Origin of the sequence: Castellaniella sp., assembly GCF_034675905.1 — a bacterium.
Classification (GTDB): domain Bacteria; phylum Pseudomonadota; class Gammaproteobacteria; order Burkholderiales; family Burkholderiaceae_B; genus Castellaniella.
Genome location: NZ_JAUCCV010000002.1, coordinates 560,545 through 618,215 on the forward strand (window position 1 = coordinate 560,545; position 57,671 = coordinate 618,215).

General features: G+C 63.3%; 50 protein-coding genes, 1 tRNA gene and 1 pseudogene (2 of these 52 only partly in view). 10 read left to right on the top strand and 42 right to left on the bottom strand.

Going from position 1 to position 57,671, the window contains the following annotated elements; genetic code table 11:
- The 8 genes from VDP79_RS03800 to VDP79_RS03835 all read right to left on the bottom strand — a co-directional run.
- Positions 1 to 85 carry the 5' end (the start) of an S-(hydroxymethyl)glutathione dehydrogenase/class III alcohol dehydrogenase gene (locus tag VDP79_RS03800; protein WP_323016885.1) on the bottom strand. 1,025 nt of this gene lie to the left of the window's left edge, so the window shows 85 of its 1,110 coding nt (coding positions 1-85); the start codon lies at positions 83 to 85; its stop codon lies beyond the left edge, outside the window.
- A gap of 230 nt (positions 86 to 315) precedes the next feature.
- Entirely contained in the window at positions 316 to 1,884 is a 1,569-nt protein-coding gene (locus VDP79_RS03805; protein ID WP_323016886.1) for an aldehyde dehydrogenase (NADP(+)), read from the bottom strand.
- On the bottom strand, positions 1,884 to 2,879 hold the full coding sequence (gene araD1, locus VDP79_RS03810; RefSeq protein ID WP_323017014.1) for an AraD1 family protein: 996 nt from the start codon (positions 2,877 to 2,879) through the stop codon (positions 1,884 to 1,886). The genes VDP79_RS03805 and araD1 overlap by 1 nt, the downstream gene beginning before the upstream one ends.
- Positions 2,880 to 2,905: 26 nt before the next feature.
- The gene (locus tag VDP79_RS03815) at positions 2,906 to 4,078 is read right to left on the bottom strand and encodes an L-rhamnonate dehydratase (RefSeq protein ID WP_323016887.1); all 1,173 of its coding nucleotides are present in this window, start codon (positions 4,076 to 4,078) and stop codon (positions 2,906 to 2,908) included.
- Between the two features lie 44 nt (positions 4,079 to 4,122).
- Positions 4,123 to 5,145 (bottom strand): 4-hydroxythreonine-4-phosphate dehydrogenase PdxA, encoded by a 1,023-nt coding sequence (locus VDP79_RS03820; protein WP_323016888.1) that lies wholly within the window; start codon positions 5,143 to 5,145, stop codon positions 4,123 to 4,125.
- A gap of 44 nt (positions 5,146 to 5,189) precedes the next feature.
- The gene (locus VDP79_RS03825) at positions 5,190 to 6,698 is read right to left on the bottom strand and encodes a tripartite tricarboxylate transporter permease (RefSeq protein ID WP_323016889.1); all 1,509 of its coding nucleotides are present in this window, start codon (positions 6,696 to 6,698) and stop codon (positions 5,190 to 5,192) included.
- Positions 6,699 to 6,708: 10 nt separating this feature from the next.
- The gene (locus VDP79_RS03830) at positions 6,709 to 7,239 is read right to left on the bottom strand and encodes a tripartite tricarboxylate transporter TctB family protein (protein ID WP_323016890.1); all 531 of its coding nucleotides are present in this window, start codon (positions 7,237 to 7,239) and stop codon (positions 6,709 to 6,711) included.
- Between the two features lie 99 nt (positions 7,240 to 7,338).
- Positions 7,339 to 8,352 (bottom strand): Bug family tripartite tricarboxylate transporter substrate binding protein, encoded by a 1,014-nt coding sequence (locus VDP79_RS03835; RefSeq protein WP_323016891.1) that lies wholly within the window; start codon positions 8,350 to 8,352, stop codon positions 7,339 to 7,341.
- Positions 8,353 to 8,445: 93 nt separating this feature from the next.
- Here VDP79_RS03835 and VDP79_RS03840 point away from each other — a divergent pair, with 93 nt between their 5' ends.
- Positions 8,446 to 9,381 (top strand): LysR family transcriptional regulator, encoded by a 936-nt coding sequence (locus VDP79_RS03840; RefSeq protein ID WP_323016892.1) that lies wholly within the window; start codon positions 8,446 to 8,448, stop codon positions 9,379 to 9,381.
- 37 nt (positions 9,382 to 9,418) lie between these two features.
- Here VDP79_RS03840 and VDP79_RS03845 read toward each other — a convergent pair whose 3' ends face one another.
- Both VDP79_RS03845 and VDP79_RS03850 read right to left on the bottom strand, forming a co-directional pair.
- Positions 9,419 to 10,609 carry an acetyl-CoA C-acyltransferase gene (locus VDP79_RS03845; protein ID WP_323016893.1) on the bottom strand — a complete coding sequence of 397 codons (1,191 nt, stop codon included), beginning with the start codon at positions 10,607 to 10,609 and terminating at the stop codon, positions 9,419 to 9,421.
- An 11-nt stretch (positions 10,610 to 10,620) separates the two neighbouring features.
- The gene (locus tag VDP79_RS03850; protein ID WP_323016894.1) at positions 10,621 to 12,759 is read right to left on the bottom strand and encodes a 3-hydroxyacyl-CoA dehydrogenase NAD-binding domain-containing protein; all 2,139 of its coding nucleotides are present in this window, start codon (positions 12,757 to 12,759) and stop codon (positions 10,621 to 10,623) included.
- 127 nt (positions 12,760 to 12,886) lie between these two features.
- Here VDP79_RS03850 and VDP79_RS03855 point away from each other — a divergent pair, with 127 nt between their 5' ends.
- The gene (locus VDP79_RS03855) at positions 12,887 to 13,804 is read left to right on the top strand and encodes a LysR substrate-binding domain-containing protein (protein WP_416233039.1); all 918 of its coding nucleotides are present in this window, start codon (positions 12,887 to 12,889) and stop codon (positions 13,802 to 13,804) included.
- A gap of 287 nt (positions 13,805 to 14,091) precedes the next feature.
- Here VDP79_RS03855 and htpG read toward each other — a convergent pair whose 3' ends face one another.
- Together htpG and VDP79_RS03865 are read right to left on the bottom strand one after the other, a co-directional pair.
- Complete coding sequence (gene htpG, locus VDP79_RS03860) at positions 14,092 to 15,996, bottom strand: molecular chaperone HtpG (RefSeq protein WP_323017016.1); 1,905 nt, start codon at positions 15,994 to 15,996, stop codon at positions 14,092 to 14,094.
- Between the two features lie 110 nt (positions 15,997 to 16,106).
- A complete protein-coding gene (locus VDP79_RS03865; RefSeq protein ID WP_323016895.1) occupies positions 16,107 to 17,300 on the bottom strand; it encodes a mechanosensitive ion channel family protein in 1,194 nt (397 codons plus the stop codon).
- A gap of 211 nt (positions 17,301 to 17,511) precedes the next feature.
- Here VDP79_RS03865 and VDP79_RS03870 point away from each other — a divergent pair, with 211 nt between their 5' ends.
- The 3 genes from VDP79_RS03870 (at position 17,512) to VDP79_RS03880 (ending at position 22,038) form a co-directional block, all read left to right on the top strand.
- Entirely contained in the window at positions 17,512 to 19,503 is a 1,992-nt protein-coding gene (locus tag VDP79_RS03870) for a methyl-accepting chemotaxis protein (protein ID WP_323016896.1), read from the top strand.
- A 195-nt stretch (positions 19,504 to 19,698) separates the two neighbouring features.
- Positions 19,699 to 21,297, top strand: a complete 1,599-nt coding sequence (locus tag VDP79_RS03875) for a methyl-accepting chemotaxis protein (RefSeq protein WP_323016897.1) — start codon at positions 19,699 to 19,701, stop codon at positions 21,295 to 21,297.
- Positions 21,298 to 21,411: 114 nt separating this feature from the next.
- Positions 21,412 to 22,038 carry a trimeric intracellular cation channel family protein gene (locus VDP79_RS03880; RefSeq protein ID WP_416233045.1) on the top strand — a complete coding sequence of 209 codons (627 nt, stop codon included), beginning with the start codon at positions 21,412 to 21,414 and terminating at the stop codon, positions 22,036 to 22,038.
- A 21-nt stretch (positions 22,039 to 22,059) separates the two neighbouring features.
- Here VDP79_RS03880 and VDP79_RS03885 read toward each other — a convergent pair whose 3' ends face one another.
- From VDP79_RS03885 to VDP79_RS03895, 3 genes are all read right to left on the bottom strand, one after another.
- Positions 22,060 to 25,023: a hybrid sensor histidine kinase/response regulator gene (locus VDP79_RS03885; protein WP_323016899.1), complete on the bottom strand. Its 2,964-nt coding sequence runs from the start codon at positions 25,021 to 25,023 to the stop codon at positions 22,060 to 22,062.
- 191 nt (positions 25,024 to 25,214) lie between these two features.
- Positions 25,215 to 26,414: an EAL domain-containing response regulator gene (locus tag VDP79_RS03890; RefSeq protein WP_323016900.1), complete on the bottom strand. Its 1,200-nt coding sequence runs from the start codon at positions 26,412 to 26,414 to the stop codon at positions 25,215 to 25,217.
- Positions 26,380 to 26,616, bottom strand: coding sequence for a hypothetical protein (locus tag VDP79_RS03895; RefSeq protein ID WP_323016901.1), 237 nt, complete (start codon positions 26,614 to 26,616; stop codon positions 26,380 to 26,382). The genes VDP79_RS03890 and VDP79_RS03895 overlap by 35 nt, the downstream gene beginning before the upstream one ends.
- 31 nt (positions 26,617 to 26,647) lie before the next feature.
- Here VDP79_RS03895 and VDP79_RS03900 point away from each other — a divergent pair, with 31 nt between their 5' ends.
- Positions 26,648 to 27,259, top strand: coding sequence for a LysE family translocator (locus VDP79_RS03900; RefSeq protein ID WP_323016902.1), 612 nt, complete (start codon positions 26,648 to 26,650; stop codon positions 27,257 to 27,259).
- Between the two features lie 40 nt (positions 27,260 to 27,299).
- Here the strand turns inward: VDP79_RS03900 and VDP79_RS03905 are convergent, their stop codons facing one another.
- The 10 genes from VDP79_RS03905 to VDP79_RS03950 all read right to left on the bottom strand — a co-directional run bounded on the left by VDP79_RS03905 (position 27,300) and on the right by VDP79_RS03950 (position 35,820).
- Entirely contained in the window at positions 27,300 to 27,920 is a 621-nt protein-coding gene (locus tag VDP79_RS03905) for a tRNA-(ms[2]io[6]A)-hydroxylase (RefSeq protein ID WP_323016903.1), read from the bottom strand.
- 52 nt (positions 27,921 to 27,972) lie between these two features.
- A complete protein-coding gene (ychF, locus tag VDP79_RS03910; RefSeq protein WP_323016904.1) occupies positions 27,973 to 29,064 on the bottom strand; it encodes a redox-regulated ATPase YchF in 1,092 nt (363 codons plus the stop codon).
- Positions 29,065 to 29,124: 60 nt separating this feature from the next.
- Entirely contained in the window at positions 29,125 to 29,919 is a 795-nt protein-coding gene (locus VDP79_RS03915; protein ID WP_323016905.1) for a type II CAAX prenyl endopeptidase Rce1 family protein, read from the bottom strand.
- A 49-nt stretch (positions 29,920 to 29,968) separates the two neighbouring features.
- The gene (gene pth / locus VDP79_RS03920) at positions 29,969 to 30,565 is read right to left on the bottom strand and encodes an aminoacyl-tRNA hydrolase (protein WP_323016906.1); all 597 of its coding nucleotides are present in this window, start codon (positions 30,563 to 30,565) and stop codon (positions 29,969 to 29,971) included.
- A 109-nt stretch (positions 30,566 to 30,674) separates the two neighbouring features.
- On the bottom strand, positions 30,675 to 31,292 hold the full coding sequence (locus tag VDP79_RS03925) for a 50S ribosomal protein L25/general stress protein Ctc (RefSeq protein WP_323016907.1): 618 nt from the start codon (positions 31,290 to 31,292) through the stop codon (positions 30,675 to 30,677).
- A gap of 94 nt (positions 31,293 to 31,386) precedes the next feature.
- Positions 31,387 to 32,337: a ribose-phosphate pyrophosphokinase gene (locus VDP79_RS03930; RefSeq protein ID WP_323016908.1), complete on the bottom strand. Its 951-nt coding sequence runs from the start codon at positions 32,335 to 32,337 to the stop codon at positions 31,387 to 31,389.
- Between the two features lie 95 nt (positions 32,338 to 32,432).
- A tRNA-Gln gene (locus VDP79_RS03935) sits at positions 32,433 to 32,509 on the bottom strand.
- 4 nt (positions 32,510 to 32,513) lie between these two features.
- Positions 32,514 to 33,410, bottom strand: a complete 897-nt coding sequence (gene ispE, locus VDP79_RS03940) for a 4-(cytidine 5'-diphospho)-2-C-methyl-D-erythritol kinase (protein ID WP_323017017.1) — start codon at positions 33,408 to 33,410, stop codon at positions 32,514 to 32,516.
- A gap of 59 nt (positions 33,411 to 33,469) precedes the next feature.
- Positions 33,470 to 34,048 carry a lipoprotein insertase outer membrane protein LolB gene (lolB, locus tag VDP79_RS03945; protein ID WP_323016909.1) on the bottom strand — a complete coding sequence of 193 codons (579 nt, stop codon included), beginning with the start codon at positions 34,046 to 34,048 and terminating at the stop codon, positions 33,470 to 33,472.
- Complete coding sequence (locus VDP79_RS03950; protein WP_323016910.1) at positions 34,045 to 35,820, bottom strand: tetratricopeptide repeat protein; 1,776 nt, start codon at positions 35,818 to 35,820, stop codon at positions 34,045 to 34,047. Before VDP79_RS03950 ends, lolB begins: the two co-directional genes overlap by 4 nt.
- 85 nt (positions 35,821 to 35,905) lie before the next feature.
- Here VDP79_RS03950 and mutM point away from each other — a divergent pair, with 85 nt between their 5' ends.
- On the top strand, positions 35,906 to 36,733 hold the full coding sequence (gene mutM, locus VDP79_RS03955) for a bifunctional DNA-formamidopyrimidine glycosylase/DNA-(apurinic or apyrimidinic site) lyase (protein WP_323016911.1): 828 nt from the start codon (positions 35,906 to 35,908) through the stop codon (positions 36,731 to 36,733).
- A gap of 28 nt (positions 36,734 to 36,761) precedes the next feature.
- Here the strand turns inward: mutM and VDP79_RS03960 are convergent, their stop codons facing one another.
- Together VDP79_RS03960 and VDP79_RS03965 are read right to left on the bottom strand one after the other, a co-directional pair.
- Complete coding sequence (locus VDP79_RS03960) at positions 36,762 to 37,106, bottom strand: RidA family protein (RefSeq protein ID WP_323016912.1); 345 nt, start codon at positions 37,104 to 37,106, stop codon at positions 36,762 to 36,764.
- Between the two features lie 105 nt (positions 37,107 to 37,211).
- Positions 37,212 to 38,624, bottom strand: a complete 1,413-nt coding sequence (locus VDP79_RS03965; RefSeq protein ID WP_323016913.1) for an FAD-binding oxidoreductase — start codon at positions 38,622 to 38,624, stop codon at positions 37,212 to 37,214.
- A 141-nt stretch (positions 38,625 to 38,765) separates the two neighbouring features.
- Between VDP79_RS03965 and VDP79_RS03970 the strand changes: the two genes are divergently transcribed.
- Positions 38,766 to 40,151 (top strand): phosphomannomutase/phosphoglucomutase, encoded by a 1,386-nt coding sequence (locus VDP79_RS03970; protein WP_323016914.1) that lies wholly within the window; start codon positions 38,766 to 38,768, stop codon positions 40,149 to 40,151.
- A 19-nt stretch (positions 40,152 to 40,170) separates the two neighbouring features.
- Here VDP79_RS03970 and VDP79_RS03975 read toward each other — a convergent pair whose 3' ends face one another.
- From VDP79_RS03975 to gabD, 9 genes and pseudogenes are all read right to left on the bottom strand, one after another.
- The gene (locus VDP79_RS03975; RefSeq protein WP_323017018.1) at positions 40,171 to 41,358 is read right to left on the bottom strand and encodes a glycosyltransferase family 4 protein; all 1,188 of its coding nucleotides are present in this window, start codon (positions 41,356 to 41,358) and stop codon (positions 40,171 to 40,173) included.
- 195 nt (positions 41,359 to 41,553) lie between these two features.
- Positions 41,554 to 42,621, bottom strand: a pseudogene (locus tag VDP79_RS03980) (glycosyltransferase); the annotation flags it as partial.
- A complete protein-coding gene (locus VDP79_RS03985) occupies positions 42,569 to 43,693 on the bottom strand; it encodes a glycosyltransferase family 4 protein (RefSeq protein ID WP_323016915.1) in 1,125 nt (374 codons plus the stop codon). The gene VDP79_RS03985 and the pseudogene VDP79_RS03980, both read right to left, overlap by 53 nt.
- Entirely contained in the window at positions 43,694 to 44,821 is a 1,128-nt protein-coding gene (locus VDP79_RS03990) for a glycosyltransferase family 4 protein (protein ID WP_323016916.1), read from the bottom strand. It lies immediately after the preceding gene.
- Positions 44,818 to 46,179: a murein biosynthesis integral membrane protein MurJ gene (gene murJ, locus VDP79_RS03995; protein WP_323017019.1), complete on the bottom strand. Its 1,362-nt coding sequence runs from the start codon at positions 46,177 to 46,179 to the stop codon at positions 44,818 to 44,820. Before murJ ends, VDP79_RS03990 begins: the two co-directional genes overlap by 4 nt.
- Positions 46,179 to 47,204, bottom strand: a complete 1,026-nt coding sequence (locus VDP79_RS04000; RefSeq protein ID WP_323016917.1) for an NAD-dependent epimerase/dehydratase family protein — start codon at positions 47,202 to 47,204, stop codon at positions 46,179 to 46,181. Before VDP79_RS04000 ends, murJ begins: the two co-directional genes overlap by 1 nt.
- Before the next feature lie 11 nt (positions 47,205 to 47,215).
- Positions 47,216 to 48,490: a Vi polysaccharide biosynthesis UDP-N-acetylglucosamine C-6 dehydrogenase TviB gene (gene tviB / locus VDP79_RS04005; RefSeq protein ID WP_323016918.1), complete on the bottom strand. Its 1,275-nt coding sequence runs from the start codon at positions 48,488 to 48,490 to the stop codon at positions 47,216 to 47,218.
- A gap of 55 nt (positions 48,491 to 48,545) precedes the next feature.
- Positions 48,546 to 49,628: a glycosyltransferase gene (locus tag VDP79_RS04010; protein WP_323017020.1), complete on the bottom strand. Its 1,083-nt coding sequence runs from the start codon at positions 49,626 to 49,628 to the stop codon at positions 48,546 to 48,548.
- 201 nt (positions 49,629 to 49,829) lie between these two features.
- Positions 49,830 to 51,284 carry an NADP-dependent succinate-semialdehyde dehydrogenase gene (gene gabD, locus VDP79_RS04015; protein ID WP_323016919.1) on the bottom strand — a complete coding sequence of 485 codons (1,455 nt, stop codon included), beginning with the start codon at positions 51,282 to 51,284 and terminating at the stop codon, positions 49,830 to 49,832.
- A 175-nt stretch (positions 51,285 to 51,459) separates the two neighbouring features.
- On the opposite strand from gabD, the gene VDP79_RS04020 reads away from it, so the two are divergent.
- Positions 51,460 to 52,245 (top strand): IclR family transcriptional regulator, encoded by a 786-nt coding sequence (locus tag VDP79_RS04020; protein ID WP_323016920.1) that lies wholly within the window; start codon positions 51,460 to 51,462, stop codon positions 52,243 to 52,245.
- Positions 52,246 to 52,340: 95 nt separating this feature from the next.
- Positions 52,341 to 53,609: a sodium/glutamate symporter gene (gene gltS, locus VDP79_RS04025; protein WP_323016921.1), complete on the top strand. Its 1,269-nt coding sequence runs from the start codon at positions 52,341 to 52,343 to the stop codon at positions 53,607 to 53,609.
- Positions 53,610 to 54,117: 508 nt separating this feature from the next.
- On the opposite strand, the gene coq7 is transcribed toward gltS, so the two are convergent.
- The 6 genes in view from coq7 to VDP79_RS04055 are tightly spaced (at most 15 nt apart) and all read right to left on the bottom strand, a layout consistent with a single transcriptional unit that may run on beyond the window.
- The gene (coq7, locus tag VDP79_RS04030; protein WP_323016922.1) at positions 54,118 to 54,795 is read right to left on the bottom strand and encodes a 2-polyprenyl-3-methyl-6-methoxy-1,4-benzoquinone monooxygenase; all 678 of its coding nucleotides are present in this window, start codon (positions 54,793 to 54,795) and stop codon (positions 54,118 to 54,120) included.
- Positions 54,796 to 54,804: 9 nt separating this feature from the next.
- Positions 54,805 to 55,464 carry a hypothetical protein gene (locus tag VDP79_RS04035; RefSeq protein WP_323016923.1) on the bottom strand — a complete coding sequence of 220 codons (660 nt, stop codon included), beginning with the start codon at positions 55,462 to 55,464 and terminating at the stop codon, positions 54,805 to 54,807.
- The gene (locus VDP79_RS04040) at positions 55,461 to 56,090 is read right to left on the bottom strand and encodes an SCO family protein (RefSeq protein WP_323016924.1); all 630 of its coding nucleotides are present in this window, start codon (positions 56,088 to 56,090) and stop codon (positions 55,461 to 55,463) included. The genes VDP79_RS04035 and VDP79_RS04040 overlap by 4 nt, the downstream gene beginning before the upstream one ends.
- Before the next feature lie 15 nt (positions 56,091 to 56,105).
- Positions 56,106 to 56,690, bottom strand: coding sequence for a cytochrome c (locus tag VDP79_RS04045; protein WP_323016925.1), 585 nt, complete (start codon positions 56,688 to 56,690; stop codon positions 56,106 to 56,108).
- Complete coding sequence (locus VDP79_RS04050; protein ID WP_323016926.1) at positions 56,687 to 57,316, bottom strand: cbb3-type cytochrome c oxidase subunit II; 630 nt, start codon at positions 57,314 to 57,316, stop codon at positions 56,687 to 56,689. Before VDP79_RS04050 ends, VDP79_RS04045 begins: the two co-directional genes overlap by 4 nt.
- A 2-nt stretch (positions 57,317 to 57,318) precedes the next feature.
- Positions 57,319 to 57,671: the 3' end of a cbb3-type cytochrome c oxidase subunit I gene (locus VDP79_RS04055; RefSeq protein ID WP_323016927.1), read on the bottom strand. It continues 1,321 nt past the right edge of the window; the window shows 353 of its 1,674 coding nt (coding positions 1,322-1,674); its start codon lies off the right edge, out of view — the gene reads right to left on this strand; the stop codon is at positions 57,319 to 57,321.

Genomic DNA, 57,671 nt, shown 5'->3' on the forward strand with positions numbered 1-57,671 from the left:
CGCCCTTGCGGGGCGGTTCGACGTCGATTTCAACGATCTGCAGGGGTTGACCGGCCTCGAAGGCAACGGCGGCGCGAGATTTCATCAGCAAGACTCCGATTCAGACAGCTCAGGCAGAGGACCAGGACAGGAACGCCGCCATCGGCAAGGCGGCCTGTCCAACGGGCCTGGGCAGGAAGTGATGGGCCGATTATGGACAGAAGCCGGCCATAAGACAAACCGGCCAGCGGCTGGGGGCAAAATCCCAGGCGCTGGCCGATACACGCAATCAGGCGAAAACAGCCAGCACCGGGCGGTTGTCCGGTGCTGGGCTGATCAGAATTCCCGCTGCGCCACCCCCCACGGATTGGCGTCCTGCAAGGACTGGGGCAACATCTCCTGGGGCACGTCCTGATAGCAGACGGGCCGCAGGAAACGATCGATGGCCATCGTGCCGACCGACGTGGTGCGCGCATCGGATGTCGCCGGGAAGGGTCCGCCGTGCACCATGCCATGGCAGACCTCGACGCCGGTCGGAAAGCCATTGACCAGAATCCGGCCGGCCTTCAGTTCCAGATCCGGCAGCAGCGCCTGCATCCAGGCGCCGTCGTCGGGCATCTGCGCCTGCAGCGTGGCCGTCAGTTGGCCTTCCAGGGCGCGGGCGATGGCGACCATGTCGTCCAGGCCTTCGCATTCGATCAGCACGGTGCTGGCGCCGAAGACTTCCGCTCCCAGCCCTTCCGGATCGGCCAGGAATGCGGCGGCGGATGTCAGAGCGACCGAGGTCTGGCACTGATTCGGCCCCTGGGCTTCCTGGCCTTGGGCCACGATGCGCACCTGCGCATGATTGCGCAGCGTCTGGACGCCGGACTCATAGGCGCGGTGAATGCCTGCCGTCAGCATGGTGGTCGCCGACGCGGCGGACGCCTGAGCGACGACTTCACGGGTGAAGCGCTCGAAATCCGGCCCCTTGACCCCCAGGACCAAGCCCGGATTGGTGCACAACTGGCCGGCGCTGCCGGTCAGCGAGGTGACGAAGCCCTGCGCGATCTGCTCGGCGCGGGCCTGCAAGGCGCCCGGCAAGAGGAACACCGGGTTCACGCTGCTCATTTCGGCAAACACGGGGATGGGTTCGGGCCGCGCGGCAGCCGTCTGCATCAGCGCCAAGCCGCCCTGGCGGGAGCCGGTGAAGGCCACCGCCTTGATCAAGGGATGGCTGGCCAGCTGCACGCCGATCTGGTTGCCTGGTCCGGTCAGCAGGGCAAACACGCCCGGCGGCAAGCCGCATTCCTGCGCAGCGGCGACCAGGGCGCGTCCGACCAATTCGGACGTTCCCAGATGGGCGGAATGGGCCTTGACCACAACCGGGCAGCCCGAGGCCAGCGCAGCGGCGGTATCGCCGCCCGCCACGGAAAAGGCCAAGGGGAAATTGCTAGCGCCAAACACCGTCACGGGGCCGATGGGAATGCGGCGCAGCCGGATGTCGCTGCGCGGCATGGGTTTGCGGTCGGGCTGCGCGCGTTCGATGCGCACACCCAGCCAGTCGCCGCGCCGCACCACGTCGGCAAACAAGCGCAGCTGGTTGACGGTACGGCCCAGCTCGCCGCGCAGGCGCGCCTGCGGCAGACCGGTTTCCTGCATGGCGCGATCGATCAGCGTATCGCCCAGGCCTTCGACCTTGGCCGCCGCGGTTTCCAGGAACGTGGCGCGCGCCGTCAGGGGCAGATCGCGGTAGACCAGAAAGGCTTCCTGGGCCAGGCGCACGGCTTGGTCCACCTGGGCCGCATCGGCGCCCCGCCATTCGGGGGACAAGGCCTGGCCAGTCGCCGGGTTGACGGAATGCGCCGCTACCCCGGCGCCCTGCACCGCTTGTCCGCCAATCAAAAGATGACCCGTCACCTGCATCAGTGAATCTCCTTAATCGTAATCAGCGCATCCGCCGGCTGCTGGCCGATGGGATTGCGCAAGGCGCGGCCAAAGCCGCCCAGGGAAATCTCGAAACGATCCCCCGTCTGGGTGCGGATGCCATCCGCAAAGCTGAGCGTCGAGGTGCCGAAGAAATGCACGTGCACGTCGCCCGGGCGGCGAAAGCCCTCATATTTGAAGTGGTGGTGTTCCAGATTGGCCAGGGTGTGGGCCATATTGGCTTCGCCCGTGACAAAAGGCTTGGACCACAGCACCTGCCCGTCGCGCATGATGCGTGACTCGCCGCGCAGATCCGATGGCAGGTCGCCGATCAGGATTTCCGGGCCGAAGCTGCAGGCCCGCAGCTTGGAATGCGCCAGCCACAGATAGTTGTGGCGTTCCGTGACGTGGTCGGAAAATTCGTTGCCCACGGCAAAACCCAGACGCACCGGCGTGCCGTCGGGCGCGATCACATACAGGCCCACCAGTTCGGGTTCTTCACCCGCATCCTGGGCGCAGCCGGGCACCGGCAGCGGGCTTTCCGGCGCGACGACGCAATCGCCGTCGCCCTTGTAGAACCATTCCGGCTGCACGCCGACCTGGCCTGCTGCGGGATGCCCGCCTTCTAAACCCATCTTGAACATGCGCATGGAATCGCTGAGGCTGGCCTCGTCCGTATTCAGCTTGGCATGCATGGCATCGCGCGTGTCGGCGCTGCCCAGATGGGTCAAGCCCGTGCCGGTCACCAGGCAGTGCGCCGCATCGGGATGGGTCAACGGCGGCAGCAGCCGCTGCGAGTCGATCAATTCCTGATAGGACAGCACCTGGTTGCCCAGGTGTTGCTGGATCAGGTTCTTCAGCGGCACCTTGTGCTGCAGCGCCATCATGGCCAGCGCATAGACGCCGCCGACCAGCTCGATCACGCTGACCTGATCGGACTCGTCGACCAGCGCGGCCTTGACCCCCTGGGGGTCCTTGAATTGAATCAATCGCATCATGACTCCTTGTGTTGCGGTCCGGCTTATTCGATGACGTTGAACTGATCCAGATAGCGGTCCGACAGCGTCAGACCCAGGCCAGGCGTCGTTTCATCCAGATCGATGAAGCCGTTCACCGGAGCCGGATCGCCCTCGAAGATGTAATAGAACAGCTCGTTGCCGACCTCGACGTCATGCACGGGGAAGTATTCCGACATGGGCGACGCCAGGGTGGACATGGTCAGGTGATAGTTGTGCATCTGGCCTGCGTGCGGGATGACCGGCACGCTGTAGGCTTCGGCCAGGGCGTTGATCTTGTGCGCCGCCGTGATGCCGCCTACGCGGTTCGTGTCGTATTGGATGACCGACACGGCGCGCTTGTCCAGCAGCTGGCGAAAGCCGTAGGTGGTGAATTCGTGCTCGCCGCCGGAAATCGGAATCGGCCCGTACTGGTTCAATTCCGCATAGCCGTCGATATCGTCGGCGATCACGGGCTCTTCCAGCCAGCGCGGTTCGAAGATTTCCAGCTTGGGCAGGATGCGCTTGGTGTATTCCAGGTTCCAGCCCATATAGCATTCCAGCATCAGGTCGGTGTCGTAGCCGATGACGTCGCGCACGGCCTGAACGCTGTCCAGGTTCTTGCGCACGCCGGCGGGACCGTCTTTCGGACCATAGCCAAAGCGCATCTTGAACGCGGTGAAGCCCTGGTCCACATAGGATTGGGCCTCGGCCTGCATGGCGTCCAGATCGGTGCGATACAGCTTGGACGCATAGCAGGGGATTTTTTCCTTGGTGCGCCCGCCCAGCAGCTTGAACACCGGGCGGCCGACGGCCTTGCCCATGATGTCCCACAAGGCGATGTCGATCGCGGAAATCGCCGCCATGGCCACGCCCTTGCGGCCCCAGGCCAGTGTGGAACGATACATGCGCTGCCACAGGTATTCGTAGTCGAAAGGATCGTGGCCGATCACCAGCGGCGCCAGATACTGGTCGATGATCTGTTTGGCGATGCGCGGGGCCAGGGCGACATTGCCCAGGCCGACGATACCGTCATCGGTTTCGACTTCGACGACCGTCCAGCCGTGAAAGCGGAACGTGCCCATGGAATCGCCCCGATCCCACAGGGCATCCATGGCGTTGGTGCAAAAATTCGCCTGCGGCGGCACAGTCTTGCCCTGCCATTCGAAAACGCGGGCGCGGATATTTTTGATCTTCAATTCAAGCTCCGTCTGGAAAATGCGGATAAGTTGTCAGGCGGGGCTCAGGCGTCGGCCTGTGCCCGGTAAGCGGCGCCCATGCGGCTGGCGATCAGAAAGGCATTGCGCATGGCTTGCACATTGGCGCGGTTCTTGCCCGCGATGTCATAGGCGGTGCCGTGCGCCGGAGTGGTGATCGGCACCGGCAGGCCGCCTTGCACGGTGACGCCCTTTTCAAAGCCCATCAGCTTGATGGCGATCTGGCCCTGGTCGTGATACATGGTGACGATGGCGTCCAGTTGACCGTCGCGGGCCTTCAGGAAAATCGTGTCGGCGGGATACGGGCCCTGCACGGGAATGCCTTCCGCGTTCAGTTCCGCCACTGCCGGGGCGATGATCTCGACTTCTTCACGACCGCAGGTGCCGCCATCCCCGCCATGCGGATTGACCGCCGCCACGGCGACCCGAGGCTGCGGATTGCCGGCTGCCTGCAGGGACCGATAGATCAGGCGGCTGGCGTCCAGCACACGATCACGGGTGATGTACTGCGTGGCGTCCTTCAGCGGGATGTGCGAGGACACCCGTGCCGTCCACAAGCCGTCCAGGGTATTGAATTCGCAGAAATAGCCGTTGACCTTCAGGTATTCGGCGAAATGGTGCAATTCGTCTTCGTGGCGCAGCCCGCCCATCTTCATGGCGTGCTTGTTCAGCGGCGCAAAGCAGATGGCATCGATCTGGCGCGCCTGGGCTGCGTCCATGCAAAGGTTCAGCACCTGCAGCACGGATGCGCCGCCGGCGCGATCCACCTGCCCCATCACGACCTGATCGGCCCGGACCGTCTCCACGGCCACGAACAGGGGCAGGTCCGATGGCGCCTGGCGCGCCTGGGCCAGCGAGGCCAGCGGACGGGTCGGCACCTGCACGCCGGCGATGGTCTGCCCGTGTTCCCACAACCAGGGGTCGCCCACCAGCACGATCTTGGCATCACCCAGTTCCGCCGGCTGGGACAGCAGCTTGGCGATCAGTTCAGCGCCGATACCGGCCGGGTCGCCCAGCGTCAGGGCCACAATGGTTTGTTCTTGCTTCATGATCTCATCATCCGAAAAAACGATTCATCAATTCAAAGGGCGGATTACGCAGCCGCCTTCCAGCGGCCTATCCCGGCCCTCACACCCTTGGAAATCAGGGGCAGGCATGCCATCACGATGCCCGCCGTCGTCATGGTCCCGACCAGGCCGTTGGACCAGAAAATATCCAGACTGCCGTTGGAGAACAGCATGGACTGGCGGAAGGCGTCTTCCGCCTTGTCGCCCAGCACAGCGGCCAGCACCAAGGGCGCAATCGGGTACGACAATTTCTTGAACAGGTAGCCAAAGACCCCGAAGACCAGCATCAGGCCGACATCGAACAGCGACTGGTTCACCGCATAGGCGCCGATGGCGCAGATGATGACGATGATGGGCGCAATGATGGAAAACGGAATGCGCAGGATGGCGGTGAACAGCGGAATGGTGGACAGCACCACAATCAGACCGACGACGTTGCCCAGATACATGCTGGCGATCAGGCCCCAGACGAAATCCTTTTGCTCAACGAACAGGGTCGGACCAGGCTGCAGGCCCCAGACCATCAGCCCGCCCAGCATCACGGCAGCCGTGGCCGAGCCCGGAATCCCCAGCGTCAGCATGGGCAGCAGGGCGCTGGTTCCCGCCGAGTGGTCCGCCGTCTCCGGCGCAATCACGCCTTCCAGCGCGCCCTTGCCGAATTGCTCGGGGTGCTTGGACATGCTCTTTGCCACGCTGTAGGACAGGAAGGACGCTGCCGTCGGCCCGCCCGGCGTGATCCCCATCCAGCAGCCGATCACGCAGCTGCGCACCCAGGTGGCCCAATAACGCGGCATCTTCTTGCAGGTATTCCAGACCACGCGCAGCGTGATCTTGGCGTTCTCGCCCCGGAACACCAGGCCTTCTTCGACGGTGCACAGGATCTCGCCGATCCCGAACAAGCCGATCACGGCGACCTCGAAGCTGATGCCACGCAACAGATCCGTCACACCGAACGTCAGGCGCAGATTGCCGGAGACCGTATCCATGCCGACGCTGGCCAGGATGAAACCCAGCATCATGGCGGCAATGGTCTTCAGGGCGGGCGTCTTGCCCAGACCGATGAAGCTGCCGAAGGCCAGCACGTACACGGCGAAGAATTCAGGCGAACTGAATTCCATCGCAAAGCGCGCAATGTACGTCGACAGGAAGGTCAGCAGCACCACGCCGACCAAGGCCCCGAACAGGGCCGAGATATAGGCGGCGGTCAGGGCTTCGCCGGCGCGCCCCTGCTTGGCCAGCGGGTGGCCATCGAAGGTCGTCGCAATCGAAGACGGTTCCCCGGGGATATTGAAAATGACCGATGTGACCGAGCCGCCGAACAGGGCGCCCCAGTACATGCAGGACAGCAGGATGATGGCCGAGACGGGCTCCATGCTGAACGTCAGCGGCAGTAGCAGCGTCACGCCATTGGGGGCGCCCAAGCCGGGCAACACACCGACCAGGATACCCAGCAGGACGCCGGCCACCATCAGCATCAGGTGTTGCCAGGTCAGCACCACTCCCATGCCGTGCATGAGCAGATCAAACTGTTCCATGACAACTCACTCAAAAATCGGCAAAGGGGCCGGCATACAGGGCTACTTCAAACCACACGGTAAAGATGAAGTAGGTCGCCAGCGGGACACAGACGGAGATCAGCAGGATCTTCCAGCGCGGATGCGGCTTGCCGGGCTCCGCCAGACGCCACATGAACCAGGCCAGGAACAGCGCCGCCGATAGGTACATGCCAATGAAAAACATCAGCACGACATAGGCCACGATGGGCAGAAACACATTTCTGACCCGCTGCAATTCAGACTTGGTCGTCAAGCGGCCCCGCCCTTGCGGCCAGTGGCGGATCGTCCGCACGGCCGTTCCCAGACAGGCCAGAAACATCAGCAGTCCGATATAAAACGGGAAATAGCCGGCCTGCGGGCCTGCGACATCCCAGCCGATGCCTTGTTCCACACTATCGAACATCACCACGGCTGCAATCAGCATCAAGACACCGGAGGTAAAAAGCCCCCCGCCGCGCAGGCTGATGCCGCCCCGCTCTTCGGCGTCATCCGCCGGGCGTTGCGTTGTTTCCTGATTCATAGAATTTTTCCCTGACGGGCGCCCCGCCCAGGCGGGCGGGGTATTGATTTACAAGCAGGACGGGACGGCGTCATGCGCACCCCGTTATCTGCGATTACATCACCACTTGGCCGAGCGGAAGATGTCCCGTGCACGGGCGCTGTCTTCTTCGATCAGCTTCTTGAAGTCGTCCCCTGCCACAAAGGAAGGCACGAGCGCGCCGCGCTGCAGATAGTCCTTGAATTCCTGGGTCTGGGTGACCTTGCGCAGCAGTTCCACGTAGAACGCTTGCTGAGCTGCGGTCACGCCGCCCGGCATGAAGACGGTGCGCGGGAAACGGTATTCCTCGATATTCAGGCCTTCGGACGCGCAGGTGGGGATGTCCGACCACGCTTGGGTATCCGTCACTTTTTCGGTGTAGACCATGCGTTCCTTACTGAACACGCACAGGGGCCGCACCTGGCCGGCCTTCCACTGGGACAGGCTTTCGGACGGGTTGTTGGTGTTGGACCCGATATGGCCGCCCGCCAGTTGCGTCACGGCTTCGCCGCCGCTCTTGAACGGAATGTAGGTGAAGTTCGTGCCTTCGACCTTGTTCAGCAGCATGGTCAGGGTCTGATCCACGTCCTTGGACTGGCTGCCGCCCATGGGGTATTTGGCCGGATCGGCCTTGACGGCTTCGATATAGTCCTTGGCGTTCGTAAAGGGCAGCTTGGTCGAGGTCCAGAGGATGAAGTCATCCTGGGCGACCGTGGCGACCGGCGTCAGGTCCGTCCACTGGTAGCCCAGTTTGGCGACCATGGGCAGCAGGTAGGCGTTGTTGGTGCCGACGATGATCTTATTGGCGTTCCCTTTGGACAATTTCAGGTCCAGGAAGCCTTCGCCGCCGTTGCCGCCGCCCTTGTTCTGCACGACGGTGGAGACCTTCATCAAATCATGCTTGGTGATGATGGACTGGATCAAGCGGGCCAGCTGGTCAGTGCCGCCACCGGGGCCTGCCGCCACAATGATTTCGACGTTCTTGGTCGGCTGCCAGGCATCGGCGGCCATGGCCGAGCCGGATGCGCCGAACGCCACGGCGACGCTGGCGGCAACCAGCGCCTTGCTCAGGTACTTGGAAGAGGGGCTTACCATCGGATGTCTCCTGTGATTGGTGTTTGATGTGCTAGGCAGCTTAGCAGAATAGTGATAACTTAATAGTGAAATTATCTGATCATTGCATAACCTATGCTTATACCTAACCAGACTGTCCTGTTCAATCGAATCCGCACCCGGCAGCTGATGCTGCTGCTGGCCGTCCAGGAACATCATTCCCTGCGCAAGGCTGCCGAACACCTGGGCATGAGCCAGCCGGCCGCCACCAAAATGCTGCAGGACATGGAAGACCTGATCGGCCTGAAGCTCTTCGAGCGCGGGCGGCGCGGCCTGCAGGCGACCGCTTATGGCGATGCCATGACCCGCTATGCCCAGGGCGTCTCCGCCGATCTGGCCGGCGTGCGCGAAGAACTGCTGGCGATTCATTCGGGCAATATCGGCAAGATCCGCGTCGGCGCCATCATGGCCCCGGTGCCGCAGCTGCTGACCAACACCTTGCTGGGCGTCAAGCAACAGCACCCGCGGCTGGCGATCAGCATCCAGGTCGATACCAGCGATGTGCTGATCACCGCTCTGAAAGAAGAACGGCTGGACGTCGTCATCGGCCGCATCCCGGACGCCTGGGATGGTACCAGCCTGGTCTTCGAGCCGATCCAGGAAGAAGCCCTGTCGATCGTCTGCAGTCCGCAGAATCAGGCCGCCCGCAAATACCACATCACCCTGCGGGATTTGGTCGATTTTCCGTGGGTTCTGCAGGCGCACCCCAGCCCGATGCGCAAAGTCATCGAACTATCCTTTGTCGAGGCCCGCCTGGCGCTGCCGCTGAACATCATGGAAACGGCATCCATGCTGCTGACGTCGTCCCTGGTGCGCCATTCGGACATGCTGGCGGTCATGCCCACCCTGGTGGCCGAGCACTATGTCGAACGCGGCACCTTGGCCATCGTGCCGCTGCCCATCCGCAAGCACCTGCCGCCCTTCGGCATCCTGATGCGCAAGACCCGCTCGCCCAGTCCGGCCGTACAGATCTTCATCGAGGAGGTGAAACTCAGGGCGCATGCCTTGTAACGCGCACCGCCCCTCACAACCGCCGCTGCGCCGTCGATCAATAGATCTCGAACAAACCTGCCGCGCCCATGCCGCCGCCGATACACATGGTGGTCACTGCGTATTTCACGCCGCGACGCCGGCCTTCCAGCAAGATGTGGCCCGCCAGCCGGGCGCCGGTCATACCAAAGGGATGGCCGATGGAAATCGCGCCGCCATTGACGTTCAGCAGTTCCTGCGGGATGCCCAGCGACCGCTGGCAATACAGGGCCTGCGAGGCAAAGGCCTCGTTCAGTTCCCACAGGCCGATATCGTCCATCGTCAGGCCGTAGCGCTGCAGCAGACGCGGCACGGCGAACACCGGGCCGATGCCCATTTCATCGGGTTCGCAGCCAGCGATGGCCAGCCCCCTGAAAGCGCCCAGAGGTTCCAGGCCCAGGCGCTCGGCCTGGCGGGCCTCGACCACCACGCAGGCCGACGCCCCATCGGACAGCTGGGAGGCATTGCCCGCCGTGATGAACTGATCCGGCCCCATGACAGGCGCCAATTTTGCCAGACTGGCATCCGTCGTACCCGGACGATTGCAGGTGTCATGATCGACCGTGACGTCGACCTGCGACACGGCGCCGGTCTCCTTGTCCTTGACCGCCATGGTGGTGGCGCAAGCAATGATTTCATCCTTGAACACGCCGGCCTGCTGGGCCTGCGCGGTGCGCCGTTGGCTCTCGGCGGCGAACCGGTCCTGGTCCTCGCGCGAGATGCCGTAGCGGCGGGCGACGATATCGGCTGTCTGGATCATGGACAGGTACAGTTCAGGCTTGTGCTCGGCGATCCAGGGATCGATGCCGGTCGAGCCCGCATCCGTGGCGCTGCGCCCCTGAATCTGCGAACAGCTTTCCACACCGCCCGCAATCATGGCGGGCACGCCTTCCAGCACGATACGCCCCGCCGCCATGGCGATAGCCTGCAGGCCGGACGCGCAAAAACGGTTGACGGTGACGCCAGCCAGCGTCACAGGCAAACCGGCGCGGATCACGGTCTGGCGGGCAATATTGCGCCCCGTCGTACCTTCCGGATAACCGCAGCCCAATATCATGTCCTCGATCAGCGCCGGATCGACGCCCGACCGCTCGACGGCGGCCCGTACGGCAAACGCCGCCAGAGCCGGCCCCGGCGTGATATTGAATTCGCCCCGATGCGCCTTGGTCAACGGCGTCCGGGCCGTGGAAACAATGACGGCTTCTCGCATGATCGGTCTCCTCAACCCTGTCCGGGCCGGTTCAAGTCGTTAAAAGATCCGCCCCGCTCAACCTGTTCGACAAGCAGCGGCGAGGGTTGCCAGAAATGGGGGTCCTGGGCGGCAAATGCATGGATGTCCGCCAGAATGACGTCCAACCCCACCTGGTCGGCGTAATGCATCGGCCCGCCGCGATAGCGGGGAAAGCCATAGCCATACAGCATGGTCACATCCACATCCAAAGGCCGCAGGGCGATGCCCTGCCGCACGACGTTGGCGCCTTCATTGATCATGGCAGCCAGATAACGGCGCAGGATGTCTTCCTCGGTGAACAGGCGCGGGGTGAGACCCAGCTTGCGCCGTTCCTGGTCCACGATGGCCAATACTTCCGGATCCTCCTGGCCGCTGCGGCTGCCATCCGGATACAGATACCAGCCCCGGCCCGTCTTCTGGCCGAACCAGCCGCGTTCGCACAGGCGGTCGGCGATCGGCACATAGCGCAGATTCGGATCACGGGTGGCTGCCCGGCGCTTGCGCGTGGCCCAGCCGATGTCGCCACCAGCCAGATCCATGATCTGATAAGGCCCCATGGGAAAACCGAAATGGCGCACGGCCTGATCGATCTGGTAGGGCGATGCCCCATCGGCCAGCAGATAGTCGGCTGCCTGACGATAGACGGCCATCATCCGATTACCGATAAAGCCGTCACAGACACCTGCCCGCACGGCGATTTTCTTCAGCCGCCGCGCCAGCGCGAAACCGGTGGATACGACCTCGTCGGCCACCTGATCCGGCACGACGATTTCCAGCAGCTTCATGACATTGGCAGGGGAAAAGAAATGCAGGCCGATCACATCCTGCGGCCTGGATACCTGCGCCGCCAGGCGGTCGATATCCAGATAAGAGGTGTTGCTGGCCAGCACGGCGCCGGGCTTGCAGACTCGGTCCAATTCGGCAAAGACAGCGGCTTTCACTGCCATGTCTTCGAACACGGCCTCGACCACCAGATCCGCATCGGCCAAGGCCTGGTAGTCGGTCGCGCCGGACCACAAGCTCAGCCGGCGATCACGCTCAGCGGCATCCAGGCGGCCGCGCTTGACCTGGCTGTCATAGACCTTGGCCACATTGGCCTGACCGCGCGCCAAACTGGGCGCATCGCGCTCGACCATCATCACCGGCAATCCGGCATCCAGCATGGCCACGGCGATCCCGGCCCCCATGGTGCCTCCGCCCACGATACCGGCGTGATTCACTGTGCGGGGCTGAGCGCGGCCCGCCTCAGGGACCTTGGCAGCTTCGCGTTCAGCAAAAAAGGCATGGATCAAGGCCTGGCGCTGCGGGGTATCCAGGCATTGCAGAAAAGCGTCTCGTTCCAGCCGCAACCCGTCATCAAAAGGCAGATCCAGCACCGCCTGAACGGCGTCGATGATGCGCGCCGGCGAAAACAGCCCGCGGTATTGCCTGCCCAATGCCGCCCTCGCGGCATCCAACGCCTGCCTGGCGGCTGGCACGTCCGTAGCCGCGATCTGCCGGTCGCGCGTCGGGCGGACCGGCGCCCGGGAGACAATCAGTTCCCGGGCATAGGCCAACCCTGCCGCCACAGGATCCACCCCGGAATCCAGCCGGTCCGCCAGTTGCAGCGCCAGCGCCTTCGTGGCGCCGATAGGTTTGCCATCGAGCATCAGATTCAGGGCGGCCTCGACCCCCGTCAAGCGCGGGGCGCGCTGCGTGCCGCCGGCGCCCGGCAGCAAGCCCAACGTGACTTCCGGCAAAGCGAACTGCGCACCCGGCAGCGCCAAGCGATAGTGGGCAGCCAGCGCTACTTCCAGGCCGCCCCCCAAGGCAGATCCGTGGATGACGGCGACCACAGGTTTGGTGCAAGCCTCGATGCGATTGCAGACATCCGCCAGCAAAGGCGCCTGAGGCGGCTGGCCAAATTCGCGAATATCGGCGCCCGCAATGAAATGACGGCCAGCACCCAGCAGCAATACCGCCTGGATGCCGGCATCATGGTCGGCGGCTTCGATGGCGGCCAACAGCCCTCGGCGCACATCGACGCCCAGCGCATTGACGGGCGGATAGTGGATCGTCACCACCCATACCGGGCCTTCTCGCCGGGAAGTGACGACATCCGATGTCGGGCGCTGCGGGGACGTGGTCATGAGGCTCTCCGTACAGGGTTCGCACGCACCAGGGCGCGCGATTCAGAAAGCCATTTTTTCACCGATCAACTTGCTTTACAATGACATTGTCGATTGACATACCGTCAAGATATATTTGACACCCATCATGAACCACACGTCACTGAACGCTGAAGCCCTGGTATTTCTGGCCGACATCCTGGACGCCGGCAACCTCAGCGCCGCCGCCCGGCGGCTGAAAATGACCCGGGCCAACGTCAGCTACCACCTGAATCGCATGGAGCAATCGCTGGGGCAGCAGCTGGTGCGCCGCACCACCCGGCGCACCGAAGCGACGGAAGTCGGTCTGCGGCTGTATGAACATGGCTGCAAAATCCGCACCGAACTGGCGATCGCCCAGGATTCCGTACGCGAACTGGGCCAGCAGCTGCGCGGGCGGCTACGCCTGAGCATTCCCAGCGGCTTCGGCCAAACCGTGATGGGGCCCTGGCTGCTGGACTTCAAACGCCAGTACCCCGGCATCGTGCTGGACGTCACGTTTGAAAACCACCTGCCGGACATGCTGCGCGACGAAACGGATATCTCCGTGCGGGTCATGTCCAATCCCCCGCAGAACCTGGTAGCCCGATCCCTGGGACCGGTACGCCACGTGGCCTGCGCCGCGCAAAGCTATATCGCGCAGCACGGCCTGCCTGGCTCGCTGGAAGACCTGCCCCACACCCCCGTCATCACGTCGGGCGTCGCGGACCGCCAGCTGCGTTTATCGGCCTACCGCGATCAACGGCGCCAGGAAGTGCTGCTGGAACCCACCCTGATGTCGGAAAATTTCCAGTTTCTGCGCCAGGCCATCCTGGCCGGATTGGGGGTCGGCATCGTCCCCGACTACCTGGTCCAGGACGAGATCGCAAGCGGGGCCGTCCGGGCCGCCTTGAACGAATGGCAGCTGAGCATCTTCGGCACGGAAATGTTCATGCTCTATATGCCTAACCGCTATCACACGCGGGCGACATCGGTATTTATCGAGACCATCCTCGCCCAGGCGCAGGCCAGGTTGTCACAAGCATGAAAAATGGCCCCCACGCTGCGCCTGCGGCTTGCTGCCCCCCAAGGGGGCGCTTTTCATCTTGGGGCGGCCCGGCGATGAAAAATGGCCCCCACGCTGCGCCTGCGGCTTGCTGCCCCCCAAGGGGCGCTTTTCATCTTGGGGCGGCCCGGCGATGAAAAATGGCCCCCACGCTGCGCCTGCGGCTTGCTGCCCCCCAAGGGGGCGCTTTTCATCTTGGGGCGGCCCGGCGATGAAAAAGGCCGCGCCGACCCAGCAGATCGACGCGGCCTTTCAAGCGTCTGGGGAGATCACGCCCCCAGCAGCAGCGCATTCATGCGTTTGACGAAGGACGCCGGGTCCTTCAGCGCCGCGCCCTCGGCCAGCATGGCCTGATCCAGCAGCAGTTCCGCCCAATCGCCGAACGCATCGTCGGCCTGCGCTTCCAGGCGCTTGACCAGGGCATGCTGCGGATTGACTTCCAGGATGGGTTTGACGTCCGGCGCTTCCTGGCCTGCAGCCTTCAGCATGCGCAGCAAATGCGGGCTGAGTTCGTTTTCATCGACCACCACGCAAGCCGGCGAATCGACCAGACGGGCGGTGGCGCGGACTTCCTTGACCCGATCCCCCAGCGCCGCCTTCAGGCGCTCGATGGTCGGCTTGAAGGCTTCAGCCGCCTCGGCCTGCTGTTTCTTTTCTTCCTCGTCAGCCAGCGCATCCAGATCCAGGCCGCCCTTGGCGACGGACGCCAGGGACTTGCCCTCGAACTCACGCAGATAGGACAGCATCCATTCATCCACCCGATCGGACAGCAGCAGCACTTCCAAGCCCTTGCGGCGGAAGACTTCCAGATGCGGGCTATGGGCGGCGGCCGCGTAGGAATCGGCGCTGAGATAGTAGATCTTGTCCTGACCGTCCTTCATGCGGGCGATGTAGTCGGCCAGAGACACGGTCTGCGCCGGGCTGTCGGACTGGGTGGAGGCAAAGCGCAGCAGGCCGGCGATGCGATCCTTGTTGGCGGGGTCTTCGCCGACGCCTTCTTTCAGCACCTGGCCGAACTGCGACCAGAATTCCGCATATTCCTCGGGCTTGTCCTTGACCAGATCGTCCAGCAAGCCCAGGATGCGCTTGGCGCAGCCTTCGCGGATCGATCGCACATCGCGGCTTTCCTGCAGGATCTCACGCGAGACGTTCAGCGGCAGGTCGGCTGAATCCACCACCCCGCGCACGAAACGCAGATAGGCGGGCAGCAGCTGTTCGGCATCGTCCATGATGAAGACACGCTTCACGTAGAGCTTCACACCCCGACGGGCATCGCGGTCATACAGATCGAACGGGGCGCGCTTGGGCACATACAGCAGCTGGGTGTATTCGCTGCGGCCTTCGACGCGGTTGTGCGCCCAGACCAGCGGGTCTTCGTAGTCGTGGGCGACGTGCTTGTAGAATTCCTGGTACTGCTCGTCGGTGATCTCGGACTTGGACCGGGTCCACAAGGCATTGGCCTGGTTGACGGTTTCCCATTCGTCCTTGGTCACCTGTTCCGATTTTTCCGCATCCCATTCTTCCTTCAGCATCTGGATGGGCAGGGAAATATGGTCGGAATAGCGGCGCAGGACTTCGCGCAGTTTCCAGCCGGACAGGAATTCGTCCTCGTCGGCGCGCAAGGTCAGCACGACGGACGTGCCGCGTGCTTCCCGGTCGATGGCGGAGACGGAAAATTCGCCCTGGCCATCGGATTCCCACAACACGCCTTCGGCGGCCGGCAAACCGGCGCGGCGGCTGCTGACCGATACTTTTTCCGCCACGATAAAGGACGAATAAAAGCCGACGCCGAACTGGCCGATCAGCTGAGCGTCTTTCTGCTTGTCGCCTGTCAGCTGCGAAAAGAATTCCCGCGTCCCTGACCGGGCAATGGTGCCCAGGTTGGCGACGGCTTCGTCGCGCGACAGACCGATGCCGTTGTCCGTGATGGTGATGGTACGGGCGTCCTTGTCGAATTCGACACGAATGCGCAGTTCGCTGTCACCTTCAAACAGGTCCGGATGATCGATGGCCTCGAAGCGCAGCTTGTCACAGGCGTCCGACGCATTGGACACGAGTTCGCGCAGGAAGATTTCCTTGTTGCTGTACAAGGAATGGATCATCAGATGCAGCAGCTGTTTGACTTCGGCCTGGAACCCCAGGGTTTCAGCCGTTTGAGTATCGGATTGGCTCATGGTGCGAAAGATGGAATAGTGGTTGGGGATCGCCGCACGCCCCGACCGGATGACGGCCCGGCGCGCAGCAGGATGCATGATGATTCAGATGGGGGCGGCCCGCTGCGCTTTCAAGTCCTGGGGACGGACGGCAGACTGGGGGGCAGCGGCGGCAGCGCCGCCTGATCAAAGCCCGCAACAGGGCCACACGGCACGGGCGGCTGTCCCTGTAGTTGCGGCATATCCACGGTAGACACCGGCCCGGTCATGCGGGCGCCATGCTGGCGGACGATGTCGGCGATCTTCAGCAGCACGTCCTCCTGGACGTTCATGTAGTCGTTGTAGTCGGTGCTGACCGTAAAAGCGTACAAGGACAGCTTCAGCGAATACATGCCGCAGCTGCTGAAATTGAAGGCGAAGAAATCATGTTTGATGCCGGGATGTCCGCGCAACAAGGCCTGGCCATCAGCCACGATACCAGGGACGGCATCAATGTCCGTATAACGAATGTGGATGTCTTCCATGATGCGCCGGTTGGTCATGCGCGTGTGATTGATCACCGGCTGGGTATTGAACATGGCATTGGGCACATAGAAAGGCTTGCGATCAAAGCCGATCAGCCGGGTGGCGCGCCAGCCGATGTGCTCGACCCCGCCCATCAGGTCCGTGCCGGGGATGATGATGTATTCGCCGACCTTGAAGGGCCGGCTGGCAAAAATGGTCAGCCCGCCCAGCAGATTGGCGACCAGGCTTTGGGCCGCAAAACCCACGGCAATGCCGCCCATGCCGCCAAAGGCCAGCAGGCCGGCGATGGAAAACCCCAGCGCCTGCATCATCATCAGGATCGCGGTGATGACGATGGACGCCTTGGTCAGCTTGCCGATGGCATCTGCGGCGGTGGGGTCGAGTTCGCGCGCGCGATCCTGCGCACGCGCCAGCAGATTGGATTGAATCTGATTGACCGCACGCAGCAGAAACCACATCACCACCGTGATGACCAGCACATCGCGCACCGGCCCCAGCCCATGCGCCAGCAAGGAGTCCTGCTGCAGGGCTTCGCCATGCTGCACCAGCATCTGCCCGGCCAAGGCAATCCCCAGCACCCAGACCAGCATCTGCAGCGGCAGCGACGCACCGGACAATAAACCATGCGTCCAGACATGGCGCACCGGGTGCAGACGCCCCGCCAAGCGGGCTAATACCACGCGCAACACGGCGCCGGTCGCCAAAGAGCCCAGCACGGCAGCGAACACCAGAATGGTCGTCTGCCATTCCTGATAAATCGCTGCGGCCTGTTGAAATAGTGTCTGGCTGTCCAAACTCATCCGCCTTGCATCTGGTTCACGGGACCTTCCAGTGTAAGGGGCCTGTTCCGCTTCTTTCAAACCCCCCCTACTATTTTCCAGCCTAAATAAGCTGTATTTCGTGCCGGTCATTCCCCAATCACGCATAAGCACGTACCGTTACGCTACTAACACAGGCCCGTCCCGGCATCACTGCCCGCGCCTGAAAAATATTGCCGTCTGGAGACACCCCATGTTCAAGCGACGCAGCGGCGCCAGCCGTATGTCTCATGCCACCCTGGGCACTCAACTGTTCGCAGCCGCCACCCTGATGACCGTCCTGGTCATGGCGATCCTGGCGTCCATCGTCACCTGGCAAAGCCGCCAGACGGCCATCGACAACGTCAGCGCGGCCAACCGGATGGGTCTGCAGGATTACGACCGCATGCTGCAACTGATCTTCGATATCGGGCGCAACCGCAGCCAGTCCCTGTACCCGGTCCTGATCCGCTACCTGGGCGGCACCCCCGAACCCACCGGCCAGACCGACAAAGGCCTGCCCGTTCTGGCCGCTGGCGGCAAGCCTCTGAACGGCGACCAGGCCCTGATGCGCAGCGTCACCGGCATGACAGCCGAAATCTACGCCCGCACGGACAAGGGCTGGGCGCGCATCGCCAGCGCCTACCAGGATAATCCAGACCATGCGCTGGGTCAGACGCTGGACCCCGCCGACCCCATCGCCCTGGCCTTGGATCGCGGCCAGGTCATCGACGTCCCGGAACTGGTCGATCAGAAATGGCACCTGGTCACCACCAATCCCCTGAAAGGCAAGGACGGCAAGGTCTATGGCGGCATCGTTGATCGCCTGGATATCAGCGCCCAGATCGATCCGGTACTGAAAGACCTGACTTCCACCAAGCTGGCCGATCATGGCCAGCTGTTCGTCATCCGCCCGACACTGGATCACAAAGACTGGCTCCGGGTCGCCGGCCTGTTCGGCAAACCGGGCGACCGGCTCAGCGCAGGCAATCCTCCCGACGACTTTGCGACGATGAACCAGGCCTTCAACAGCGCGCCCCTGGGGGCCCAGGAAGTCTTCGTCATGCAACAATCCATCTTTCTGTCGTGGAAAGCCATCCCCAACTGGAACTGGGTGATCTACGGCTTCGGGCCGGTCGATGAATATCTGGCCGACAGCAATCGGCAGATGTGGATCCAGTTGGCCCTGATGCTGGCGGGCACGCTGCTGATTGCGCTGGCCATCTTCGCGCTGGCGCGGCGCACCCTGGCACCGGTGCACGGCATCGTCACCGGCATGCAAAGACTGGGGGCGGGCGATCTCAGCCAGGATATCGCCGACAGCCCGGCCAACAGCCGCAACGAAGTCCATCAACTGCAGAACAGCTTGCGCAACACCCAGGACGCCTTGCGCCGCATGATCCAGCAAGTGCGCCACAGCGTGGGCGAAATCCACACCGGCGCGCGTGAAATCGCTGTCGGCAATACGGACCTGTCCAGCCGCACCGAAGAACAGGCGGCATCCCTGCAGGAAACCGCCGCCAGCATGGAAGAACTGGCCTCGACCGTGCGCCAGAACGCCGACAACGCCCGCCAGGCCAACGAACTGGCCGCAGGCGCATCGAACACCGCCCACCAGGGAGAACAGTCAGTGGAAGCCATGGTCGCCACCATGCAGCGCATCGCCGACAGCTCGGCCCGCATCACCGACATCATCGGCGTCATCGACAGCATCGCCTTCCAGACCAATATCCTGGCGCTGAACGCCGCCGTCGAGGCCGCCCGCGCCGGCGAACAGGGCAAAGGCTTTGCGGTGGTCGCCAGCGAGGTTCGCGCCCTGGCGCAGCGGTCCGCCGACGCGGCTCGGGAAATCAAGCAGTTGATCGACACCGCATCCCAGGAAGTGCAATCCGGCTCTCAACAAGCCGGGCAGGCGGGCGCCATCATGCAGGATGTGATGACATCAGTGGACCGCGTCACGCGCATCATGGGGGAAATCGCCTCGGCCTCCAACGAACAATCCACCGGCATCGATCAGGTGAATCTGGCCGTCACACAGATGGATCAGGTCACGCAGCAAAACGCAGCGCTGGTGGAACAGGCTGCTGCAGCGGCCGATTCGCTCAGCGAGCAGGCCGACCACCTGGCTAATAGCGTAGCGGTCTTCCGGACAGGCGCGGATACCACTGCCCCAGCCCCCATGCTGCCGCCCCCAACCCCGGAATAACTTGCTTATCCATATTGGCAACATGGTCAATACGGAAGCATTACTACGCACTTTCCATAATAAACAAAACGCGGTTGCCAGCAATACACTGTTTCAAGAGGCCCATTCCAGGCCTCTTGAAACACAGGGCTCGCCGCATATGAATCACTGAAAATCCTTTCAGTCCCCTACGGCGCCCTTCTGCAGGACGACATCATGGCGCGCGATCACATTGCCTGGACCCGAACCACTTCATTCAAGTTCACGCTATTTACCTTGCTGGCCATTGTCGGCATCGCCATCCTGACCAGCGCCCTGCTGTGGATGGAACGCAGCGCCCTGCTGCATGAACGCGAGGTCGGCGCCCGTCAGGCCGTGGAGTCCGCCTATGGCGTGATCACCTATTTTCACGATCAGGCGCAAAAGGGCCAGATATCCGAAGACCAGGCCAAACAGCAAGCGATGGACACCATCCGCGGCATGCGCTACAGCGGCCAGGAATATTTCTGGATCAACGACATGCAGCCGCGCATGCTGATGCACCCGTTCGTGCCCAAACTGGTTGGCCAGGACCTTTCCGACATGAAAGACCCGAACGGCCTGCGGCTGTTCGTGGCCTTCGTCGATACCGTCAAGGCCAGCCCCACCCACGACGGCTTCGTGTTCTACCTGTGGCCCAAACAAGGCGCCGCCCAACCCGTGGAAAAAGTGTCCTACGTCAAGGGCTTCGAACCCTGGGGCTGGATCCTGGGCTCGGGTGTCTATCTGGATACGGTGAACGCCGTCGTCTGGCGTCAGGCGGGTCAATTTTCCCTGGCAGCAGGCGGCCTGGCCTTGATCCTGCTGGCTGTCGGGGTGCTGCTGTCGCGCCGGCTGGTGCGCCAGCTGGGCGGCGAACCAGATACCGTCATCGCCATCGCCCATCAAATGTCCCAAGGCGACCTGCGCGTGGAAATCCCCGTGCGCGAGGGCGACACCCACAGCCTGTTGCACGCCATGCTGGTGATGCGCGACGGCATCGCCCAGGCGGTCGCCCAAGTGCGCCAGGGGACCGAATGGATCGCCCAGTCGGTCGACCAGATCGTCACCGGCAACCTGGATCTGTCCGCCCGCACCGAACAGCAGGCGGCATCCCTGCAGGAAACCGCCGCCAGCATGGAAGAAATCACCAGCACGGTCGGCCATAACGCCAGTAACGCCCAGCAGGCCAATACCCTGGCGGCCACCGCATCAGGCGTCGCGGCGCAGGGTGGCAAAACCGTCTCCCAGGTCGTAGACACGATGGACGACATCAACGCCTCGACCCAGAAAATGTCCGACATCATCGGCGTCATCGACTCGATCGCCTTCCAGACCAATATCCTGGCGCTGAATGCCGCCGTCGAGGCCGCCCGCGCCGGCGAACAGGGCAAAGGCTTTGCAGTGGTCGCCAGCGAAGTCCGCGCACTGGCGCAGCGATCCGCAAATGCAGCCCACGAAATCCGGGGGCTGATCGACGATACGGTGCAAAAAATCCGGGCCGGCGCGACGCTGGCCGATGGCGCCGGCCAGACCATGTCCGACATCGTCAGCAGCGTCAAACGCGTCGCCGACATCATGGGGGAAATCACCCTGGCCAGCCGCGAACAGGCATCCGGCATCGAACAGATCAACCAGGCAATTTCCCAGATGGACCAGGTCACGCAGCAAAACGCCGGGCTGGTGGTCCAGGCCGGCGAATCCGCCCAAGCCCTGAATGACCAGATGAACGGCCTGAACCGGGCGGTGGGGGTGTTCCAGTTGCAGCACCAGGCCCCGGCCCTGACGCAGGAATAGGGCGCTACACCACCAGTTCCGAAGCGTTTACTATAGAAAAGTCCAGACGATCATGCATCGCCTGGACTTTTTCCTTGTCTCTTTCCCAAAGGCCGCCGCTTGCCCGCTCCCGATCTGACCAGCGATTTCCTGCACGTCCTGTTTCTCGTCGCCATCGCCGCCGAAGCCATGACGGCAGCCCTGGCGGCCGGCCGGCGTGAAATGGACTGGCTGGGCGTCTGCATGCTGGGCTGCATCACCGCGCTGGGCGGCGGGTCCGTGCGCGACGTGCTGCTGAACCACCACCCGCTGTCCTGGATCGCCCATCCCTACTATCTGCTGATCACCGGCGGCGGCGCACTGATCACCATCGCCATCGCCCGATTCGCGCATTCCCTGCGCCATCTTTTTCTGTTCCTGGATGCCGTCGGGCTGGTGGTCTTCACGATCATCGGCGTGGACGTCGCCCTGGGCCTGAGCCTGCCCTGGGGTGTCGCCATCGTCTCGGGCATGATCACCGGCTGCGTGGGCGGGGTGCTGCGCGATGTGCTGTGCAATGAAATCCCGCTGCTGTTTCGCGCCGAACTGTACGCCACGGTATCCATCGTCAGCGGCGCCCTGTACCTGGCCGGGCTGGCGATGGCGCTGAATCACAATCTGGTGGTGGGCGGATCGCTGCTCATCGGCCTGGGCCTGCGGCTGCTGGCCCTGCGCTTTGGCTGGAGCATGCCAAAATTTGTATACACGCGCGACCTGCACTAAGCCCCCTGCCCGAGACGACTGCTACACGCATTCCAACATCGCCTGCAGACGGTCGCTGATAGCGGTCAAACGGGCCTGCAGCGCCTCATTCCAGCCTTCCCGCTGCACGGCCTCTTCCAATACCGCCAAGTGTGCCGCCATCTCCGCCAGGCCCACAACCTTCAGGCCGCCGCGCATGCGATGCAGCCGCTGCTGGACCGTCCTGCCGTCTTTCTGCCCGATCGCCCGGCTCAGGGCTGCGAGATCCCTTGCCATCGTGCTGCGAAACACATCCCGATACCGGGCGGGAACGGCCCAGCGCTCGTCAGCCGGCGCCCCACCGGCGCCTTCCAGCGTCTCTGCCGATTCAGGAACGCCATCCGCGCCACGGTTCTTTGCGCCCCACTGGCGCAACAATCGGCCCAGAGACACCAGATCGATCGGTTTGACCAGCCAGGCGTCCATACCGCTTTCCGTACACCGCTGACCTTCCTCGCGCAGGGCATTGGCGGTAATGCCGATGATGGGGCACGCAGCCCCCTGCGCCCGCAAGCGCCGGGTCAGCTCATAGCCGTCCATCCTGGGCATATTGACGTCGGTCAGCACCACATCATGAGGCTGGATGCGCCACTGCACCAAGGCTTCTTCACCATCGCCAGCCAGACTGACCTGACAGCCCAGCTGTTCCAGCTGGGCTGTCAACGTGGCCTGATTGATGGGATTGTCCTCTGCCACCAGCACGCGCAAGGACAGCTTGGGGATCACCGCGGGCTGGGCCGCAGCAGTGCGCTGATGCACCAATGCATCCAGACCCCATGCAATGCTGTCCACACTGCCGCCATCGATTTCAGGATGCGTGGACGGCGGCTGAGCAGGAGACAGGCAGAGGTAGCGCCCATCCCAGCCGGCGGGCTGTGCCCGAGCAGGCATCATGACGTCCACCAGCCAGCGCCCACCCGAGGCGGATGACAAGGGCACAGGGGCCGCCTGGGCATCCGCACCCCAATGACATAGCCAGCGGCACACATGCGCGGACAACTCACCATGGGGCGCACGGACCCATAACGCCAAACCCTGCAGAGCTGGCGACGGTTCATCCCCCTGTTGCTCTGCCGCAGCGGCAGGCAGCAAGAACACATCGAGAGAAAAGCTGCTGCCCAGGCCCGGCGCGCTGCTGACCTTGATCTCGCTGCCCAGCATCTGCGCCAGACTGCTGCAGATCGACAGCCCCAGCCCGGTGCCACGCACCGCTCCTAAAACAGAAGCCTGACCGAGATGGCTGCGGTAAAACGGCGTGAACAAGCCCGCTTGATGTTCCTCGGCGATACCGGCGCCGGTATCCGCCACCTGCAGGCGCATCTCCCAGGGCTTGCTGTCATTTGCCTCGCGAAGGACCGCCAGGCGGACGATGATATGCCCCGTCGCGGTGAATTTGATGGCATTGCTGATCAGGTTGGCGACAATCTGACGCAGGTGCGCAACATCTCCCTGGCACCACTCAGGCGTTCGGATATCAATACTGCAAAACAGCAGCAAGTCCTTCTGCTGCGCCAAGGCGGCATAGGCGGCCACGCAGCGCTGCACCAGGTCACGAGGGTTAAAGAGCACCGTTGCCAGAGGCATCTGGCCCGCTTCGATCTTGCTGACGTCCAGCACATCGCTGATCTGCTGCAACAGCAGCTCAGCAGCGCTCTGAAGACGCACCAGGTACTGCTGCTGAGTGTCGTCCAGACGGGTCAGCGCCAACAGTTCCAGCGTTCCCAGCACGCCATACAAGGGTGTGCGGATTTCATGGCTCATCGTTGCCAGAAAGCTTGTCTTGGCCTGATTGGCCTGCTCCGCAGCGGATCGTGCTTGTGCCAAAGCCCGTTGTGCTTCGGCCTGGACGGTCACGTCGGTCACCGCGCACAGCACCACATCCTGCTGCCGATAGCGGGTGGGCGTAAAAGCGACATGAAGGCTGTGGCCGTTACTCAGATCCAGCTGCTCCAGAATGCCAGGCGCCTGGGCATCCAGCACTCGCCGCAGCATCACTTCCTGCCCCGGCAGATGTGGCGCCACCACCTTGCCCGGCTCCAGATTCAGCCACGAGCGCGCCTGAGCAGACGCAAACACCACCTTGCCCTCCCCTCGCGTCAGCAAGCATAGTGCGATCGGTGCAGTGTCCAGCAGGGTGCGGTTGAAAGCCTCGCTTTCCAATAAGGCGATCTGATCCTTGCGAGCAGGCTCGACGACATGACGCCGGTGCCAGCCCACATAAGCCAGACCGGCCAGCAAACCCAGAACGGTCAAGATCAGGCTGATCAGGGGAAGCCAGAAATTGGCTTTGAAAAAACTGCCGTAAGGAATCAGATAATAGGCAATCCAGCCATCCGTCGGGCTCTGCAAACGTAAGACCAGCCCATCGGGCATCAGGGAAAAACCGTCTGCGCTCACTGAAGGGACAGCCCCCGACCCCAGCAACACCCCCTGTCGTTCACGCATCAACCAGAAGCGATGCGCCAGCATGGAGGAGGCCGTGCCGGCGGCATGAAAACGTTGCGTATCCAGCAGCGTAGTCAGATACGTCTGGCGGGCTTTATCCGAGGCAACCGGCCAAGGGTCTACAGACAGATCGGCAGGCGCCAGGGCCAGCATACGATCCGCCTGCCCCGGGAGCGCCAGCCAGCGAACCTCGGTATCGGATGCATGCCCCACGCCCTTGATCCGCATCGGCGCATCGGCAGGCTCGTGCACGGCTCGAGGTATGCTGATATGCACCCGGCCTTCCGCATCGATCAGCGCCAACCGAGGCGATGGGAAGGGAGAAAAGGCCCAGAACGCAGCATAATCTTCAGCCAGATAGCGGCCCAAGGCATCAGCGGCCTGCCGCTGCGCTACGTCCAGGCCCCGGGCGCTCTTTCCCAGGGAAAAGTCTTCGCTATGTCTCTCCGGCACGGTAGTGAATCGCTGGCTTCGTACCTGCAGTTGCAACAGAAACTGCTCTTGTTCCTGAACATAGCCCATGAGGCTGGAAAAATCCGCCGCCAGCCGCCCCCCGAGTCCGTTCGATCGAGCTATACGCCCCCATCAGCAGCAAGCCCGCCAGAAAGAATATCAAGGCCATACCAGCCAAAATAGCCAGATTCTGGCGATGCACATGCCGCGTCACCGTATCAAAAGGCTTATCAGGCATCCGGTGGTGTCCGGAAAAAAACTTAAGAGACATCTCGAGTCAATTGTCTGGCAAAGCGGGCGGCATCCACTGCAGCCGATATCAGGAATCCTTGGGCATAATCACAGCCAATCCGTCTCAGAAACACCTTGTCTTCCTCGGTCTCCACCCCTTCCGCCGTCACCGTCAGTCCCAACTCCTTGCCCAGCGCCACCGTCGACGACAGCGCGGCAGCGCGCGTGGCATCCTGCCACGCGCCGCTGACCAAGGCCCGATCGACCTTCAGCTCGGTAAACGGCGTGGAAATCAGATTGTAGAGGGAGCTGTAACCACGCCCGAAATCATCCTGAGCCAGCCCGAACCCCTTAAGCCGCAGACGACTGACCCCCATCTGGTAGGCGCCGGGAACATCGATCGTTTCATCTTCCAAAAGCTCAAAACTGACTGCGCTCGGGGGAACACCGGCGGCCACCACCCGATCCAACAGGAGATCGGGCAAACCGGGTTCAGCCAGCAGTGGCACCGGCAGATTCACGGCAATCGGCACGATATAGCCAAACCGGGCCCAGGCGTCATAGGCGCACAAGCCATCATCCAGCATACGCAGCAATAGCGTCTGCTCCAAGCCGTATTTTCGGACTGCCGACAGAAACGTGCCAGGGGAAATTTCCCGGCGATTCGCCTGCGGCCAGCGCGCCAGCACCTCCGCAGCGGCAATGCGGCCTGTTTCCAAGGACAGTTTGGGCTGAAACCAGCCCTGAATAGCGCCCGAGCACAAGGCCTCGTGCAAGGCCCCGGCATCCGGCACCAGATGCGGCGCGACGGGTAGCGCCTGAGGGGACGCCGCTTGAGCGCCGTTCAAGGACAGGCAGTAACGGCGCAAATGACTGGCCTGCTCCGGCGAAAAGGGTTTAGAGAAATGACCGATCACGGCAAATCCGCGCTCTCTGGCCATTCGGTCGACGCTCTGGAGAATAGGACGGGAATGAGAGCTGGCAATCGCCAGCACGGGATTCAGGCCGCTGCCAGAGAGCTGATCGATGAACTGGACGCCATCTGTATCAGGCATATCCAGATCCAGGATCACGATCTGATGCGGCTGCCCCCGCAAAGCGCGGAACGCCGCCGGCACCGCGTAGGCGGAAGTGATCTGGTGAAACCCCGCGTCATTGAGCAGCGATTCCATGTGAACGCAATCCACCGGATTGTCATCCAGAATCAGAACGCGGCAGTCGTCGGGCATGCTTCCGTACCGCCAGCAGCGAGCAGCTGATCAGCGCAATAACGAAAAGCTGCAGCAGACGATGGGAAATCTGCGGTGGATGTTGAATCTCCCGGAGCAGGGCGGCAGGATCTTTCGGCATCGTCACATCATAGAGATCCCACTGCCCGCCATGGATAAGACTATTCTGAATAGCTGCGGCCCAGGCAATTTTGCGCGACAATCATCTCCCGCCCTCGACGCGATCAATCCCCATGTTCCTGCACACCCTGCTGCTCGTGATGACGATCCACGCCGTCGCCCTGATCTCACCAGGTCCGGATTTCGCCATCGTCACCCGCCTGTCCATCGTCTCAAGCCGGCGCGCGGGTCTATGGGCGGCAGCGGGTGTCGCCAGCGCCATCGGCGTCTATACCCTGATCAGCCTGCTGGGCCTGTCCCTGGTGTTGGCCACGTTGCCGGGCCTGTCGCGCATCCTGTCCATCGCCGGCGCGCTGTACCTGATGTGGTTGGGCATCCAATGCCTGCGATCCAAGGGCGTCATGCCCGAGGCCGGCGCATCCGCCCTGAGCGGGCGACGCGCCTACGTGACGGGATTTTTCACCAATCTGCTCAATCCCAAGGCCATGCTGTATTTCGGCTCGATCCTGTCCCAGGCGGTCACGCCGGACCTGGGCAGCGCACATCTGGTCATCGTCTGGACCGTGCTGGTGGCCGAATCCCTGCTGTGGTTCGGCCTGGTCGCTACGCTGTTTTCAGCCCCGCGCATGCTGCAATGGCTGCGCACCCGCCTGCGCTGGTTCGACCGCGCCATCGGCGTGGTGTTGCTGGGCCTGGCGGCCAAGGTCGGCAGCTCGGGCATGTAGTCGCCCAGGCGGGCGGCGGCCTGCCGCCGATCAAAAGCGATCAGGCCTGCGGCGCGTCTGCCGGGCAGCCGCTATGGAATCGGAATTCCGCATCTGGCGATTCGATCAGGCCCTGTTCGATCAGACGGATGCGGGCAATGGCGCGATCCACGTCACGGATTTCGCCAAAGCGCTGTGCAAAGCGCAGATAGTGTTGATAATGGCGGCTTTCTGACTGCAGCAGCCCGGCATAGAACGTCGCCAGCTCCTCGTCCAGGTGCGGCGCCAGCGCGGCAAAGCGCTCACAGGAACGCGCTTCGATAAACGCCCCGACAATCAGCGTATCGACCAGTTTCGCCGGTTCATGCGTGCGCACTGCCGCCCGTAGTCCGGAGGCATAGCGGCTGGCGGTCAAAGGCCTTAAGGCAATGCCGCGCCGCTTCAGGATGCGCAGCACCTGCTCGTGGTGCACCAGCTCTTCCCGCGCCAATTTGGACAAGGCCATCGACAACTCGATATCCTGCCCATAGCGCGCAATCAGACTCATGGCCGTGGCGGCTGCTTTCAGTTCGCAATTGCGATGATCCAGCAGCAGGATGTCCTGCTGCGCCAACGCGGCCCGCACCCAGGCGTCTGGCGTTGGACAAGGCAGGAAGTCGATCAGCTCAGCGGGAAGACTCATGCCGCGCTGACCGCCAACCGGAAGACTGAGCGCCGGTGCATGTTTCCCAAGGTCAGACGTTGAACAGGAAATTCAACACATCCCCGTCCTTGACCACGTATTCCTTGCCTTCGGCCCGCATCTTGCCGGCTTCCTTGGCGCCCTGTTCGCCCTTGCAGGCGATGAAATCGTCGAAACCGATGGTCTGGGCGCGGATGAAGCCGCGTTCAAAGTCGGTGTGGATGACGCCGGCGGCCTGCGGGGCGGTGGCGCCCACCGGCACGGTCCAGGCGCGGACTTCTTTCACGCCGGCGGTGAAGTAGGTCTGCAGGCCCAGCAGCTGGTAGCTGGCGCGGATGACGCGATCCAGACCCGGTTCGCTCATGCCCATGTCTTCCAGGAAGACCGTCTTGTCGGCATCGTCCAGATCGGCGATTTCGGCCTCGATGGCAGCACACACGGCGACCACCGGGGCATGTTCCGCTGCCGCGTAGTCCTGCACCGCCTTCAGGTGGGGATTATCCTGAAAGCCGTCGTCCTTGACGTTCGCAACGTACATGGCGCGCTTGGCGGTGATGAAGCAATAGCTCTTGATCAAGGCTTGTTCGTCTTCGTCCAGGCCCAGACCGCGTACGGACTTGCCCTGGTCCAGGGTCGCGACGATACGTTCCAGCAGAGCGACCAGGCGGATGGCATCCTTGTCGCCGGAATTGGCCAGCTTGCGGTTTTTCTGCAGCGCCTTGTCGGCGGCAGCCAGGTCGGCCAAGGCCAGTTCAGTATTGATGACCTCGATATCGGACACCGGGTTGATGCGGCCTGCGACGTGAATGACGTTGTCGTCCTCGAAGCAGCGCACCACATGCACGATGGCATCCGTTTCGCGGATATTGGCCAGAAACTGATTGCCCAGGCCCTCGCCCTTGGAGGCGCCCGCCACCAGGCCGGCGATATCGACGAATTCCACCACAGCGGGCACGACGCGCTCGGGCTTCACGATAAGGGACAGCTGCGCCAGACGGGGGTCCGGGACCTCGACCACGCCGACGTTGGGTTCGATGGTGCAGAAGGGATAGTTTTCTGCGGCGATACCGGCCTTGGTCAGGGCGTTGAACAGAGTGGATTTACCGACGTTGGGCAGGCCAACGATGCCGCATTGCAGTGCCATGGGGATCCTGAGAAAAAAGAAGGATGGAAATCAAGGCGCTATTGTACCCGCAGGGCCTGATCAGCTCGCCGCCAGCTGCGGCGCAAAAGTCAGGATCAAGCCGATCAGCAGCAGCGGCCCGCCATTGAAAATGGCATGCAGGGCCATGGATGCGCCGATCCCGCGTTTGACCCGCATCCAACCCAACACCAGACCGGTCACCCACTGCGGCAGCACCAGCAGCGGCAGCAGCACCAGGTTCATGGAGGTCATGCGAAAGTTATACAGATGCACGGCGGCAAACGCCAGCGCAGCCGCATGAAACAACAAGGGATAGGCCCAGCGCATCCGGCGGCGCCAGCGCCAGGATGCCGCCCATCCGGCACGCCAGCGATGGGTGGCGGGATACCACAGCGGCGCCAAGACCAGCAGCAGGGCCACCGCCGCCATCAGGATGGAGGTGGCGCCCGCCCCCTGCACCAGAATCGCGACCATCAAAGGCACGAACCACCACAACATGGCGGGCCGGCGCAGGGCATAGCGAAAGGTCAATTCCTCGACGATGGGCGCCCAGATCAGCGCGGTCAGCCAGGGGAGATTATGGATGTCCAGGCGGTGCTGGGCGCCACTGGCGTCCGCCGCCGACAAGGCCAGAGGGGCGAAGACAAAGATATTCACCGTCCACAGCAGCACGGCCCAATGCAGCAAGCGCCACCAGGGCGCATGCAGGGAAAAATCCACCCACACCCCCCGGCCAGGACCATGAGGACGCAAACGCGGCCCAGGTCGGGGCCGCACGATGAATTTCAGGAAATCGACGATTTCCTCGCCCATGGTGGGCAGGCCGGACGGACGGGAAAAACCTGGCAGACTCATGCGCTCACCCCCTTATGCACAATGGGCATCCGGTCGGCATGCCGGCCTGTCAATCGTGGTTCCCCTGATGCAGGCGTTCCGTCACCCGATCAAACGCCCCATCCAGCAAGGCCGGCAGTTCGACCCGGCAACGGCGGATGACTTCGTCGATCCCCGGCATATCATCCTGGCGCGGCGGATGCAGTACAAAATTGACCACCGACTGCGCCAGCCCCAGGCTGCGCGGATGGCCGATCCCGATGCGCAGACGCCAGAAGTTCTGGGTGCCCAGCGCCGCCTGGATATCCCGCAGGCCATTGTGTCCCGCATGACCGCCGCCGAACTTCAATTTGACAGCGCCCGGCAACAGATCCAGTTCGTCGTGCAGCACCAGGATTTCCTCTGGCTGCAGCTTGTAGAAACGCGCCAGGGCGCCGACGGCCTGTCCGGACTTGTTCATGAAGGTGATGGGTTTGGCCAGCACCACCGGCTGTCCGGCATGGCGGGCACGGGCGACCCAGGCAAAAAAAGATTTTTCCAGCGTAAAACCTGCGTGCAGATCATCCGCAAAATGATCAGCCAGCCAAAACCCCGCATTGTGACGGGTGGCTTCGTATTCGGGGCCAGGATTTCCCAGGCCCACAATGAGGCGGATGGGCGCGGTCATCGTGATGATTCAACACAGCAAGACATGAAAAGGCCCTCATGATACGTCAAAACCCCCGCCCATCTGACGAAGGGCGGGGGTTTTGAGAGCCTATTGCGGCGTTGCCGGATTATTCGGCGGCAGGCGCTTCAGCAGCAGGCGCGGCGTCGTCATCGGCAGCCGAACCCTTAGGCGCAGCAGCCTGAGCCAGCAGCGGGTTGGTGTCTTCGCCGTGGGGCACGTATTTCACGCCGATCGGCAGCGTGATGTCGGCCAGGTGCAGACGGGAACCGCCGATCATGTTGCTCAGATCGACTTCGATGAACTGCGGCAAGTTGGCCGGCAGGCAGGTGATGTCCAGTTCCGCCGGGCCGTGCGTGACAACCTGACCCGCCAGCTTGACGGCCGGGCTTTGGTCGGCATTCAGATAGTGCACCGGAATCTTGGTGTTCACAGCTTGGGACGCGTCCACGCGCTGGAAGTCCACGTGCAGCACCAGAGGCCGGTAAGAGTGCCATTGCACGGCACGCACCAGCACGGGTTCGATCTTGCCGTCCAGCTCCATATCCAGGATGGAAGCGTGGAACTCTTCTTTGTTCAGTGCGTGATAGATCTCGTTGTGGTCGAGTTCGATATTGGCCGGGTTGGACTTGCCACCGTAAACGATGGCGGGCACCCGACCGGCGCGGCGCAGGCGGCGGCTCGCACTCGAACCCTGGACGCTACGCGAAGTGGCGGTAAATTTCATGGAAAACTCCAAAATACGAGGCCCTGAAGGCCCCAGTCAGTAGCAGCCTGAGCTGCAGATCACCCCCCGCCGCGACCAGCGGGGGATCAAAAAATCAATCGGCGAACAAGGAACTGACCGATTCAGCCGTCGCGATGCGCAAGATGGTTTCACCCAACAGCGATGCGCAGGACAGCTGGCGGATCTTGCCGCACTGGCGTGCCTGTTCGGACAGCGGAATGGTGTCGGTGACGATGACCTCGTCCAGCGCCGATTCCTGGATGCGCTTGACGGCTTCGCCGGACAACACCGGGTGCGTGCAATAAGCGTATACCAGTCCGGCGCCACGGTCTTTCAGGGCCTGCGCGGCCTTGCACAGCGTGCCGGCGGTATCGACCATGTCATCCATGATCAGGCAGGTGCGCCCGTTGACGTCACCGATGATGTTCATGACTTCGGACACATTGGCGCGCGGACGGCGCTTGTCGATGATGGCCAGGTCGGATTCCAGCTGTTTGGCCAGGGCGCGCGCGCGCACCACGCCACCGATGTCGGGCGATACCACCACCAGGTTCTGGAAGTTGCGGCTCCAGATGTCACCCAGCAGGATCGGCCCGGCGTAGATGTTATCCACCGGGATATCGAAAAACCCCTGAATCTGATCGGCATGCAGATCCATCATCATGACGCGATCGACACCGACGGACTGCAGCATGTTGGCGACGACCTTGGCCGAGATCGATACCCGCGCCGAACGCGGCCGGCGGTCCTGGCGGGCATAGCCGAAATACGGGATGGCGGCAGTAATGTTGCGAGCCGAGGCGCGGCGCAGGGCATCGACCATCACCATGATTTCCATGAGATTGTCGTTGGTGGGCGCACAGGTGGGCTGCAGCACGAAAACGTCTTTGCCGCGAACGTTTTCATTGATTTCGACCATGACTTCGCCATCGGAAAACCGGCCGACGGTCATTTTCCCCAGCGACATGTCCAGATGATTCACCACATCGACCGCCAAGCGAGGATTGGCCGTGCCGGTAAAAATCATGAATCTGTCTTGTGCCATGGTAGCGAACCAATGATGTCAAATGACAAGGCTGTTGACCAGTGCCCCGGTGGGACCGACTCAACAGCCTGATATGTCTATCCGCAATGGAAGTGTGGCTGGGGAAGAAGGATTCGAACCTTCGCATGCCGGAATCAAAATCCGGTGCCTTAACCAGCTTGGCGATTCCCCAACGATCAATCCATTACCCAGTCCCGCAGCGGATGTTCACCCAGTCCCTGGCAAACCCAGGAATCCTCGATGACCGCATTAGGCAGGTCATGTATTTTACTGATTATCCGGTCCTGCTGCACCCGAGCCAGTCGCGCATCAGCAAAACCCGCAAACAGACACGAACCCGATCCCGTCATGCGTGCATCCAGCCCCGCCCTGCGCATCGCCCCCAGTATCTGAGCGATCATCGGATGGTGTCGACACACGACTGATTCCAGATCGTTGCGGCCAAAGAGGCTGCTGTGTTCTGATTGCCAATCAGCAAAGACCGAGATTTTTACCGATTCCGAATCTCTTGTCAAATCAGCATCCTGAAATACCGTCGCTGTCTGGACATGAACCGCAGGCCGCAGCACCCAGTAAGCCTGGGACGGCAAGGTCACCGCCGTCAGGTCTTCTCCTACTCCTTGGGCAAAGGCTGATTGCCCAAAGATGAAGACCGGCACATCCGCCCCCAACGGCAAAGCCAGGCGCAGCAGCTGCGATCGCGTCAGGCCGGTTCCCCACAAACGGTTGAGTGCGATCAGGGTCGTTGCTGCATCGCTGGACCCCCCGCCCAGGCCGCCGCCCGCCGGGATGCGTTTACGGTAGCGGATGCGCGCGCCCTGGCGGACGCCCGTGGCCTGCTGCAGCAGACGGGCCGCCCGCAGGACCAGATCCTGATCCGCCGGCAAACCCGGCAAGCTCTCGCCATCGCGGGCGATCAGGCCATCGGCGGTGCGCTCAAAATCCAGGTGATCACACAGATCGATGAAGCGGAACACCGTCTGCAACTGGTGATAGCCGTCCGGCCGCCGCCCCACGACATGCAGAAACAGATTCAGCTTGGCTGGCGCGGGGACGTCGTACAGAGCGGCCATGGGCAAACGCCCCGGACCACGTTCGCCGGACGCTGCCGTCCATGCGCGATCCGGCGGCGTCACGGACGATCCATGACCAGCTGCAGCCGCCACTGACCCTGATCGTCCTGACGAGACAGGCGCACGCGCAACGGCCCCTGATCGTCGTCATACGCCGACAGGCGGACGTCCCAGCCGTGCTGCTGCAGGGCGGTCAAGCGGCCCTGCTCGTCGTGCTGGACGCCGCTGGCGGCCTGACCGGGTTCGAGCTGCCCCCGGACCCAGTACCGCAAACCGGCCACCGGCATGGGGTGTCCCCACACCTGGGCCAGCAAGGCATCGGGCGACGGCGCGGATTCCCGGCTGCCATCGGCGCGTTCCAGCACAGAGACGCCGGCATCCACCCGGATTCGCGCCAAGACGCTGCCCAAAGGATTGCTGAGATCCAGTTGCAAGGTGCGCCCATCATCGCGCCAGGAAAACCCGCCCTGCGCCGCGTACGGCGGCTGGGCCACCGGCTGCAGGTTCACGGCAAAGCGGCCGACGCGTTCAAAAGCCGGACCCTGCCCGCCAATACGGGCGGGCGCTGCGCAGGCCGCCAGCAGGACGGCCAGCCCCAGCATGGTCAACAGACGCCCCACGACGCGCACCCTGGTCACGGCAACTGAACCCCCAGACGCTGCAAGGTAGCCTTCAGCGCGTCGTTATCAGGGTCGGCCTTGCGGCCTTCCGTCCAGATGCGCCTGGCTTCGTCGCGGCGTTTGAGCATCCATAAGGTTTCGCCCAGATGCGCGGCGACATCGGCAGCCTGCAATTGGTCGTAGGACCGCCGCAGATATTCCAGCGCGCCCTGATAATCCCGGGTGCGGAACAGATACCAGCCCACGCTGTCCAGGATATAGGCATTGTCGGGGTCCAGTTCCAGCGCCCGTTCCAGCAGGTCACGCGCCTCGGGCAGGCGGCGGTTTTCCTCGACGTAGGTGTAGCCCAGGGAATTGTAGGCATTGGCATTATCGGGATCCAGCACGATGACCTGACGCATCAGGGATTCGAAGTCGGCGGTTTTCCCCTGCTGGTGCAACAACATGCCCAGCTCGTATTTGACTTCCGGCGTGTCCGGCATCTCCAGATCGGCCGCCTTCAGCGCCTCGACGGCCTGATCCGTGCGGCCCGCGTCCCGATAGATGGTCGCCAGCGTCAGGCGCACGACAGTGCGCTCACGACGGTCGGCAGGCTTGATGGCATCCAGCGTGGCGCGCGCCTTGGCCAGATCGCCTTGGCGGCCATACAGGACGGCTTCATGGGTTCGCGCCTGAAACTGCAGATTGGGTTCATCGATGCTGCGCAATTGCCGGATGGCTTCTTTCAGATCGCCTTGGCGTTCAGCAATCTGCACCAGCAACAGACGGGCGTCGGACACATCAGCCTGGGCGCTGGTGGCGCCATCGGCCGTTGCCCTGCGCCGCTGCTGCTGGATCGTGATGTACTCGCCCAAGAGCGCCTTGGCGGCGTCGTAGCGGCCCGCCCGCGCATTGACCTCGGATTCCGTATACAACAGATCGAAGTCTTCAGGCGTCTGCTTGCGCATCGAATCCAGTAATTTCAGGGCCTCGTCGAACTGCCCCTGCCCTGTCAGCCGGCTGACCAGCAGCAACTGCAGGGCTCGTTGATCCGGGTGCTTGGCCAGATAGGCATAGGTATCCCCGATCGCTTGGCGAGGTTCGACCCGCAGGCCATATTCCAGCACCCGCTGGGCGGCATCCGAAGAATCCGGGTCCAGCGCCTGCGCCTGATAGGCCTCATCCACGGCCCGCCGGGGTTCGCCGGCCGACCATGCCGTATCCGCCAAAGCCAGATGGGCCAGCGACGAAGTCTTGACGACCCCCGTCAACGCCTTGTCCAGCACATCCAGCGCCAGACGCTTGTCGGTCATCTTGGAGACGATGCCCACCGCCTGGACAATGGCCTGATCCTTGTCATCGGCAGCGTCGATCCGGCGGGCCAGCGTGCGGGCCAGGCCATCGGTCTGGCCGCTGGACGCCGACAGCGCCAGCGAAGCGGCGACGGCTTCCGGATTGTCCGGGTCAAGTTGGGCCCATTCACGGGCGGACTGCAGCGCCAAAGTCAGGTTGCGCCCTGTCATGGCCATCTGAAAGGCCCGCTGCCCCAATCTGGGATCCAGGGTATCACGCGCCAGGCCGAGCAGTTCCTGGGCGGCATCTTCGTATTGCCCGCGCTGGGCGGCCAGTTCAGCCACCAGAATGCGATACAGTAGTTCAGGCGTCAGGCTGACAGCTGGCGGCTCACCGGGGCGCAAACGGATGGTTTCGACCGAATCCGCCGGCGCAGGAACCGGCGGTGCAGCCCAGGCAGTCTCGTGCGCGGCGACCAGCACCAGCACCACGGGCAATACAAAGGCGGAAATTCTCATCGGCGGTAACCAGGGCCGCAACGCGAGAAACGCCCGCGTCTGGTGGCAAAATTGCTTCATCGAAAGAGGATGTTATCACCCTGCCATGCCTGAACTGCCAGAAGTCGAAACAACGCGTCGTGGAATTGCCACGATCATGCCCGGACGCATCCTGCGGCAACTCATCGTGCACGAATCCCGGCTGCGCTGGCCGGTGCCCCCGGACCTGCCCGCGCTGCTGCGGGATGCACCGGTACTGGCCTGCGAACGGCGGGGAAAATATCTGCTGATCCGGTTTGCGCACGGTGTCCAGATCGTGCATCTGGGCATGTCCGGGTCCCTGCGACGGGTGGCGATGGACGAACCTTTGCGCAAACACGATCACGTGGAATGGGTGTTCGACGACGCCCGCTTCCTGCTGCACGATCCGCGCCGCTTCGGCGCCGTGCTGTGGCACCCACTGATTGCCGGCCCGCTGGAAGCGCATCCTCTGCTGGCCAGTCTGGGCTGCGAGCCCTTTGGCCCTGACTTCACCCCCGACAGCCTGCATGCGGGCGTCCACGGGCGCCGCCAGTCCATCAAGCAATTGCTGCTGGGTGGACGCATCGTGGTGGGCGTCGGCAATATCTATGCCTCGGAATCGCTGTACCTGGCAGGCATCGACCCGCGCACACCGGGCAGCCGTGTGTCGCGGCCACGCTGCGCCCGGCTGCACGAGGCCATCCTGCAGACGCTGAGCCAAGCACTGGAGTCAGGCGGCAGCACCCTGCGCGACTACGTCAACGCGCAAGGCACGCCGGGCGCCTATTTCACACTGCACGCCGCCGTCTATGACCGCGACGGCCTGCCCTGCCCGCGCTGCGCCGGTCCTATCCGCCGCATCGTGCAAGGGCAGCGGGCGACGTATTTCTGCCCGCACTGCCAGACCCGCTGAGACAGGCAGCCGGCCAGCCGAAGACGCGTCAGTCCAGCGCAGCGACGATGATGACCTCAAACTTCAGGTCGGACGCCGCCAGGCGCGCTTCGCCCGTCGCACGGGCCGGGGGGTTGGCCGGATCGATCCAGGCTTCCCAGACCGGGTTCATGGCGGCGAAATCCGCCATGTCACGCAGCCAGATCGTCGCTTGCAGAATCTTGGACTTATGGCTGCCGGCCTTGGCCAGCAGCTCGTCGACCTTGGCCAGGGCCGAGCGCGCCTGAGCCTGGACGTCGCTACCCGTCCCGGTCTGCCCGGACAGGTACACGGTATTGCCATGGACGACGGCGCCGCTCATGCGGACGCCGGGTTCGATGCGTTGGATCGTCATGTAAAGAACTCCGAGAAGGTGGAAAACGGCGCCATGATACCCGAGCCCGGCGCAGCAGGCGGGCACAGGCCCAGAGAGCGGAATTGCCCCGGTATCAGACTGTGTTCAGGCCAGGACTTTGCCGGGATTCATGATGCCCAGCGGGTCCAGCGCGGATTTGACGCGATGCATCAGCGCCATCTCGATCGGGTCCTTGAACTGCGGCAGCGCATCGCGTTTCAGCTGCCCCACCCCATGTTCCGCACTGATGGACCCGCCCACGGCATGCACCCGCTGGTGCACCAAGGCATATACGTCATCCTGGTGCGCCAGCAACTGGCCTTCGGCCCAGTCGGCGCCGCGCGCCACGTTGTAGTGCAGATTACCGTCGCCCAGATGGCCGAAGATCACGTTCCGGATACCAGGGAAAGCCGCCTGCAAGGCGGCATTGGCGCCCAGCACGAATTCCGCCATGCGCGACACCGGAATCGAGACGTCATGCTTGATGCTTTTGCCGGATTCCTTTTCGGCCAAGGGGATGCTTTCCCGCAGATGCCACAGGGCATGGCTTTGCGCCATGGATTCTGCAATCACCGCATCCAGCACGCAGCCGGCCTCTATGGCGTCGCCGATCACGACCTCGAAACGTTCGCGGGCATGCAATTCGGACTCGCTGTCGGATAATTCCAGCAGGGCATACCAGGGCAATGTCGCCGAGACCCCTTCGAAGGGCAAGCGCTGTTGCGGGAAACAGCGCACCACGTCCTGCAGACAATCGCCCGCCATCAGTTCGAAGCCGGTCAGCGACGCCCCCAGGCCCGCCCGCGCCCGCCCCAGCATGACAATGGCGGATTCGATGGAATCCAGCGCCAGCAAGGCCGTACAGCGCGCGACCGGCAAGGGATGCAGTTTCAGCGTGGCGGCGGTGATCACCCCCAGCGTCCCCTCGCTGCCGATATACAGGTCGCGCAGGTTGTAGCCGGTATTGTCCTTGCGCAAGCCGCGCAGGCCATGCCAGATGTCGCCCTGGGCTGTCACGACTTCCAGCCCCAGGGTCAGTTCACGCATGTTGCCGTAGCGCAGCACCTGCGTGCCCCCGGCATTGGTCGCCAGATTGCCGCCGATGGTGCAACTGCCTTCCGCCGCCAGGCTAAGCGGAAACAAGCGCCCGGCATCGAAGGCCGCCTGCTGCACGGCCTGCAGGATGCAGCCGGCTTCAACATCCATCGTGTCATTGTCCGTATCGATGCCGCGCACCCGATTCAGCCGCTGCAGGGACAGGATCACGGCGCTGCCTGCATCGTCGGGGGTGGCGCCGCCGCACAAGCCGGTATTGCCGCCCTGGGGAATGACCGGGATCCGGGCCTGTGCGCAATACCGCACGACGGCGGCGACTTCGTCCGTGCTGCCTGGCCGCACCACGGCCAGGGCCCGCCCGTGGTAGCGTTCGCGCCAATCGACCTCGTAGGACAGGGCATCCGCCCCGGTCAAGACATGCGGCGCGCCCACCGTCGCCCGCAAAGCATCCAGATGATCCATGAACTGAAAATCCCGTAAGCTGCGCCAAGAGGCATTCATTGTAATCGGCGATAATGGACGATGCTGGCAGCCGGACATGCCCGGCCTGGTCCTTCCGCACGCTGACTGCCGCTCATCCCTCATTCTTATTCGAGATCCGCCGTGTCAGATTCCCTGCCCGCATCCGTTTTCAAGGCCTATGACATCCGGGGGACGGTCCCCGACCAGTTGAACGATGGTTTCGCCTACGCCCTGGGCCTGGCGTTGGCCGCGCAGGCCCGCCTGGAAAACGTGCGCAGCCTGGTGGTCGGCCACGATGGCCGGATCAGCAGCCCCGGCTTGTCAGCGGCCCTGCAGGCCGGCTTGCACGCGGGCGGCATCGACACCGTGGACCTGGGCCTGGTGCATACGCCGCTGGTGTACTTTGCCGCCCACCTGACCGGCTGCGGTTCGGGTGTGGCCATCACGGGCAGTCACAATCCACCCGACTACAACGGCTTCAAGATGATGATGGGAGGGCGCACCCTGCACGGCGAAGACATCCAGGCCCTGCATGCCTGCATGCGCGATATTCAGCCGTCGCAAGACACGACGCCGGGGCGGTCCGAATCACAGAACCTGATCGACACCTACATCCGGCGCATCACCGATCATGTCCAGTTGGCGCGGCCTTTGCACATCGCAATCGACTGCGGCAACGGCGTCGGCGCCGTGGCGGCCGGGCGCCTGTTCCGCGCCCTGGGATGCACGGTGGACGAACTCTTCTGCACGGTGGATGGCCATTTCCCCAACCATCACCCGGACCCCGCCGAACCCAAGAATCTGCAGGACCTGATCGACCACCTGAAACGCACCGACTGCGACATCGGACTGGCCTTTGACGGCGATGCCGACCGCCTGGGCGTCGTCACCCGATCCGGCCAGATCATCTGGCCCGACCGCCAGCTGATCCTGTTCGCCCGCGACATCCTGCAGCGCGAACCCGGGTCCGCCATCATTTTCGACGTGAAATGCAGCCGCCACCTGGGGCAGGCCATCCGCGACGCCGGCGGCGTCCCGCTGATGTCCCAGACCGGCCATTCCCTGATCAAGGCCCGCCTGGCGGAAACCGGTGCGCCCCTGGCCGGCGAAATGAGCGGTCACCTGTTCTTCAAGGAACGCTGGTACGGTTTCGACGATGGGCTCTACGCCGGCGCGCGCTTGCTGGAAATCCTGGCGCGCAGCGCCGATCCCGGCCAGTTGCTGGAATCCCTGCCGCAAGGCCTGTCCACCCCCGAACTGAAGCTGCCCATGGCCGAAGGCGAACCGCATGCCTTTGTGCAACGCCTGCAAACCGAAGGCCATTTTCCGACGGCCCGGGACCGCATCACCATCGATGGCATCCGCGCCGAATACGCGGATGGCTTTGGCCTGGCCCGCGCGTCCAACACCACGCCGGTCGTCGTGCTGCGCTTCGAGGGCGATACCCCCGAAGCCCTGGCGCGGATCCAGGCGGAATTCCGCCACGCGATCCATACACTGCTGCCGGGGCGGGAATTGCCGTTCTAAGCCAGCACCAGGCGTCCCGCTACGAACCGCTGGCGCCGGACGGCAGCAAATCGGCGTAAACCGCCAGATGCGCCTGCACGATGCCTGCCAGGCCGAAATCGCGTTCGGCCAGGGCGCGGCCTGCTGCGCCCATGCGATCCCGCAAACCGGCATCCGCCGCCAAGCGGCTGACGGCATCGGCCAAAGCCCGCGCATCCCGAGCCGGGACCAGCAGGCCGCTGACATCCGGTTCGATGACATCCCGGCACCCCGGGACATCCGTGGTGATGACCGGGCGACCGCAGGCCGCTGCTTCGATCAAGGATTTGGGCAAGCCTTCGCGGTACGAAGGCAAGGCCACCAGATGCGCCTGCGCATAGAAACCCGCTACGTCGGCGCATTCCCCCACATAATCGATCACACCTTCGGCCTGCCACGCCTGCAGCTCATCGGCTCGGATCGACGCCGGATTTTCCGGATCCAGGCTGCCGGCCAGCCGCCAACATACGGATTCGCCGCGAGCAGCCGACAGACGCGCAGCCTCGACAAATTCACGCACGCCTTTGTCCTGCAGCAAACGGCTGGCCATGGCGACCGTCACCGGGCCATCGGGCCAGGGGGCCGGCATGAAACGATCCAGATCCACCCCCGACCCTCGCAGCAGCAGCACCTGCGCCGGCCGCACAGCGCCCGCCTGCACCAGCACGTCACGATCAGAGGGATTCTGGAAAATCACCCGGCTGTTGGCATGACCCAGCGCCAAGCGGTACAGGATCAGCGCGAGGCGTTTCAACATGCCCCGAGCCCCTGCTCCCTGGATGAAGACATAGCCCAAGCCCGAAATCGCGGCCACATACGCAGGCACGCCTGACAGGCGGCTGGCGATGCCGCCGTACAGCACGGACTTCAAGGTCACGGCATGCACCAGATCAGGCCGCACCTGGCGAAACAAGCGCCAGATGGCCCAGAGACTGCGGGCCTCGGTCCAAGGCCGCATACTGGTGCGTGACAAGGGCAGGCGATGATGGATGAATCCGGCAGCCTCCAGTTCGGCGACCGCCGGCCCGCCCATAGACGCCACGTGCACCTCGTAGCCGGCGTCCCGCGCCGCGATCGCCACCGGCAGCCGGTGGGAGACCAGAAAGGCTGGATTGGTGATGAAGAACAGCAGCCGGGGACGAGCGGTCGACGGACGATCTGCGGCCGCGGCATCCTCCGTAGCGCGCAAGACCGAGGCGGATGCCGCAGACACCTTGCCCGCATGGCGTCCAGCTGGAGTCGGGAAGTCGGCTGCCAGGCGGCGCCAGACGGTCTCGTAGCGATCCACCATCGTCTGCAGACTGTAGCGGCGGGCCACGGAATCCCGCGCCTGATCGCGGCGCTGAGACCAGGCGGGACTGCCGACAGCAGCGATGGCCTGATCGATAGCCCGCGCCAAGGCAACGGCATCCTGGGGCGGAGCCACCCAGCCGTATTCCCCCACGATCTCGGCGGCATCCCCCACATCCGTCACAGCGCAGGCAACCCCTGCCGCCATGGCTTCGGACACCACATTGGGAAAGCCTTCGGCCTTGCTGGACAGGACATGGACGTCCAGCGCCGGCATCAGAGCGGGCACGTCATCGCGCCGCCCCAGAAAAATCAGATGATCCAGCAGCCCGTAATGGCGCGCCTGGTCGATCAATTCTGCGTTGTCCCGCGACATGCCCAGGCCGATCAAGACACAGCGCAACTCTGGCTGCTCCCGCACGCACAAAGCCAGGGCGGCCAGCAGATTGCCATGATCCTTCAGCGGATTCCAGCGGGCGACACAACCCAACAGGACGGCATCTTCCGGCACTTGCCACTGCGCGCGCCATGCCTGCCGCGCCGCCGCATCCGGATGCCAGACGGACAGATCATAACCATTGGGGATCACCAAGACGCGATCCGACTGATAGCCCCAGCCGCGATGCACCTGGGCAGCGCGATGCGCGCACGCCACGATGACACCCGGCGCCCACCCCGACACCCGGGCGCAGCACCAGGCCGCGAAGCGCGATGAACGGCTGCTTTCGGCCAGGCTGACGCCGGAATTGCGCACCCCCCAGGCCACCGCCCGGATGCCCGCCAGGCGGGCCAGCAAGCCGCCGATCAGGTCCGCGTGATACATCCAGGTCTGGACCACGTCGGGACGGCGGCTGCGCAACAGGCGGTACAGACGCCACACGCCGCGCAGAGATCCCCAGACGCCCTGCATCTCCAGGGAGATCACCTCGACGCCCGCATCCCGCAGCGATGCGCCCATGACGCCTTCGCCGCGCATCGATACCACCGTATGGCGCACTTGCGCGCCGGGGGCCGTCGTCAGACGCTGCAGCACGGTTTCTGCACCGCCATGCAGCAGGCCGGAAATAATGTGCAGGACTTGCAGCGGGGCCCGTCCTGTCTTCATTGCGCTATTTTCCATATTTCTCATGACCTTCCGGTATCCGATCCCTCCAGGCGGCATCCCACGCCTGCATCACGGCATCCAGACCATAGCGAGCGCGCACCGACGCAGCGCCCGCCCGACCTAATGCTTCCCGGTCTGATGCGGATGCCTGCATCAGCTGCCGCAACGCCTGTGCCAGCGCGGGTTCATTGCCTGATGGCACCAGTGTCGCCACCTGCCCCGCCTGCGTCAATTCAGCCGGACCGGACGGACAATCCGTCGCCACGCAAGGCAGGCCCAAGGCCATAGCCTCCAGCAAGGCATTGGGAAAACCCTCGACGCGGGAATTCAGCACAAAACCGTGCCCCGTCGCCAGGTCTTCCCAAGGCGTCTGGCTGAAGCCCGGCAGATGGATCCGTGCCTCCAGGCCCAGCGTTGCGACGCGCTGCAGGCAAGCCGCCCGTTGGGCGCCATCGCCCCAGATCCACAGATCCCAATCCGGACACTCATCGGCCAACCCGGCAAAGACTTCGATCAGACGATCGAATTGCTTGACCGGATTGAAGCGGCCCAATGCCACCAGGCGGCGCCGACCTGCGGCCGGTTCCGCCGCCCGCATGGCTGGCAGACCGTCCGGCAGCGGATTCGGAATCGCTGCGATCCGGCTGACACCGGGCGCCACCTGCAACAGGTGCGGCACGCTTTGCTGTGTCTGCACGATCACCCGATGCGCCCAGGGGTAGGTCCGGCGGCGCAGCCAGCGCAACACGGACTCGAGATTCACGCTATGCGCCGGGTCGGTACGTTCGCTGACCACCACCGGCAGCCCCAGGCCCCGCGTGGCCAGCAACGTGGTGATATTCACGTTCGTCAGAAAAGACAGCACGCGATCCGGCTGGAGACGACGCGCCAGCCGCCGCAGCGCCAGAATCTTGGTGAGCGGTCGCAGCCAGGCGGGCCCGCGCAGCTGGTCCGCCAGCCACAACAACCGCACCTCCGGCTCCAGATGCTGCAGGCAGCGCCCCCGGCCCGAATAGCAGCACACCAGAGTGACCTCGTCGCCCCGTCGCGTCCAGGCATTGGCCAGCGTCGCCGCCACCCGTTCCGCCCCGCCGCCATGCATGGAGCTGACCAGAAACAAGATGCGCATTCAGCAGCCCTCCTGACCCTGGAAAACCTGTTCCCACAAGGCCATGATGCGCGCCGTGCTGAAACGATCCCGTACATCCGTCGCCCGGCCTGCGTATTGCGCCCGCAAGTCGGCGTCCTTCATCAGGGCGCACAACTGCGCAGCCAATGCCTGCGGATCCTGCACCGGCCGCACCAGCACGCCATCGATCCCGTCGCGGATGATTTCACGCGGGCCGTTTTCGCAGTCGAATGCCACGCAAGGCAGGCCGCTGGCCATGGCTTCCAACAAGGTGTTGGACAAGCCTTCTGCCTGGGAACTGAGCACATACAGGTCCGACGCCTGATACCAGGCCGCCATATTGCCGACCCGGCCAGGCAGACTGACCCGATCCTGCAGGCCCAACGCATCACGCAGAGATTCCAGCGCAGCGCGCTCGGCGCCTTCGCCCAGGATGGTCAGATCCCAGTCATCACACATGAGGGTCAGATCCGCAAAAGCCCGCAGCAAACAATCGAAGCCCTTGACCGGATGCAAACGGCCCACGGCCAGCAGGCGATGCCGGCCGGGCGCACGCGGGGGATCGACCCGGGGTTCCTCGTCGGCCAATGGCCAATGCACGGCATTGGGAATCACTTGGGCGCGCACGCCGGGCACATATTCGTCCAGCCATTGGGCGGTTCCCCGCGTCAGGGCAATGACGGCATCGGCGCGCGGATACGTCCAGCGGCGCAAGCGCTGCCAGGCGGCCGGCAGCGGCAATGTGGGGGGATGCGTGTGTTCCGTGGCGATGACCCGGCTGTCGGCGCCTCTGGCGGCCAGCACCCCCAGCACGGAGCCGCGCGTCATCATGCCCAGGATGACAGCGGGTCGCTGGCGGCGCACCAGCCGCCGCAAGGCCCAGAATCGCCGGCCATTGCCCCAGACGGCGCCCAGCGGCCCGGCGCTGTCAGCGGCCAGGCCCAAGGCATGGCGGTCCACGCCCGCCGGGATCGGATAGGCATCCTGATCCGCCGCTGTCTGGGTCACAAGGTCGACCCGATACCCGCGCGACTGCCAGTAGGCGGCCATATCGACAGCCACCCGTTCGGCGCCGCCGCCACGCAGGGAATGAATCACGATCATCAGATCCGTACGGGGTTGCGTCATCCCTTCACTTCCTTGCCAGGTTTCAGACCTGGCCGCATCCGCAAGGCCAGGACCAGATAGGCCGCATACGACAGGGCGTACATCAGACTGGTCGCCAGCATGATGCCCTCGACCCCCATGCGGGGGGCCAGGACAGCATTCATGCCTGCCTTGATCAAAAAGTTCAGCACGGCGATCGCCGCCATCCAACCGTAGCGATTCTGGCTGGCCAACAGCTGCACCAGAATCAACACGCCGAAAAAGAAAGGCAGCTGCAGCAAACCCCAGCGCAGCACCTGCGCCACCGCGACCGTATCCTGCGCGGTGAAGGCGCCGCGTTCGAACAGCAGCGACACAAACCAGGGCGCCAGCCACCAGCCCAGCAGCACTGCGACCGCGCCCAGACCCAACATGACACAGGACCATTTCAAGGCCATCGTCCGCGCATGCGCGGCATCTCCCCGGCTTTGCACATCGGCCAGCACCGGCAGGGCTGCCCGGCCGACCGACGCGGCCCCCAGGCCGATCATCAGCGACAGCAGGCGCGCGGCATAGCCCAGCGTTGCATTGGCATTTTGCCCCAGCTGCGCAGCCGTGTACTGGTCGATAGGACCGACGAAGCTCATGGCCAGCTGCCCGACCAGCATGATGCCGGCGGCAGCCGCCAGGCTGGACCACTGCGGCGCTTGCCGGCTCAGCCGCACCCGCACGGGCACGTCATCCGCCCGCCGCGCCAGCCGATGCTGCCAGAACGACTGCAGGGCATAGCCCAGCACCGTCCCCCACAACAAGGGCATCACGCCGGCTCCGGCGGGGGCCGCCAGCACCCAGATCAGGATCATCAGCGCCGGCACACTGTCCAGCAGCGTATTGATGTGCCGCTCATGCGCCCGCAGACAGGCGGCGCTCAGGCCCGTCCAGACCGTGAACAGCGCCGCCGGCGCAAACCCCAGAATCAACAGACGGCTCATGTCCTGCACGGCGGGCGACAGGCCCTGGCCCGCCACCTGCAACACCCAGGGCCAGGCAAACACCAGCAGCAGCGCGATCACGGCGCCCAGCCCCAGGGTCCAGGCCAGCAGTTCGCCCAGAAAACGGCCATGCTGGCAGGCATCGCCCCGGCGGCTGCGCACCAGCGCCGGAATCAGCACGACCGAGCAGGCCCCCACCAAGGTCACAGGCAGCCAGTTGGCCAGGGTCAAGGTGAATTGATAGGCATCCACCACATCGCTGATGCCGTAGCGGTAGGCCACGGCCATTTCCTTGAACGCCCCGACCGCCTTGCCTATCAACAGGAAGAAGGCCACCCGGGCGGCCCCCAGGGCGATCCGCCGATGATCGGCGTGCAGCGCCGCCAGCCGACGCGTCAGGAAAGCAATCAACGCAAGAACTGGATGTACCAGGGCATGGCGATCTCCAGACCGCCCAGGATGTCGAACTGCGGCTCGTAACCCAGCAGGGTACGGGCCTTGCTGACGTCGGCCTGGGAATGGCGCACGTCACCCGCGCGGAAATCTCCGTAGCGCGGCTCGCGCCCGTAGGACACGCCGTTACGACCCAGGATATCGCGCAGATAGGCGAACAGCTGATTCAGGCTGGTTCGGGCGTTGAAGGCCACGTTATAGACCTGGTTGACGCCTTCGCCCTGGGCCATCGACGCCAGCAGATTGGCCTGCACGACGTTGTCGATGTAGCAGAAATCACGGCTGGTTTCGCCGTCGCCGTTGATGGTGACTTCCTGGTCGCGGATCATGGCCGACACCCATTTCGGGATCACGGCGGCATAGGCGCCGTCGGGGTCCTGGCGTCTGCCGAAGACATTGAAATACCGCAACCCCACTGCCTGAAAGCCATAGGCCCTGGCAAAGACGTCCGCATACAGCTCATTGACGAATTTCGTCACGGCGTAGGGGGACAAGGGCTTGCCGATGCGGTCCTCGACCTTGGGCAGACCCGGATGATCGCCATAGGTGGAACTGGACGCCGCATACACAAAGGACTGCACCTGGGCGTCACGCGCTGCAAGCAGCATATTGAGCTGGCCGCCGACATTGACCGCATTGGTGGTCAGCGGATCTTTCAACGACCGGGGCACGGAACCCAGCGCGGCCTGATGCAGTACGTGCTGCACGCCTTCGGCAGCCTGGCGGCAGGTCTCCAGATCGCGGATGTCCCCTTCGATGAAACGAAAGCGCGCCCACTGATCCGCGGATACCTGGGACCGCACTTCATCCAGATTGTGCTGATAGCCTGTGGAAAAATTATCCAGCCCGACCACGGTCTGGTTCAGCTTCAGCAAGGCTTCCAGCAGGTTCGACCCGATGAAACCGGCGCAGCCCGTGACCAGCCAGGTACGAGGATGCGCCTGCAATTCGGTTTGCAAGGTCTGGAAATGGGTGCTCATGGCAATCTTCTTTATAGACGCAGATCGGATTCGGCGGCATCCAGCACGTATTTCAGGTCGTACAGGATATGTTCAGGCTTGCCCAGCGCCCGCAAGGCCGCCGCGCCCATGGCGGCGAACTGCTCGTGCGCCACCGCCAGGATGATGCCGTCATAGGCGCCCGGCGTGGGCTTGGAGACCGGCGTGATGCCGTATTCATGCTGCGCCTCGGCCGGCTCGACCCACGGATCGTAGACATCCACGTCGATGTTGTATTCGCCCAATTCGCGCACGATGTCCACGATCCGGGTATTGCGCAGATCGGGGCAGTTTTCCTTGAAGGTCAGCCCCATGACCAGTACATGGGACCCCTGCACCTGGATGCGGCGCTTGGTCATGGCCTTGATCAACTGCGAGACGACATAGCCGCCCATGGAATCATTCAGTCGCCGACCAGCCAGGATGATTTCCGGGTGATAGCCGATGGACTGGGCCTTGTGCGTCAGGTAGTAGGGGTCCACGCCGATGCAGTGGCCGCCGACCAGACCGGGCCGAAACGGCAGGAAATTCCACTTGGTGCCGGCTGCCTGCAGCACGTCCAGCGTATCGATGCCCAGACGATTGAAGATCAGCGCCAATTCGTTGATGAGCGCGATGTTCACGTCGCGCTGAGTATTCTCGATGACCTTGGCGGCTTCGGCGACCTTGATGGACGAGGCCTTGTGCGTGCCCGCCGTGATGATCTGCCGGTACAGGGCATCGACCAGCTCGGCGATTTCCGGCGTTGATCCTGAGGTCACCTTGCGGATCGTGGACACGCGGTGCTGCTTGTCACCCGGATTGATGCGTTCGGGGCTATAGCCCGCATAGAAATCGACGTTGAATTTCAGGCCCGAGGTCCGTTCCAGCACCGGGACGCAGACCTCTTCGGTTGCGCCCGGATACACCGTCGATTCGTAGATCACGGTATCGCCGCGCTTCAGGACGCGGCCGATGGTCTCGCTGGCGCGTTCCAGCGGCGTCAGGTCCGGCTGCTTGTACTGGTCGATCGGCGTGGGCACCGTCACGATGAACACATTGGCCGTCGCCAGTTCCGCCGGATCGCTGGAATAATGCAGGCGACTGGCCTCGGCCAGTTCCGGTCCCGACACTTCCAGGGTGTGATCGCGACCGGCACGCAGTTCGTCGATGCGCCGGGCATTGATGTCAAACCCCAGTACGTCGCGCTGCTTGCCGAATTCGACAGCCAGCGGCAGACCGACATAACCCAGGCCAACAACGGCCAGACGGACGTCCTGAATGTTCATGAAATTCTCCCCGGCTTCTTTGCCGTAACGATCGAAACAATATTAAGAAAGGATTTTAATCACGCCGCCCATGCCGCCCCAAGGACGGCAGCAACAGCCAGCGCGGGCGACGCCAGGTCGCCAGACGAATGTATAGCCAGATGTAGACGCCCGCGAACACCCCCATGCTGAGGCACAGCATCCAGGCGTTGTCCCACCACAGGGTAGCGGGCACCAATCCGATCAGCGCCAGCACCCACAGATAGGGCGACGTCATGGCGTTGCACAAAGCCGGCAGCGCATGGCGCCGGTCGCGGCTGAAAGTAACCCGGACCAAACGCCGGAACACCAACTGATGCAGATGCAGCGCATCCGGCTGATCCACCGGCACACCACGCTTGAACTTGCGCCGCCAGATGGAAAACAGGGTCTCGAAGACGGGATAGAAGAGCACGGCCAAGGCATAGAAAGGCGACACCCCGGGGTTGCGCACGACCAGCTGCACCGCCAGTTCCGCCAACATGAACCCCAGAAAATACGCCCCGCCATCCCCCAGGAACACGCGGCCAAACGGAAAGTTCCAGACCAGAAAGCCCATCGTGGCGGACGCCAGCGCCGTGGCAATCAGGAAAATAGGGATGTCTTGCACCTGCAAAGCGACCAGCGCCAGCGAAACCGACATCAAGGTGGCGATCATGCCCGCCAGCCCATTCATGCCGTCCACGATGTTCAAGGCGTGGGTGCAGCCTCCGACGGCCACCATGGTAAACAACAGGGAAATGATCGGCCAGTTGGACAGGATCATGTCCGCCCATGACAGGCCCACGCGCGATACCCCGCCCAGCAGCCACCAGGCGATGCCGGCCGACACGAACGCCGCCAACAGGCGTTTGCCGGAGCCGATTTCCTTGGTGATGTCTTCCAGCAAACCTGCCACGAACACCGGCAGCGCCGCCACGAACAAGGCAGGCCACAGCCAGGTCAGGGTCATATTGTGCGGCCCCAACACCAGCAGGCCGGCCAGACTGCCCGCCACCACGGCCAAGCCGCCGACTCTGGGCGCGGCGCGCTTGTGCATGGCCTGGGGTTTGTGCAGATCGGTATCCCCGGTATACCGGCCATGCCAGCGTTCAGAGACCACGATCAGCCCACCCACCATGAAAGCCACGATCCCGATCAGAGGCCAGCTGAGCGAAGCGGACAAACTGGAGGCGTTCAAGGCAATCCCGAATAGACAAAACGAGATTATCGGCGATATTTGTAACTTATGCCGTTGTGACAAAGATACACATGCAACAAAAGCATCTGACAGATCTACCCTCCCGGACGGGAGCGCTGGTCCGCCAGATGCAATCCGACGTCAGCTGATCGCCATGCACAGGTATTTGACGACCAGATAGTCATCCAAACCATAGTGCGAGCCTTCGCGGCCCAGACCGGACTGCTTGACGCCGCCGAACGGAACGGCCTCGTTGGACAGCAGGCCGGTATTGACGCCCACCATACCGTATTCCAGAGCCTCGGCCACGCGCCATATCCGGCCGATATCGCGGCTGTAGAAATAGGCCGCCAGACCGTATTCCGTATCGTTGGCCATGCGGATGACGTCGGCATCATCGCTGAAGCGGAACAAGGGCGCCAGCGGACCAAAGGTTTCCTCGCGGGCGAACTTCATCGTGGGCTGCGCATCCGCCAACACAGTGGGCTGGAAAAAGGTCTGCCCCAGCGCATGCGGCTGCCCGCCCGTCAGGATACGTCCCCCGTGTGCGACCGCGTCTGCAATATGTTCCTGGACCTTGGCGACCGCATCGGCATCGATCAATGGCCCCTGAGTGACGCCGTCTTCCATGCCATTGCCGACCCGCAGCTTGCCGACCGCCTGCACCAATTTCTGGCTGAAGGCGTCATAGACGGAATCCTGCACATAAAAGCGATTGGTGCACACGCAGGTCTGCCCGGCATTGCGGTATTTGCTGGCAATAGCGCCCTCGACGGCGGCATCCAGATCCGCATCATCGAAAACGATAAAAGGCGCATTGCCACCCAATTCCAGGGACAGCTTCTTGATTGACGGCGAGCACTGGCGCATCAACAGGCGGCCGACCTCAGTCGAGCCGGTAAAGGACAGCTTGCGCACCAGAGTGCTGGACGTCATTTCACCACCGATAGCGACGGCATCGCCCGTCACAACGGAGAACACACCCGCAGGCACCCCCGCTTCCTCGGCCAGCACGGCCAAGGCCAAGGCCGAGAAAGGCGTTTGTTCGGCCGGTTTGACGACCAGCGGACAACCAGCGGCCAATGCAGCCCCGGCCTTGCGCGTGATCATGGACGACGGAAAATTCCAAGGCGTGATGGCTGCGCAGACGCCGATGGGTTCCTTGGTGACGATCAGGCGGCGGTCTTTGGCAAACGTCGGAATGACATCCCCATAGGCGCGCTTGCCTTCTTCGGCGAACCATTCCAGAAAGGCGGCCCCATAGGTGATTTCCCCCCGGGACTCACTCAGGGGTTTGCCCTGTTCGGCCGTCATGATCAGCGCCAGGTCCTGAGCATGGGCCGTCATCAGATCAAACCAGCGCCGCAGGATGACCGCGCGCTCTTTGGCGGTCATCGCGCGCCACCCGGCCCAGGCCGCCTGCGCACCCTCGATGGCGCGGCGGGTTTCAGCGGCGCCCATGCAAGGCGCCACCCCCAGGACCTCGCCAGTGGCGGGGTTGCTGACCGGGAAAGTCTCAGCCGAATCCGCATCACACCACTGACCATTGAGATAGGCCTGCTGACGCAGCAGATCCGGTTTTTTCAGTGCCAACATGCTTGTGCTCCAAATGATCGTTCGATATAATGAACGTTGTTTGACATAATGAACGACTAGATCATAGCGGCCAGATCTGCCGAACGTCAATCCATCCTAAGATCACCGCACTGCGCACCGATGTCTGCACACCGGTCAGCACCCTGCCCTGTCTGCACGTTTCCGCCCTACCGCCATGACCAGCGATAAAATTCCGGCGCCTGCCGTTGCCCGCGCCTCCGCCGTCCTGGATTTGTTGGCTCGCACCAACAGCCCCATGAGCCTGGCCGAACTGGCCAAGACCCTGCAATTGCCCAAAAGCAGCCTGCACGGCTTATGCGTCACACTGGAACAACTGAATCTGATCACCCGGCTGGATGGCGGCCAGATGGCGCTGGGACCGCACGTGATGATGTGGGCCAATGCCTTCATGGCGCGGCTGGACATCACACAGGAATTCTTTGCTTCCTGGGATGACATGCGGATACTGCCGGAAGAAACCATCACCTTGTCGGTGCGCGACGGCGCCGAGGTCGTCTACATCGCCTGCCGCAACGGCAAACATCCGCTGGGCCTGACGTTTCACGCCGGCATGCGGCTGCCTGCGGTCTACGCCGCCACGGGGCTGGCCATGCTCAGCACTTTGCCGGACGCCAGCGTGCGCAAGCTGATGAACAGCGTGCCCGGCGGCTGGCCCGCCCCCCTGACCGAACGAGGCGCACGCGATACAACTGCCTTGATCGCAGAACTGCAGCAGATCCGCCAGCGGCAGTATTCCACCGATATCGAAGGGGTGCGCGAAGGCATGTATTGCTTCGGTGCGCCGGTATTCGATTCGCATCACCCCGAGGCCGTTGCCGGGGTGGCGGTCAGCATCCGTTCGCTGGAAATCAGTCCTGATCTGGAAGCCCGCGCCGGGCAAGCCATTCGCAAGCTGGCGGATCGCCTGTCGCAACGTCTGGGCGCCTGGCACGATCGGTAAGACGCCGAAAGAGCAAATCCAGAGTCGCCAGGCAGGAATTACAATCTGCTCCGGCTTGCGTTCTCACAGCCCGCGCCGTCGCACCCGGAGGCCTTATGGAAATCGCCCTCAACAGCTACTACACGCTCATCATCGCCGCTGCCGTCATGCTCTTGGGGCACTGGCTGGTCTTTCGCATCAAGCTGCTGTCCACGTTCAACATCCCAGAGCCGGTCGCCGGGGGCCTGCTGGCGGCGTTCGTCATCACGCTGCTCAACGCCACCACCGGCTTGCAACTCACGCTCAATAGCGACCTGCAAACCACCTTCATGCTGATGTTCTTCGCTTCTATCGGCCTGAGTGCGGATTTCACACGACTGAAGGAAGGCGGCAGGCCCCTTGTCATGCTGCTGGTTCTGGTATCTCTCTTCATCGTGCTGCAGGACGTCATCGGTGTCGGCCTGGCGGCGCTGCTGGGGCTCAAGCCCTTGATCGGCCTGGTTATCGGTTCGATCACCCTGACCGGAGGTCACGGCACGGCTGCCGCCTGGGGGCCTGTGCTGGAGACCCAATACGGCATCACGGGCGCTACTTCGCTGGGCGTTGCCACGGCCACTTTCGGCCTGGTATTCGGCGGCCTGATCGGCGGGCCGGTCGCCCGCTACCTGATTCGCCGACAGGACCGTAAACCATTGCCGCAAGCGTACGAGCGCACGAATATCGATACCATTTCAGGACAGCCGCGCCACGAACAGGCCAGCCAAAGCGAAGAAGGAAAGCGCTTGACCTTCGAGCTGTTCGATCAGCCCCGCCTGATTACCTCGTATGCCGTCATCGAGACCCTGGCCATGTTCGCCGCCTGCCTGATCAGCGCCGATCTGCTCAGCCAGTGGACCCGCGGCACGGCTCTAGAGCTGCCGACCTTCATCTGGGCGCTGGGAAGCGGAGTCGTGATCCGCAACATATTGACCCATGCGTTCCGCTTCGAGATGTTCGACCGCGCCATCGACGTCTTTGGCAATACATCCCTATCGCTGTTCCTGGCCATCGCGCTGGTCAGCCTGCGCCTGTGGGAATTGGCCGATCTGGCTGGGCCAGTGACGATCATTCTTGCCGTGCAAGTTGTGGCCATGATGCTGTATGCCGCCTGGATCACCTACCGTTTCATGGGGGCGAACTATGACGCCGCCGTGATTGCCGCAGGACATTGCGGCTTTGGCATGGGCGCTACCCCTACCGCCATCGCCAACATGCAGGCCGTCACTGACCGCTTCGGCCCATCGTACAAAGCCTATCTGATCGTGCCGCTGATCGGCGCGTTCTTTGTGGATCTGGTCAATGCCGTCGTCCTGCAGGCCTTCACCCAGATTCCTTTCCTGCAATAGGCGGGGAAGGTTGTGCCCCCACGCTGCGCAGGCTGACGCCCGCTTGCTGCCCCCCAAGGGGGCGCTTTTGCCTGGGGGCGGCCCGGCGGCAAAAGAAACCCCCACGCTGCGCAGGCTGACGCCCGCTTGCTGCCCCCCACCAAGGGGGCGCTTTTGCCTGGGGAGCGGCCCGGCGGCAAAAGAAGCCCCCACGCTGCGCAGGAACAAAAAAAAGCCCAAGATCCGAAGATCCTGGGCTAAATCCACCAAAGGAGGAGGGTGGAGGAGACAACCGTGGCATGCCGGGCTGCTAAGGTCATGGACCTGAGCCATCCGTGATTAGGGGTTTTCCCGCTGCAATCACGTCTCGACATCCGATAAGCAAAGTATATAAGCATCCTTTGCTGCGATGCAAGATTTATTTTATGTCAATAGATAACGGCCATAGGTTCGTTGCTTTTTACACACAAACAAGGGTAATCCTAGGTGCATTACCTGTCCGCCTCTGCTGCACACAGGCGCAGACGCGCTAGATCCGGTAGGCCGTCGTCGTCATGAGGCGCGACATCAAGCGCATCACCCCACGGATCGGGGCCGGCAAAGGAACGGCGCCATGGTTTTCCGCCGTGGTGCGATGGCCGATCTCGTCGTCCCGCATCTGTGTGACGACCTGACGCGAACGATCATCCTGCCCGGGCAAGGTATCCAGATGACCGTTCAGGTGTTCTTCGACCTGGCGCTCGGTTTCCGCCATGAAACCCAGGTTGTACGGCACCCCGGCCCGGCTGGCCGCCAGCCCCAGACTGAAGGCGCCGACATACCACAAGGGGTTGAGCAGACTGGGGCGGCTTTGCAATTCATCCAGGCGCTGGCGGCACCAGGCCAGATGGTCGGTTTCCTCGGCGGCCGCCTGCAACAGCACGGCGCGCACGGAACCATCCTGACACCCCAGCGCCTGCCCCCGATATAAGGCCTGAGCGCAGATTTCGCCCACATGGTTGACCCGCATCAGCCCGGCGGCGTGACGGGCTTCGTCAGCAGACAGCACCGGATCACCCGCCGTCGCCGGCCCTGCCGGATAAGGCCGGTCATGGGATACCGTACCATCGAGCACTTGCAGCGCCTGGCCGACTTCGGACAACAAGGCGTCCAGGGGGCCGGCGCGACGTTGCCAGCGGCCGGATTCCAGGGAATTCGTCAGGGTCATGAAAGTCCTCTATCGGTTCAAGAAGCGCCAGACCGGCTTCACTGCCGCCAGCAGCCAGCACGAGGGTAACACGATGGCCAGAGCGATCAGCCCCCGGCCAGCCCAGTCCTGATCGTCCTGCAGATAGGCGTTGCACAGACGGATCGGCTGGTCCAGATACACCATGCCGACAATGGCGCTCATCCAGCAAAAATTACCCAGAAAAAAGAGCTTGATCACCACATTGGCCCGCCGCACGGAGGCTCGCAGCAGCCAGCCGCATACAGGCAGACCCAGATACTTAAACGCGGCAACCCGCCAATCCACCAGGGCATCATCCAGTGCCTTGGGAATCATCCACCCCGCCCCCACCAGGCTGACCAGCAACAGGCCCGGCATGCCATAGGCGTTATACGACCAGCGGATGAGGCGGCCAGAGGTCGGCTGCCACAGAGGTGCGGCCTGAGCGCCGGATGTCACCGGCGCATCCTGTTTTTGCCCAGTGGCAGAGGCCCGCCATGCATGCCATGCCTGCTCGGCAAACACGCCGCCAGCCACCAATAGCGGTATCTGCACCACCATGTGCAGACTCATCAGCGCTGTCAACGCATCATGCCAGATCAGCGCCACCCCCAGGCAGAGGACAGCCGCCGCCAGAGACGCCCAACCGACAGATGGCGCGCGGTTCATGGCGTCTCCTTGACTGCCGTCATCAGGGACTTGGCGACCTTCAAGGCGACACCGGGATCATCCAGATCCACGATGCGCACCAGGCGCCCATCGGGCGTCACCACATGAAAGGCGGCGTTGTGCTCGAACTCTCCCAGGGGGGCCGGGACCACCATGATGCCGAAAAGATCCAACAGCGCACTGCGCTGCTCGGCATCCTTCAGGGTCATGAATTGCCAGATCTTGCGATCAGCGCCCATGCGCACGGCATAGCGGGACAAATCATCGGCCTGGTCCCGGGGATCGAAGCTGAGGCTGATCAGGCGCAACTGGTGCTGCAGCCCTTCCGCCTCGATCGCCTGCTGCAGGCGTTCGGTCAGCGACCCCTGCGCCAGGCACAGGGCGATACAGCGCGTATAGAAAAAATTGACGATGGCCACCCGGCCATCGTCCTGCAGATTGCGCTTGAAAGATTCCAGGCTGCCCGTATCGTCGAGCACCTGCACGGCGGGAAGCTCACGAGGCTGCGCCGCAATCGCCTGACGGCGCGCGGCCTCCGCCGTCAAAACGGTAAAGCCGTCCGTCAGACTGTAAAGAACCCCGATGCCCGCCGCCAGGGCCAGCACCAGGGACAACACCCACCGCATGCGCCGCCTACCCGCTTATTTCTTTTCCAGCAGCGGACGCAGATCCTCGTCGCCCTTCCAGGGCGTGGTCTGGTCCTTGGAATCGGCACGGACCTTGGCGACGAGCTGTGCGTCTGTGGTCGATGCCGAATTGCCGAAGCTGGTGCGCACGTGATTGACGATGGCGGCCACTTCCTCGTCAGAGAATTTGTCCTGGAAGTGCGGCATTTCACCGTTGTATTTGACGCCTTCGACAGTCAGCGGGCCATGGATGCCATGCAAAACGATACGCACCATGATGCCGGGATCGGCCGCATCCACCCATTCGGACTTGGACAACGGCGGAAATACCCCCGGCACCCCAGCGCCGCTGGCCTGGTGACAGGCCACGCAATTGGCGGTGTACAGCTGCCCGCCATCGGCCCTGGCGGGCACGGCAAAGTCGGCCATGACGCGACCATCGCCCACCGAAGGCGGCATGGGCGAGTAGGCGGTGTACAGGTACCAGAGCGCCCAGATCAGCAGCGTGCCGATGACGCCCAGCACGATTTTGGGAATCGGCCGACTGCCTTCAACGGGTTCGGGCTGTTCACGGCGCTGTTGGGTGAATTTGTTGCTCATTTCGTCGCTCCTTCAGCGGGCTGTTCCGGTAGCGTCGGCAGCTGGGCATCGGGATTGACCGGGTAGGTATGGTCCAGGCCGATCAGGTAATCAACCAAGTCCAGCGCTTCCTGTGTGGCCACGACGACCTTGCCATCAGCCGGCGCATAGCTGGGCGGCAGGTTGACGACCTTGTCGCCCGCTTCGGCCTTGTCCTTGAGCTTGAACAGGAAGGGGAAGGCCGGCATATTGCTGTGCGGGGTATAGGCGCGGGGTTCGTACAGGTGACCCAGGTTCCAGTCTACGCTGGGCTGGCGCGCGCCGATATTGAACAGATCCGGGCCGGTCCGCATGGTACCCAGCAGATGCGGATGATCGTAGTAATAATCGCCCGCCACCGATGCGCGTCCCCAGCCTCGCTGGAAATCCGGCGCCATGGACTGGCTGCGCGGCTGCTGCGAGTGGCAGTAGACGCAGCCCATCTCGATATAGACCTGGCGGCCACGCAATTGCTGTTCGGTATAGGGCTTCAGGCCCGGCGAAGGCTGCACATCCGACAACTGCATGTAGGGCAGCACGACCAGCGTGGCCGTGGCCAGGGCCAGCGTCACCATCGCCCCGCTAAGAAGTTTGTATTCGCTTTCCATGATCAGGCACCTGCAATCGCCTGAATTTCAGGCTGAGACTTACGTTTATGCAACAAGGCGGGACCCACGCGGTTTCGGCCATAGCGCAGCGCCATCTGCACGAAGTGCACGGCAAAGACCAGGTGACCCAGCGTCATCAGGGTGCCGCCCAGCGTGCGAGCTTCCAGATACGGCATCGTGACCAGCACAGAATCCATGAAGGGCCGGGCGGCATCCAGCATGGCCAGGCCTTGCAGCCAGCCGCCGATGGACAGGCCGATGATGTAGACCATCATGCCGATGAACACCAGCCAGAAGTGCACGATGATGAGCTTCGGATGCGGCCATTCCCAGGACATGACGCGCGGCATCACGA

Coding starts and splice junctions, on each gene's coding strand:
- VDP79_RS03805 (WP_323016886.1), bottom strand. CDS start 1,884: ATGCAGGTGACGGGTCATCTTTTGATTGGCGGACAAGCGGTGCAGGGC.
- araD1 (WP_323017014.1), bottom strand. CDS start 2,879: ATGCGATTGATTCAATTCAAGGACCCCCAGGGGGTCAAGGCCGCGCTG.
- VDP79_RS03820 (WP_323016888.1), bottom strand. CDS start 5,145: ATGAAGCAAGAACAAACCATTGTGGCCCTGACGCTGGGCGACCCGGCC.
- VDP79_RS03825 (WP_323016889.1), bottom strand. CDS start 6,698: ATGGAACAGTTTGATCTGCTCATGCACGGCATGGGAGTGGTGCTGACC.
- VDP79_RS03830 (WP_323016890.1), bottom strand. CDS start 7,239: ATGAATCAGGAAACAACGCAACGCCCGGCGGATGACGCCGAAGAGCGG.
- VDP79_RS03835 (WP_323016891.1), bottom strand. CDS start 8,352: ATGGTAAGCCCCTCTTCCAAGTACCTGAGCAAGGCGCTGGTTGCCGCC.
- VDP79_RS03840 (WP_323016892.1), top strand. CDS start 8,446: ATGCTTATACCTAACCAGACTGTCCTGTTCAATCGAATCCGCACCCGG.
- VDP79_RS03845 (WP_323016893.1), bottom strand. CDS start 10,609: ATGCGAGAAGCCGTCATTGTTTCCACGGCCCGGACGCCGTTGACCAAG.
- VDP79_RS03850 (WP_323016894.1), bottom strand. CDS start 12,759: ATGACCACGTCCCCGCAGCGCCCGACATCGGATGTCGTCACTTCCCGG.
- VDP79_RS03855 (WP_416233039.1), top strand. CDS start 12,887: ATGAACCACACGTCACTGAACGCTGAAGCCCTGGTATTTCTGGCCGAC.
- htpG (WP_323017016.1), bottom strand. CDS start 15,996: ATGAGCCAATCCGATACTCAAACGGCTGAAACCCTGGGGTTCCAGGCC.
- VDP79_RS03865 (WP_323016895.1), bottom strand. CDS start 17,300: ATGAGTTTGGACAGCCAGACACTATTTCAACAGGCCGCAGCGATTTAT.
- VDP79_RS03870 (WP_323016896.1), top strand. CDS start 17,512: ATGTTCAAGCGACGCAGCGGCGCCAGCCGTATGTCTCATGCCACCCTG.
- VDP79_RS03875 (WP_323016897.1), top strand. CDS start 19,699: ATGGCGCGCGATCACATTGCCTGGACCCGAACCACTTCATTCAAGTTC.
- VDP79_RS03885 (WP_323016899.1), bottom strand. CDS start 25,023: ATGGGCTATGTTCAGGAACAAGAGCAGTTTCTGTTGCAACTGCAGGTA.
- VDP79_RS03890 (WP_323016900.1), bottom strand. CDS start 26,414: ATGCCCGACGACTGCCGCGTTCTGATTCTGGATGACAATCCGGTGGAT.
- VDP79_RS03900 (WP_323016902.1), top strand. CDS start 26,648: ATGTTCCTGCACACCCTGCTGCTCGTGATGACGATCCACGCCGTCGCC.
- VDP79_RS03905 (WP_323016903.1), bottom strand. CDS start 27,920: ATGAGTCTTCCCGCTGAGCTGATCGACTTCCTGCCTTGTCCAACGCCA.
- ychF (WP_323016904.1), bottom strand. CDS start 29,064: ATGGCACTGCAATGCGGCATCGTTGGCCTGCCCAACGTCGGTAAATCC.
- VDP79_RS03915 (WP_323016905.1), bottom strand. CDS start 29,919: ATGAGTCTGCCAGGTTTTTCCCGTCCGTCCGGCCTGCCCACCATGGGC.
- pth (WP_323016906.1), bottom strand. CDS start 30,565: ATGACCGCGCCCATCCGCCTCATTGTGGGCCTGGGAAATCCTGGCCCC.
- VDP79_RS03925 (WP_323016907.1), bottom strand. CDS start 31,292: ATGAAATTTACCGCCACTTCGCGTAGCGTCCAGGGTTCGAGTGCGAGC.
- VDP79_RS03930 (WP_323016908.1), bottom strand. CDS start 32,337: ATGGCACAAGACAGATTCATGATTTTTACCGGCACGGCCAATCCTCGC.
- ispE (WP_323017017.1), bottom strand. CDS start 33,410: ATGGCCGCTCTGTACGACGTCCCCGCGCCAGCCAAGCTGAATCTGTTT.
- VDP79_RS03950 (WP_323016910.1), bottom strand. CDS start 35,820: ATGAGAATTTCCGCCTTTGTATTGCCCGTGGTGCTGGTGCTGGTCGCC.
- mutM (WP_323016911.1), top strand. CDS start 35,906: ATGCCTGAACTGCCAGAAGTCGAAACAACGCGTCGTGGAATTGCCACG.
- VDP79_RS03960 (WP_323016912.1), bottom strand. CDS start 37,106: ATGACGATCCAACGCATCGAACCCGGCGTCCGCATGAGCGGCGCCGTC.
- VDP79_RS03965 (WP_323016913.1), bottom strand. CDS start 38,624: ATGGATCATCTGGATGCTTTGCGGGCGACGGTGGGCGCGCCGCATGTC.
- VDP79_RS03985 (WP_323016915.1), bottom strand. CDS start 43,693: ATGCGCATCTTGTTTCTGGTCAGCTCCATGCATGGCGGCGGGGCGGAA.
- VDP79_RS03990 (WP_323016916.1), bottom strand. CDS start 44,821: ATGACGCAACCCCGTACGGATCTGATGATCGTGATTCATTCCCTGCGT.
- VDP79_RS04000 (WP_323016917.1), bottom strand. CDS start 47,204: ATGAGCACCCATTTCCAGACCTTGCAAACCGAATTGCAGGCGCATCCT.
- tviB (WP_323016918.1), bottom strand. CDS start 48,490: ATGAACATTCAGGACGTCCGTCTGGCCGTTGTTGGCCTGGGTTATGTC.
- VDP79_RS04010 (WP_323017020.1), bottom strand. CDS start 49,628: ATGGTGGGTGGGCTGATCGTGGTCTCTGAACGCTGGCATGGCCGGTAT.
- gabD (WP_323016919.1), bottom strand. CDS start 51,284: ATGTTGGCACTGAAAAAACCGGATCTGCTGCGTCAGCAGGCCTATCTC.
- VDP79_RS04020 (WP_323016920.1), top strand. CDS start 51,460: ATGACCAGCGATAAAATTCCGGCGCCTGCCGTTGCCCGCGCCTCCGCC.
- gltS (WP_323016921.1), top strand. CDS start 52,341: ATGGAAATCGCCCTCAACAGCTACTACACGCTCATCATCGCCGCTGCC.
- coq7 (WP_323016922.1), bottom strand. CDS start 54,795: ATGACCCTGACGAATTCCCTGGAATCCGGCCGCTGGCAACGTCGCGCC.
- VDP79_RS04035 (WP_323016923.1), bottom strand. CDS start 55,464: ATGAACCGCGCGCCATCTGTCGGTTGGGCGTCTCTGGCGGCGGCTGTC.
- VDP79_RS04040 (WP_323016924.1), bottom strand. CDS start 56,090: ATGCGGTGGGTGTTGTCCCTGGTGCTGGCCCTGGCGGCGGGCATCGGG.
- VDP79_RS04045 (WP_323016925.1), bottom strand. CDS start 56,690: ATGAGCAACAAATTCACCCAACAGCGCCGTGAACAGCCCGAACCCGTT.
- VDP79_RS04050 (WP_323016926.1), bottom strand. CDS start 57,316: ATGGAAAGCGAATACAAACTTCTTAGCGGGGCGATGGTGACGCTGGCC.